This is a genomic window from Actinomyces sp. zg296 (assembly GCF_009829695.1).
Classification (GTDB): domain Bacteria; phylum Actinomycetota; class Actinomycetes; order Actinomycetales; family Actinomycetaceae; genus Actinomyces; species Actinomyces marmotae.
The window spans coordinates 57444-115114 of sequence record NZ_VWPG01000002.1; the positions used below are offsets into that span (position 1 = coordinate 57444).

At 70.1% G+C, this 57671-nt stretch carries 47 protein-coding genes (2 of these 47 cut by a window edge); 21 read left to right on the plus strand and 26 right to left on the minus strand.

Translation table 11 applies throughout. The annotated features are described in order from the left end of the window. From GVV76_RS00630 to GVV76_RS00650, 5 genes are all read right to left on the minus strand, one after another. A protein-coding gene (locus tag GVV76_RS00630) for an ATP-binding protein (RefSeq protein ID WP_159624174.1) crosses the window boundary here: on the minus strand, positions 1-1040 show its beginning. It extends 2497 nt beyond the left edge of the window; only the first 1040 of its 3537 coding nucleotides appear in the window; its start codon is at positions 1038-1040; the stop codon falls past the left edge of the window. Next, positions 1037-1936 carry a DUF4194 domain-containing protein gene (locus GVV76_RS00635; RefSeq protein ID WP_159624176.1) on the minus strand — a complete coding sequence of 300 codons (900 nt, stop codon included), beginning with the start codon at positions 1934-1936 and terminating at the stop codon, positions 1037-1039. Before GVV76_RS00635 ends, GVV76_RS00630 begins: the two co-directional genes overlap by 4 nt. Then, the gene (locus GVV76_RS00640; RefSeq protein WP_159624178.1) at positions 1933-3465 is read right to left on the minus strand and encodes a DUF3375 domain-containing protein; all 1533 of its coding nucleotides are present in this window, start codon (positions 3463-3465) and stop codon (positions 1933-1935) included. The genes GVV76_RS00635 and GVV76_RS00640 overlap by 4 nt, the downstream gene beginning before the upstream one ends. Before the next feature lie 102 nt (positions 3466-3567). Beyond that, positions 3568-4836: an AI-2E family transporter gene (locus GVV76_RS00645; protein ID WP_201292164.1), complete on the minus strand. Its 1269-nt coding sequence runs from the start codon at positions 4834-4836 to the stop codon at positions 3568-3570. Between the two features lie 45 nt (positions 4837-4881). Further along, complete coding sequence (locus tag GVV76_RS00650; RefSeq protein WP_159624180.1) at positions 4882-5730, minus strand: alpha/beta fold hydrolase; 849 nt, start codon at positions 5728-5730, stop codon at positions 4882-4884. Positions 5731-5827: 97 nt separating this feature from the next. Between GVV76_RS00650 and GVV76_RS00655 the strand changes: the two genes are divergently transcribed. From GVV76_RS00655 to GVV76_RS00670, 4 genes are all read left to right on the plus strand, one after another. Further along, the gene (locus GVV76_RS00655; RefSeq protein ID WP_159522602.1) at positions 5828-6280 is read left to right on the plus strand and encodes an S-ribosylhomocysteine lyase; all 453 of its coding nucleotides are present in this window, start codon (positions 5828-5830) and stop codon (positions 6278-6280) included. A gap of 186 nt (positions 6281-6466) precedes the next feature. Then, positions 6467-7363 (plus strand): alpha/beta fold hydrolase, encoded by an 897-nt coding sequence (locus GVV76_RS00660; protein ID WP_159624182.1) that lies wholly within the window; start codon positions 6467-6469, stop codon positions 7361-7363. A 9-nt stretch (positions 7364-7372) separates the two neighbouring features. Next, positions 7373-8197 carry a 5'-methylthioadenosine/S-adenosylhomocysteine nucleosidase gene (mtnN, locus tag GVV76_RS00665; RefSeq protein ID WP_159624184.1) on the plus strand — a complete coding sequence of 275 codons (825 nt, stop codon included), beginning with the start codon at positions 7373-7375 and terminating at the stop codon, positions 8195-8197. 67 nt (positions 8198-8264) lie between these two features. Continuing rightward, positions 8265-9149, plus strand: coding sequence for a hydroxymethylpyrimidine/phosphomethylpyrimidine kinase (locus GVV76_RS00670; protein ID WP_236263127.1), 885 nt, complete (start codon positions 8265-8267; stop codon positions 9147-9149). Between the two features lie 186 nt (positions 9150-9335). On the opposite strand, the gene dcm is transcribed toward GVV76_RS00670, so the two are convergent. The 3 genes from dcm to GVV76_RS00685 all read right to left on the minus strand — a co-directional run bounded on the left by dcm (position 9336) and on the right by GVV76_RS00685 (position 13597). After that, positions 9336-10640 (minus strand): DNA (cytosine-5-)-methyltransferase, encoded by a 1305-nt coding sequence (dcm, locus tag GVV76_RS00675; RefSeq protein ID WP_159624186.1) that lies wholly within the window; start codon positions 10638-10640, stop codon positions 9336-9338. Between the two features lie 181 nt (positions 10641-10821). After that, positions 10822-11808: a CAP domain-containing protein gene (locus tag GVV76_RS00680; RefSeq protein WP_159624188.1), complete on the minus strand. Its 987-nt coding sequence runs from the start codon at positions 11806-11808 to the stop codon at positions 10822-10824. A gap of 184 nt (positions 11809-11992) precedes the next feature. Then, positions 11993-13597 carry a TrkA C-terminal domain-containing protein gene (locus GVV76_RS00685; RefSeq protein ID WP_159522378.1) on the minus strand — a complete coding sequence of 535 codons (1605 nt, stop codon included), beginning with the start codon at positions 13595-13597 and terminating at the stop codon, positions 11993-11995. Between the two features lie 198 nt (positions 13598-13795). Between GVV76_RS00685 and GVV76_RS00690 the strand changes: the two genes are divergently transcribed. Genes GVV76_RS00690 through GVV76_RS00700 form a run of 3 tightly spaced genes read left to right on the plus strand, consistent with a single transcriptional unit; the run spans position 13796 to position 19420 of the window. Further along, entirely contained in the window at positions 13796-14065 is a 270-nt protein-coding gene (locus GVV76_RS00690) for a heavy-metal-associated domain-containing protein (protein WP_159522376.1), read from the plus strand. Further along, on the plus strand, positions 14062-16557 hold the full coding sequence (locus GVV76_RS00695) for a heavy metal translocating P-type ATPase (protein WP_268891746.1): 2496 nt from the start codon (positions 14062-14064) through the stop codon (positions 16555-16557). The genes GVV76_RS00690 and GVV76_RS00695 overlap by 4 nt, the downstream gene beginning before the upstream one ends. Positions 16558-16606: 49 nt before the next feature. Beyond that, the gene (locus tag GVV76_RS00700; RefSeq protein ID WP_201290996.1) at positions 16607-19420 is read left to right on the plus strand and encodes a lysylphosphatidylglycerol synthase transmembrane domain-containing protein; all 2814 of its coding nucleotides are present in this window, start codon (positions 16607-16609) and stop codon (positions 19418-19420) included. Positions 19421-19600: 180 nt separating this feature from the next. On the opposite strand, the gene GVV76_RS00705 is transcribed toward GVV76_RS00700, so the two are convergent. Together GVV76_RS00705 and GVV76_RS00710 are read right to left on the minus strand one after the other, a co-directional pair. Then, complete coding sequence (locus GVV76_RS00705) at positions 19601-20398, minus strand: hypothetical protein (protein ID WP_236263128.1); 798 nt, start codon at positions 20396-20398, stop codon at positions 19601-19603. A 429-nt stretch (positions 20399-20827) separates the two neighbouring features. Then, complete coding sequence (locus tag GVV76_RS00710) at positions 20828-22255, minus strand: amino acid permease (RefSeq protein WP_159522372.1); 1428 nt, start codon at positions 22253-22255, stop codon at positions 20828-20830. 76 nt (positions 22256-22331) lie between these two features. On the opposite strand from GVV76_RS00710, the gene GVV76_RS00715 reads away from it, so the two are divergent. From GVV76_RS00715 to GVV76_RS00760, 10 genes are all read left to right on the plus strand, one after another. Next, positions 22332-24005, plus strand: coding sequence for a DUF2079 domain-containing protein (locus GVV76_RS00715; RefSeq protein ID WP_236263130.1), 1674 nt, complete (start codon positions 22332-22334; stop codon positions 24003-24005). Between the two features lies 1 nt (position 24006). Next, positions 24007-24477 (plus strand): FluC/FEX family fluoride channel, encoded by a 471-nt coding sequence (locus tag GVV76_RS00720; protein WP_159624192.1) that lies wholly within the window; start codon positions 24007-24009, stop codon positions 24475-24477. Next, positions 24474-24932 carry a fluoride efflux transporter FluC gene (locus GVV76_RS00725; RefSeq protein WP_236263132.1) on the plus strand — a complete coding sequence of 153 codons (459 nt, stop codon included), beginning with the start codon at positions 24474-24476 and terminating at the stop codon, positions 24930-24932. The genes GVV76_RS00720 and GVV76_RS00725 overlap by 4 nt, the downstream gene beginning before the upstream one ends. 71 nt (positions 24933-25003) lie before the next feature. Then, positions 25004-25837: a DsbA family protein gene (locus GVV76_RS00730; protein WP_159624194.1), complete on the plus strand. Its 834-nt coding sequence runs from the start codon at positions 25004-25006 to the stop codon at positions 25835-25837. 205 nt (positions 25838-26042) lie between these two features. Further along, the gene (locus GVV76_RS00735; RefSeq protein ID WP_159624196.1) at positions 26043-27038 is read left to right on the plus strand and encodes an ROK family glucokinase; all 996 of its coding nucleotides are present in this window, start codon (positions 26043-26045) and stop codon (positions 27036-27038) included. Positions 27039-27266: 228 nt separating this feature from the next. Further along, the gene (locus GVV76_RS00740) at positions 27267-28304 is read left to right on the plus strand and encodes an iron-siderophore ABC transporter substrate-binding protein (protein WP_159522364.1); all 1038 of its coding nucleotides are present in this window, start codon (positions 27267-27269) and stop codon (positions 28302-28304) included. Next, on the plus strand, positions 28301-29344 hold the full coding sequence (locus GVV76_RS00745; protein WP_236263134.1) for a FecCD family ABC transporter permease: 1044 nt from the start codon (positions 28301-28303) through the stop codon (positions 29342-29344). Before GVV76_RS00740 ends, GVV76_RS00745 begins: the two co-directional genes overlap by 4 nt. Then, on the plus strand, positions 29341-30378 hold the full coding sequence (locus tag GVV76_RS00750) for a FecCD family ABC transporter permease (protein WP_159624198.1): 1038 nt from the start codon (positions 29341-29343) through the stop codon (positions 30376-30378). Before GVV76_RS00745 ends, GVV76_RS00750 begins: the two co-directional genes overlap by 4 nt. After that, positions 30375-31250: an ABC transporter ATP-binding protein gene (locus GVV76_RS00755; RefSeq protein ID WP_201292165.1), complete on the plus strand. Its 876-nt coding sequence runs from the start codon at positions 30375-30377 to the stop codon at positions 31248-31250. The genes GVV76_RS00750 and GVV76_RS00755 overlap by 4 nt, the downstream gene beginning before the upstream one ends. Continuing rightward, positions 31247-32224: a siderophore-interacting protein gene (locus GVV76_RS00760; RefSeq protein WP_236263135.1), complete on the plus strand. Its 978-nt coding sequence runs from the start codon at positions 31247-31249 to the stop codon at positions 32222-32224. The genes GVV76_RS00755 and GVV76_RS00760 overlap by 4 nt, the downstream gene beginning before the upstream one ends. A 6-nt stretch (positions 32225-32230) precedes the next feature. Here the strand turns inward: GVV76_RS00760 and dnaB are convergent, their stop codons facing one another. Then, positions 32231-33646, minus strand: coding sequence for a replicative DNA helicase (gene dnaB, locus GVV76_RS00765; protein WP_268891759.1), 1416 nt, complete (start codon positions 33644-33646; stop codon positions 32231-32233). Positions 33647-34096: 450 nt separating this feature from the next. On the opposite strand from dnaB, the gene GVV76_RS00770 reads away from it, so the two are divergent. Then, positions 34097-35554: an MATE family efflux transporter gene (locus tag GVV76_RS00770; RefSeq protein ID WP_159624202.1), complete on the plus strand. Its 1458-nt coding sequence runs from the start codon at positions 34097-34099 to the stop codon at positions 35552-35554. A 227-nt stretch (positions 35555-35781) separates the two neighbouring features. Here GVV76_RS00770 and rplI read toward each other — a convergent pair whose 3' ends face one another. From rplI to GVV76_RS00795, 5 genes are all read right to left on the minus strand, one after another. Beyond that, positions 35782-36237, minus strand: coding sequence for a 50S ribosomal protein L9 (gene rplI / locus GVV76_RS00775; RefSeq protein ID WP_159624205.1), 456 nt, complete (start codon positions 36235-36237; stop codon positions 35782-35784). A gap of 15 nt (positions 36238-36252) precedes the next feature. Beyond that, positions 36253-36489, minus strand: a complete 237-nt coding sequence (gene rpsR, locus GVV76_RS00780; RefSeq protein WP_017177879.1) for a 30S ribosomal protein S18 — start codon at positions 36487-36489, stop codon at positions 36253-36255. A gap of 80 nt (positions 36490-36569) precedes the next feature. Continuing rightward, on the minus strand, positions 36570-37124 hold the full coding sequence (locus GVV76_RS00785) for a single-stranded DNA-binding protein (RefSeq protein WP_159624207.1): 555 nt from the start codon (positions 37122-37124) through the stop codon (positions 36570-36572). A gap of 23 nt (positions 37125-37147) precedes the next feature. Continuing rightward, on the minus strand, positions 37148-37435 hold the full coding sequence (gene rpsF / locus GVV76_RS00790; RefSeq protein ID WP_017177877.1) for a 30S ribosomal protein S6: 288 nt from the start codon (positions 37433-37435) through the stop codon (positions 37148-37150). Between the two features lie 243 nt (positions 37436-37678). After that, the gene (locus GVV76_RS00795) at positions 37679-40123 is read right to left on the minus strand and encodes a transglycosylase domain-containing protein (protein WP_159624209.1); all 2445 of its coding nucleotides are present in this window, start codon (positions 40121-40123) and stop codon (positions 37679-37681) included. Between the two features lie 800 nt (positions 40124-40923). Here GVV76_RS00795 and GVV76_RS10505 point away from each other — a divergent pair. The 3 genes from GVV76_RS10505 (at position 40924) to GVV76_RS00810 (ending at position 46568) form a co-directional block, all read left to right on the plus strand. Beyond that, positions 40924-42747 (plus strand): hypothetical protein, encoded by a 1824-nt coding sequence (locus GVV76_RS10505; RefSeq protein WP_268891747.1) that lies wholly within the window; start codon positions 40924-40926, stop codon positions 42745-42747. A gap of 566 nt (positions 42748-43313) precedes the next feature. Next, entirely contained in the window at positions 43314-44687 is a 1374-nt protein-coding gene (locus GVV76_RS00805; protein ID WP_236263137.1) for a hypothetical protein, read from the plus strand. A gap of 426 nt (positions 44688-45113) precedes the next feature. After that, positions 45114-46568 (plus strand): hypothetical protein, encoded by a 1455-nt coding sequence (locus tag GVV76_RS00810; RefSeq protein WP_159624213.1) that lies wholly within the window; start codon positions 45114-45116, stop codon positions 46566-46568. A 95-nt stretch (positions 46569-46663) separates the two neighbouring features. On the opposite strand, the gene GVV76_RS00815 is transcribed toward GVV76_RS00810, so the two are convergent. The 10 genes from GVV76_RS00815 to arcC all read right to left on the minus strand — a co-directional run. Beyond that, positions 46664-48160, minus strand: a complete 1497-nt coding sequence (locus GVV76_RS00815; protein WP_159624215.1) for an NCS1 family nucleobase:cation symporter-1 — start codon at positions 48158-48160, stop codon at positions 46664-46666. Further along, positions 48157-49947: a glyoxylate carboligase gene (gene gcl, locus GVV76_RS00820; RefSeq protein WP_159624217.1), complete on the minus strand. Its 1791-nt coding sequence runs from the start codon at positions 49945-49947 to the stop codon at positions 48157-48159. The genes GVV76_RS00815 and gcl overlap by 4 nt, the downstream gene beginning before the upstream one ends. Before the next feature lie 31 nt (positions 49948-49978). Further along, on the minus strand, positions 49979-50902 hold the full coding sequence (locus GVV76_RS00825) for a sugar phosphate isomerase/epimerase family protein (protein WP_159624219.1): 924 nt from the start codon (positions 50900-50902) through the stop codon (positions 49979-49981). Between the two features lie 60 nt (positions 50903-50962). Further along, positions 50963-51916, minus strand: a complete 954-nt coding sequence (locus GVV76_RS00830; protein WP_159624221.1) for a transketolase family protein — start codon at positions 51914-51916, stop codon at positions 50963-50965. After that, positions 51913-52734 carry a transketolase gene (locus tag GVV76_RS00835; RefSeq protein WP_159624223.1) on the minus strand — a complete coding sequence of 274 codons (822 nt, stop codon included), beginning with the start codon at positions 52732-52734 and terminating at the stop codon, positions 51913-51915. The genes GVV76_RS00830 and GVV76_RS00835 overlap by 4 nt, the downstream gene beginning before the upstream one ends. 60 nt (positions 52735-52794) lie before the next feature. Then, positions 52795-53205, minus strand: a complete 411-nt coding sequence (locus tag GVV76_RS00840; protein WP_159624225.1) for a DUF3830 family protein — start codon at positions 53203-53205, stop codon at positions 52795-52797. Positions 53206-53273: 68 nt separating this feature from the next. Beyond that, positions 53274-54269 (minus strand): aspartate/ornithine carbamoyltransferase family protein, encoded by a 996-nt coding sequence (locus GVV76_RS00845; protein WP_159624227.1) that lies wholly within the window; start codon positions 54267-54269, stop codon positions 53274-53276. Between the two features lie 86 nt (positions 54270-54355). Then, positions 54356-55714: an allantoinase AllB gene (gene allB, locus GVV76_RS00850; protein WP_175994076.1), complete on the minus strand. Its 1359-nt coding sequence runs from the start codon at positions 55712-55714 to the stop codon at positions 54356-54358. 115 nt (positions 55715-55829) lie between these two features. Next, a complete protein-coding gene (locus GVV76_RS00855) occupies positions 55830-57326 on the minus strand; it encodes an NCS1 family nucleobase:cation symporter-1 (RefSeq protein WP_159624229.1) in 1497 nt (498 codons plus the stop codon). Between the two features lie 93 nt (positions 57327-57419). After that, positions 57420-57671, minus strand: the end of a protein-coding gene (gene arcC / locus GVV76_RS00860) for a carbamate kinase (RefSeq protein ID WP_159624231.1). It continues 690 nt past the right edge of the window; only the last 252 of its 942 coding nucleotides appear in the window; the start codon falls outside the window, past its right edge — the gene reads right to left on this strand; its stop codon occupies positions 57420-57422.

The window sequence follows — 57671 nt, forward strand, 5'->3', positions numbered from 1 at the left end:
GCCGCGGCGGCGCGGTCGCGCTCCTCCTCCAGGCGGGCCAGGCGCAGGTGGTGGACATAGCCGGGCACGGCGGCGGCGAGCGCCTCGGCGTGGGCCTGCTGGGCCCCAGCGTCGATGATGGTGCGACTGAGCTCGGACAGGGGGGCGAGGGCCCTCTCCTGCTCGCGGGCCTCGACCACGGCCGCATGCGCCTCGCGCAACTCCCCGAACTGCTCGACGGCGGCGTCGGCCAGGCGCAGGGTCTCAGGCTCGTCGAGCATGAAGTCGCGCAGGAGGGTGTCGAGGCTGGCCAGGGACTTAGCGGCCTGGGTGCGGTGGAGGAGGCGCTGGGCGACCTCGCTGGACAGGCCGAGGCGGCGGCGGAAGGCCGCGGCAAAGGCCTCGTACTTGTCGAACAGGCGCAGGCCCTCGGGGTGGTCGCGGCGGATGGCGCGCCGGTCGATGCCGTGGGCGAGGTAGGGCAGGAGAGTCGTGAGATCCGGGGACCCTTCGGCCATGAGGAGGAGCTGGGCGACGGCGTCGACGGCGTTCGTGCCGGCACGCACGTGGAACAGGACGATCAGGGTGAGCGACTCGGCGCCCTCACCGCCCTGGGAGAAGGTGAGGGCGACCCCACTGCGGGTGGCGCCGGCGCGCAGGAAGTCGGTGACGACCTCGCCGGTGGCGCCATCGGTGGTGCGCCGGTAGGCGCCGCGCACGTAGCTGAGGATGGTGCGGGCGCGGTCGGTGGCGCCGGAGTCCTGGGCGGCGGCGTTGAATCGCCGGTTCTTGGCGGGCACGAGCACAGCGGACAGGGCGTCCAGCAGGGAGGACTTGCCCGAGCCGGACGGGCCGGTGAGGATGAGGCCATCGCGGGGCACGGGCAGGTCGTGGTAGCCGTTGAAGGTCCCCCAGTTGTGGACCTGGATGCGGGACAGGCGGTGCTGGGCGTCCGCCTCGCGCAGCCGCGAGCGCGTGCGGGTCGAGCGCGGCGCCGGGGGCACCGGGGAGGCGGCGCGGCGGCGCTCGCGGGTGGGGGCGGGGGGCGTCGTCGTTCTCATGGCCGCTCCTGGGAGTCAGCGCTCGGGGTGGATGGGGAGCGCCGCGGGCCCCGTGGGCGCTCAGAGCCCCGAGTTCCCCGCGCGCCTCCGAGCCCGGCCCCGTCATCGTCCTGCTCGGCCAGCATGGCCTCGTACTGGGCGGCGACGGCGGCCACCTGGTCGGCACCGAAGACGAGGGCGAGGATCGGGGAGATCTCATAGCGCTCGTCGACGCTCGTGGACCGCAGGAGCGAGGCCTTGACCATCTTGGTGATGGAGGCGCTCACGCGCCGCTCGAAGCCGGAGAGGTCCGTGGAGGCGCGCCGCCGGTAGATGGCGAGGTGGTCGATGAGTTCGGAGCGGTCGACGAAGACGCGCTGACCGCCGCCCATGGCGCGCAGGAGGAGGGTGCGCAGGTAGAGCAGGAGGGCGGTGTCGATGAGGGTCAGGGGCATGGCGCGCACCACGGAGGGGGCTTGGCCGGTGGGGTCGTCGGCGTTGCGCACGAACGCGAAGCCGGCCTCGCGGTCCACGATGAGGCTGAGGAACATATTGGCCAGGTGGTGGCGGACGGCGTCGAGGTCGGCCATGAGGGCCTGCCAGGGCTCGGGGTGGAGGGCGGCGGAGAGGTAGGGGCCCTGGACGAGGCGGACGATGGCGCTGCGGGTGGCGCGGGGCAGGGTTCCGGCGTCGCCGTCCCACAGCGCCCCCGGGGGCATCTCCGACGCCGGCTCAGCCGGGTCCGCGGGCGCTCCTTGGCATGCCGGCGCCGCGGGCTCAGGGGGCGCGGCCGGGCCGTCGGCCACGGCGGGCGACGACGACCGTGTCGGTGGTGGCGGCGGTATCGCGCCGACCCCGCCGGGCGGCGGGGGCGGGACCTCCAGGTTCATCTCCTGCAGCGGGCTCTCGGGGCTCATTCGTCGTCTCCCTCGGGGCGCGGTGCCAATGCGGCGGAGTCGGTGGACGGTCCGGCCACAGGCGCGGTGAGCACGAGCCGGGGGATGGTGGCGCGGCGTTCCTCTCCTCCCGCCGTCGACCAGGAGATCTCCTCCTCGCCGCAGGCGAGAGCGCCGGCGCGCCTCCCGATGAGGAGCAGGCCGATGACGCTGGCCAGGCCCTGGGTGGCGGGGTGGTCGGCGAGGATGTCGCCCAGGGTCGCGGCGCCGCGGCGCGCCATCGAGTCGGCGACCGCCTCGGCCAGCTCGATCATGTCGATCTCGGAGGCGCGCACGGCCTGGCGCATGGAGTCCAGGTCGAGGCCTGAGGCGCTGTGCGTGACGATGTCCTCGGCGACCTCGGCGTCGGCGGGGTTGTTGAGTCGCCAGGAGCCGACGCTGGCCAGCGGCAGCCCGGTGAGCTCCAGGCTCATGCCCATGGGGGCGATCGGGGCGGCGCGCTCAGCGGCCCGCCCGGCGAGCGCACAGGCCCGGGAGAGCTCGTCGGACAGGCGGCGGTGCTCCTCGAAGGCGCGGCTGGCCACGAATGCGCGCAGGGAGCGGGAGAAACCGGTCATGGTCTGGCGCACGCCGCCGGCCTCGGTCACGAGGGTGGAGCGCCAGTCGCGCAGGAATCGGCGGTCCGCCTCGTCGAGCATCTCGGCGAAGCCGCGGCTCAGGGCCTCGTCGATGTGGTCGTCGAGGAGCGCGGAGGACTCGGGGTCCTGGAGGAGCTCGAAGAAGCCGAGAAAGGAGCGGCCGGCCTCGGAGGATTCGATGCGGTCGACGCCGCGGAAGACGTCGTCGAGAACCTCGCCGCGGGACCCGGGGGCCTCGACGATCCGTTCGCGCAAGGAGCGGTTGAGGTCGGTCATCTCGGAGCGCACGCGCGCTAAGTCGCCGGGGATCTGCTCGGCCAGGGCGATGATCTCCTTGAGGCGCTCGGCGCCGTCGTGGGGGTCGAGGGGCTCGGCCTGGTCGGTTTCGACTCGGGCGATCTGGGCGTCGATGGCGTCGCGCTCGGCCCGCAGGCCGGCCAGGCGGCGCTCCGTGGAGGGGTCGGAGTCGCGCACGAGGCGGTCGAGCTGACTGGCGATGGAGGCGAGGCGGGAGTGGGTGGCGGCGGGGCGGGGCCGCTCGACCTGGGCGAGATAGCGCAGTGCGGCCTCAGCGGGGGCGGAGAGCTCGTAGGACTCCTCGCGCTCACCGGGGGCGGTGGAACGCACGAGGATGCCCTCGGCGCGCCAACGGTCGCAGTAGGTGCGGGCCGTGGTCCTCTCCCCCAGGTCCATGCCGGCCTCGCGCAGGCAGAGGAGGTCCTCGTCGATCAGCTCGTGGAGGTCGGCGACGCTCATGCGGCGCCTTTGGCCGCCCAGGTGGGAGCCGAGCACGGCGACGGCGATCGCGGCCTGGTCCAAGCGCAGGAGGCGCAGCCCGGCGTCGGCCTCGGGACCGGCCAGGAGGCGGCTCGCGCTCAGGGCGGCGGCGACGACGCCTGAGGACCGGGGCATGGCACCTCCTTCAGGGCGGGGGGCGGCGGTTGCGAACCCGCCGCACGGTACCCGCTATCCCTGACACCCGGCTGAAGGCGGACAGGCGCCCAGGGGCTCCCGCTAGTGCGCGGTGACCGGTTCGTCGGCCTCAGGGGTGGCGGGATCCGGGCCGTCGCCGTCGAGGTCGGCGCGGTCGAGGTCGTCGAGGTCCACCTGCGCGATGGGATCGGGCGGATTGTCCCCGGCGGACAGGAAGAGGCCCACCCAGGCGGCGCGCCTATCAGTGTCGATGAGGAGGGCCTTGGCGAAGAGGGTCAGCGGGATGGCCAGGATCGCGCCGAGCGCTCCGATGACCTGAGACCAGAACAGCAGGGAGATGAAGGTGACGGTGGTGTTGAGGCCCACGGCGTCGCCGGTGAACTTGGGCTGGATAATGGACTGGATGACGAAGTTGAGCAATGAGTAGATGACGATCACCCACAGGGCCGTCCAGGGCCCGGAGTCCACCGCGGCCAGGAGGGCCGGCGGCATGACGCCGATGACGAATCCGATGTTGGGGATGTAGTTCGTGATGAAGGCGACGACGCCCCAGGTCACGGCCATGGGCACGTCGAGCCACCACAGGGCCATCGTGTCGAAGACGGCGACGATGAGCCCGAAAACGGTGGAGACCAGCCAGTAGGAGCGCACGGACTCCGCGAAGCCGGCCAGCGCCGAGGCGAGACTCGGCTTGAGCATGACCAGGGCGCGGGTGCGCCTCTCAATGCGCGCCATGTCGAACATGAGGAAGAGGACGGTCAGGCCCATGACCATGAGCATGGAGCCGATGCCGGAGATCTGCTCGAGGAGCGCCTGGGCGAAGCCGACGACCTTGGAGGTGTCGACGGCCTTGGAGGCCTGGGCGACGAGGTCGGTCTGGGACATGCCCAGCCGGGTGAGGCGGTCCTGCAGTTGCGTCCAGATGTCGGCGAACCGGTTCGAATAGCTCGGGAGGGTGTCGATGAGCTGCATGACGGCGATGCCGAGGAATGCGAACAGGCCCACGACGAAGGCGTAGATGATCACGATCGCGGCGAGCGCGGAGACGGGCCTCGGGATGCGGTGGCGGGTGGCCCAGGTGATCAGGGGCCGCACGGTGATGACCAGGGTGAGGGCCAGGAACACGGGGCCGATGAGCCTGCTCGCGTAGTACATGCCGACGCAGCACACCACGAGCGCGGCCACCGTGAAGGCGATCGTCTCCCCCTGGCTGCGCCCGGGATCATCGGCGGGCGCCGGGGAGGCGGGCGCCGGGGAGGCGGGCGCCGGGGAGGCGGGCGCCGCCTGATCGGATGTCGTCGCAGGCGGGAAGGGCGTCGGCCGCCCTGTTTTAGCGCTGTCGGGTCTCATGGCCCTATCCTCCGATGATTTCGCGCCGACCGGCGGCCGCTCTCATCAAGCGGCGGGAGCGGGGCCCAGGACGCGCTCGATCCACGGCTCGACGGCGGCGTAGAAGTCCCGGCGCCGGCTGCGGCGGATGAGGTGCCCCGCACCCTTGATGAGTACCGGAGTGATGAGCGGGTTGCCCAGGGATCGGGCCTCCTCCAGGCCGGTCGCGCCAAGGCGGGCCGAGCCGGGCTGGTCACCGCTGAGCAGCAGCGTGGGGACCGTGAGGGCGGCCAGGGCCTCGCGCCAAGGGACCTCGGGGGCGACGACGCCGGTGCGCAGGAGCTTCGGGTCCACGCGCTGGCTGGCCCAGACCGAGGGCAGGGCCTCGCTCTCGGGCATGGTGGCCGAGGCGAGGGCGCGCAGGACGGCGCCGGCGGGGTTGGCGAGCTCGGCGTCCAGGGCGCGCTTCCGAGCGGCGCCACGGGCGAGGAGCTCGGAGGGGCTGCGGGTGCCGTAGAGGGAGGGGTCCTCCAGGATGAGGCCGCTGACGAGCTCGGGGCGGCGGATGGCGGCGACCATGGCGGTCGCCCCGCCCATGGAGTGGCCCAGCACGATCGGGGCCGGCGCTGCGGTCAATCCCAGGGCGGCTCGTCCGCGGGCTTGGGTGTCGAGGTCGGTGAGGAGGTCCAGGGCGTCGTCGACGAGCTGCTCGCCGGCCCGCTCGAGCTGCGAGCGCTCCCAGGAGGGGGAGAGCCCGTGCCCGCGGGAGTCGACGGCGATGACCCGGTAGCCGCGCCGGGCCCAGTGGTTGATCGCGTCGGCCTGGGAGACGGCCGAGGAGGTGATGCCGTGCAGGAGGACAAGGGTGGGAGCGTCATCGCAGCCCACGGTGAGCCGCGCCAGGGAGGAATGCATGGGCGTCATCCTCCCCCATTAGGCTGTTCCCATGACAGGGGACAGAGATACGAATAAGCAACAGGTCGTCACCAGCGAGGAAGCGCTGTACGGACGGATGAACGTGGAGTCCTTCAACCTGGACCATCGGAGGGTGCGGGCCCCCTACGTCCGTATCGCCGACCGCAAGGAACTGCCGGGCGGGGACACCCTCATCAAGTACGACGTCCGCTTCTGCCAGCCCAACGTGGAGCACCTGGAGATGAAGGCGGTCCACTCCATCGAGCACCTGAGCGCCGAACTCATGCGCGACCACACCGACCGGCTCATCGACTTCTCCCCCATGGGATGCCAGACGGGCTTCTACGCGCTCATGCTGGGCGTTGAGACCGAGGAGTTCCTGGGGCTCCTGGAGGCGACGATGCGCGGCATCCTCGCGGCCACCGAGGTGCCGGCGGCGAATGAGGTCCAGTGCGGCTGGGGCGCGAACCACTCGCTGGAACAGGCCCAGGACGCCGCACGAGCCTTCCTGGCCAGGCGCGAGGAGTGGGAGACCGTCCTCCCCTCCTGATCCCGCCCCCCTCGCGAGACCGGTCGAAAATAAGAACGAGACCGGTTCGCCGTCCACAAGGACGACGGCGTGGGCGCGACATGAGACGAGCCTGTGGAAACAGGACCGGTCTCACTCCTGATATCAACCGGTCTCGCTCCTGATATCGACCGGTCTCGCGCAGGGGGCGGGATTTACGATCGGGGCATGACCGCTGATCCCGCGCCCGCGCCCCTCGCCCGGCACCTCGCCGGGCGGCTCGACGACGCCGAGGCCCCCGTTCTCGTCCTATCCCACGGGATCACGGACTCGGCCGCCTGCTGGATCGAGGCGGTCGAGCACTGGGCGCCGCGCCACCGGATCGTCGCGCTCGACGCGCGCGGCCACGGGGACTCCCCCCGCTGGGACGACGCCGATCTGAAGAACCAGGAGACTGCCGGGCGCCGCCTGGCCGCCGACCTCACCGACGCCCTGGAGGATCTGCGCTCCCACGGCCTGCGCGCGTCGCCCGAGGAGCCCTCGGCCGGCCCCCTGCGCGCGCCGCTGCTGCTCGTGGGGCACTCCATGGGCGGCGTGACCAGCCTCGATGTCGCCTATCACCGCCCGGATCTGGTGGACGGCGTCGTCGCGGAGGACCCCGCCTTCGTCACCCCGGCGTGGCGGGCCCTCCTGCGCGCGAACGCCTTCCGGCAGGTGGCCGAGTTGAAAGGCATCGCGAAGGACCCCGAGGCCCGCTTCACCGCGGAGACCACCGAGAACCCCACGTGGTCGCACCGGGAGGTGCGCGCGAGCGTGGAGGCATCCTGCGGCGTCGACCTGCGGTTCATCGGCCTGGGTTGCGTGTCCCCGCCGACGCCGTGGGAGGAGGTGGTCGACGGCCTGACCGTCCCCACGCTCATCATCACCGGCACCGACGGCGTGGTGCTGCGCGGCGACCACTACCTGAGCCTGCTCTCACGCAAGAACCCCCTCATCTCCACCGCGGTGATCGTGGACGCCCCGCACTGCGTTCGCCGCACCTTCCCCGAGCGATTCCACGCGGCGTCCGACCCGTGGATGGAGATGGTCATCGCGCGCGGGCGGCGGGGTGAGCGGGCCGCGTAGGCTCGCGGCATGACGCCCTCTCAGCTCGCACGGCCCCAACAGCCCGCGCCCCCGGACCGCCGGGCGCATTCCGTCGTCCTGACCGCGATGGAGGAGGAGGCGCGCCCCTTCCTCGAACGCCTCCCCGCGCTCGACGGCGCCGCTCCCCTAGCGCTGAACAGTGACGCATGGGCCGTGAGCCTCGCGCTGCCCCCCGTCATCCCGGGAAGCGCCGATGGCCAGGGCCCCGGGGCCCCCCGCGAGCTCATCCTCATCCGCACGGGGATCGGCTTGGTGGCGGCCGCCTCGGCGCTGGCGGCAGCGCTGGCCCAGGTGGCCCCGCGCATGATCATCTCGGCCGGGACGGCCGGCGGCCTGGCCCGCGACGTTGAGGTGGGGGACGTGTGCGCCTCGACGACCCTGGCCTTCACGGACGCCGATGCGACAGCCTTCGGCTACGCCCGCGGCCAGATCCCCGGCCAGCCCCCCGCCTTCGGGTCGGCCACCGGGCTGCGCGAAGCCATCGAGCTCCACGGCCCCGCGGCGCTGGCCGCCGCTACCCCGGCATCGTCGTCGGCGCGCATCCATGCCGGGCAGATGCTCTCCGGCAATTCCTTCGTGACGGCGGCGAACGTGGCGGACACGCGCGAGGCGTTCCCGGAGGCGGTGAGCACCGACATGGAGTCCGCGGCGCTGGCACAGGTGGCGGCCGCCGCGGGCATCCCCTTCGCCTCGGTGCGCGGGATCTCCGACCTGTGCGGGCCCGAGGCGGGCCAGGACTTCCACATCGGCGCCGACAAGGCCGCGGCCCGCAGCGCCGCCGTCGTCATCGCCGCCCTGGCCGCGCTCGGCTGAGGCCGGGGCGGTGGCGCGCCGGCCCAAGGGGCTGCGCGATGGGGCCCACTGGGTGCAGGCTTGGCCCATGAGCATTACTCCCCCCATTGCCCTGGCCATCGCCGGCTCCGAGGCCTCCGGTGGCGCTGGCGCGCAGACCGACATCAAGACCTTCCAGCAGCTCGGCGTCTTCGGCTGCACGGCGCTGACCTGCATCGTGTCCATGGACCCGAAGGCGAACTGGGATCACCGCTTCGTGCCGGTGGACCCGCAGGTGATCGCGGATCAGATCGAGGCCTGCGCCACCGTCCACTCCAGGATCGACGCCGTGAAGGTCGGGATGCTGGGCACGCAGCCTACAATCGACGCCGTCGACGCCGCCCTGGAGCGCCACGGCTTCCCGATCGTGGTGCTCGACCCGGTCCTCATCTGCAAGGGCCAGGAGTTCTCCTCGGCGATGGCCGTGGACAACGCGCTGCGCGAGAAGATCCTGCCGCGCGCCACGATGGTCACCCCGAACCTCTTCGAGTCGGCGACGCTGGCCGGCGTCGAGGAAATCACCTCGGTGGAGGCGCTCAAGGACGCGGCGAAGCGGATCTTCGACCTCGGCGTACCCAACGTGCTGGCGAAAGCGGGCCCGAGCCTGGGCACCGGCACGGCGCTGGACGTCTTCTACGACGGCTCCACCCTGGAGGTCCTGGAGGTCCCGGCAGTGGGCGCGGAGCGGATGCACGGCGCTGGCTGCACCCTGGCCGCCGCGGTGACGGCGGAGCTCGCCAAGGGGGCCACGCCCCTGGAGGCGGCGGTGACGGCGAAGAACGTGGTCTCGGCGTCGGTCAATCCCGGCATGCGTGGGAACATCCCCTTCACTTACGTCTGGCAGGGCAACTACCCTGAGTTCCTCGCTGGACAGCCTGCCCGGGGTGCCCGATGCCCCGCTCAGGCCAGCACGCCCAGAATTGGCGAGGTTTGAGGATTGCCCGGGCGCTCGGCGCCCACCAGGCCCGGCATCCCGCATCTCACAAGCCCCTGACCTGCGACGATAGATAATCCGACATCGCGTCAGCAAAAGGAATCCTCAAACCTCGCCATTTCCTCTCACCGCCGCCCGCGCCCGGCTGAACGCCTCACCAGCACGACCCCGCTATGACCTCTGCCGTCAGTCACGGCGCTTCCAGTGCTGAACCGCTCGAAGGACACGACGGCCCGACGGCGTCGTCTCAAGGATCGACCTATCGCGATCGCAGTGCATCGCCAGCACGTTCTGCACCACCCCGACGTTCACGCCGTTACCCAGTTGCTTGTACGTGGCCGCGTCCGACTGCCCTTCGAAGGTGAAATCGTCTGGCAACCCCTGCATCCGAGCGGCCTCCCTGGGGGTCAACCGCCGACGGCGTGGGCCGATGATGCTCGTCTGCGTGATGGCCACGAGCGCGGGCACGTAGGTGGGGGGCTTAGCGCGCAGGCCAGAGGGCCGGAAATGCATGAGACAGTCCCATAACGAGCCGAGACCCTGAGCCTGCCATTCCAGTTTCCGCCGTGAAGGCGGGAACGAGGCGACCTGATATTCGACGAGCCAAGCCCTGCACCAACCCTGATTGCGGTCGAAGAGCTCGGCGTTCTTACGGAGGAAACTCATCTTCCACGCCGGCGCCCCGTCATAGTCTCCGTCAGCGATGCGCGCCTCCAGCTCTTCGACGGTGCGCCATTCATCAGCCCAAATCGGGAAACCAGGGAGCTTGACGCCGGGGTTGTATTTCCGGAAGCGGCGCACCCAAGCGTCCCAAGCATCCACCCATTCAACCTCGGAAGGGGTCAATTCATATCCCGACGGATCCTCATCGAGGTAGTCCTCGATGCTCCAGTCAGTGTCCTCGCCGTACTGATGGCGCGGTCGGGCGACCGGCGCAGGCGCGCCATCGCCCAGTCCCTCAGGATCATAAGTGGCCGTGATGAAGACTCGTTCGCGCACTTGAGGCCGCCCGCCCCGCTCTCTCCCGATCTGATGCGGCGAGATGATGGCAGGAGCATCGGCCACCCTGTAGCCCTCGTCGCGGAGCGTTCGAACGATGACCTCCCACTCATGCTTGTGCCTCGGGCCGGCGAGATTGCGAACGTTCTCAAGTAGAAGGACAGCAGGATGGCGCTCGCGAACGATCTGAAGAATGTTGAAGTACAAGGTCCCTCGGGTCTCCTCCATTCCGCGCTGCGCGCCCGACTTCGAGAACGGCTGGCAGGGAAATCCCGCCGCCAGCACGTCATGATGAGGGATCCTTGGGCTCACACCAGCCTCGCCGGCATCGACTGTGATGTCACCCAGCGGATTGATGCCCCAGTTCTGCTCATAAATCCGAGAGGCATCCGGATCGATCTCGACCGCGTAGACGCACCCGCCCCCCATCTCGGACAGTGCGGCGTGGAAGCCGCCGATGCCGGCGAAAAGGTCAATGAAGGCGAAGGACACGGGTCAAGCTAAGCACATGTTCGGGCGAGAAGCTAGCCCCTCAGCGGCGATTCATCCACGGCACAGCGACGCGCATCACTCTTCCGCGAGGATTCGCCTTGCCCCTTCCGGCAGCATGAGCCTTTCCGAGGTCGAGGATCAGCATGATATCCCGCCCGAGGGTGCGCTCTCGCCGAGGCCGTCAGTCGCGCAGGCCGCGGCGCAGGATGAGGACGACGCCGCCCGCACCCAGCGTGATGATCGCGAAGAGCACGAGGGTCGCGTTGGCTCCCGTCATGCCGAGCTTCCCCAGCACCCTCTCCTGCGTGGACCGCGGTGTACTTACGGGCTCCGCCGGGGCGGCCACGACCTCGGAGGCCGTGCTCGGGGCGCCGATCGGGGCGGTGGCGCCGCTAGATGGAACGGCCACGGGAGCGGCGGTGGCAGTCGCGCGCGCCGAGGCGCTCGCCGCCGCGGTGGGAGCGGCCGCCGCCGTGGCGTCAGGGGCCGCGGTGGCGTCCGCCGTCGGGCTCACCTCGGGCGCGGGCTGGACGGCCTCCGCCGAGGCTCCGCCGCTGGGCGCTCCCGAGCCGTTCGGCGTCGTCGATGGAGAGGAAGCCGAGCCCCCACCGGAAACCTTGAAGCCCGCCTGGACGTCGTCGGGGTAGGCGGCGAAGTTCTGGGTGGCGTAGATGGAGCCGTCGGCAGACTCGGCGATGCCGATACCGATAGCCGTGGCGTTGCGATCCACCATGTTCTGGTAGTGACCCGGAGAGTCAACCCACTGCTGGAACAGGGCGTTGCCGAGCTCCGCGCCGGACAGGCCCTTGCCGTTCATCGCGATGTTCTCGGCCACCCACGTCCATCCCGAGGGGAAGGCGTTGCGCAGGTTGGGCCGGTGGTACAGGTTGCCCTCGGCGGCCATCTGGCCGGACCACTCCTGAGAGACGTTGTCGAGTTCGACGAGCCGGGTCAGTGGCTTGAGACCGGAACTTTGGCGCAACTCATTGACACGGGTGAGGATCTGCTGGGCGGCGGCGCTGTCAGCGGAGGTCGCAGCGGGCAGGAGGACCCCTGCGGCGCCGGGGTTGACCGGCGACGCCGGGGCCTGCGCCGCGACGGCCTGGGGAGTGATCCCCACGAGCGACGCGGTGACTGCGGCGGCGGCGAAGAGGCGGGCGATCTTCACAGGGCTGAAATCTCCATGGGTAGTCAGTTCTGTCGATGACTCACCGGGACGCTAGGGGCTCCGGAGCATCAGGCGCGGATGGGGTCCGCGCCTTCATGATACTCATCTCGTGATCTTCATGTTACCTGACGAGACCGGTAATTTCTTCGGGACGCGCCTTCTCGCGACAGGTTTGGGAGGCGACTCACAGGGCCACGAGTAACTGAACCATCACGATCTTGACCACGATCGCCAGCGCGAAGAGGGTCGCATACCCGGCCTCGATCCGCACGTCCTCGCTGCGGGACAGGGCGTAGGAGAGGATCGCCGGCTGCCCCACCAGGCCCGCCAGTCCACCGGCGGCTCGCGCGGCGGAGATCCCGGCGATTCTCGCCCCCGTGAGAAGCACCACGGCGCTGACGACAACGACGATCGCCGCGAGCCCGCCCACCGCCAGGCCCGTTACGGAGAAGGCGGCGCCCGCGAACCGCGGGCCGGACGCCAGGCCGATCGCGGCCAGGAAGAACAGGAGCCCGAGCTGGCGGATCGTGGCGTTGGCGGCATGGGGCAGCCCCCACAGGAAGGGACCGGTGCGCCCGAGGCGCCCGAGGATCATCCCGGCGACCAGCGGCCCCGCGGCGACCCCCAGCTTCAGGGTGATGCCGCCGGGCAGCGGGACGGCGACGAGGCCGAGCAGCACTCCCAGGGCCATGCCGATGCCGACGCTGAAGGCGTCGATCTGCGAGATCTTGCGCTCGGAGTCGCCGAACCAGTCGGCCGCCTCCTCCAGCCTCTCGCTGGGCACGACGGCGAGGACCCTGTCCCCGAGCTCGAGCACGAGGTCATCGCGGGCGAGCAGGTCGAGGTCCCCGCGCCGCACGCGGGTGATGACGCCCGCGAAGCGCCCGGGCATGTCCACCTCGGCGATCGTCCGCCCCGCCACGCGGGTGGAGGAGACGGTGAGCCGGCGGTGGTCCACGGCCCGGCGGTCCTTGGCCAGGCAGGAGCGCAGTCCCGTGCCCAACTCGTGCATGGCCTCCTCAACGGCGGCGGGCGCCCCGACGACGACGACCTTGTCCCCCGGCGCCAGCTCCTCGCCGGGGTCGACGACACGCGTGACCCCGTCGCGCTCCAGGTAGGAGATGCGGATGCGGGCGCGGGTGAAGGCCTCCATCCGGTCCAGCCGCACGCGGGTGAGCACGTAGACGCTGGTGGCGACGATGCCATCGGCGCTGGCGGGCCGGGGGTCCTTACGGCCGGGCCAGCGCTGTCCGACAACGATGGCGACGACGATGATCGCCACGGCCACGCCCACGGGGTAGGCGATGGCGTATCCGATGGAGGGCTCCTGATTCCCGGCGGCCTCGATCGCGGCGTCGAGCACCGGGGAGGTCAGGGCGCCCGCGTAGGCGCCGGCGTCCATCGCGGGCGTCACCCCGGTCAGGCGCGAGAAGCCCGCCCCCACCGCGCCGGCGGCGAGGAGCGCGACGACGCACAGCGCCATGAGGGGCATTTGCCGGCCGAGGTTGCGGAAGAAGGTGTTTCCCGCGCCGAGCCCCACCGTGTAGCAGAACAGCCCGAGCCCGAGGGCCCGCAGCATCCCGAGGTCGGCGCCGAGCCTGGGATCGAGCGCGCCGACGGCGAGGCCCACGAACAGCGCCCCGGCAGCGCCGAAGCGGATCGGCCCGAAGGGGATCTGTCCGACGGCGGTCCCGAGCCCGATGACGAGGAAGACCGTGAGCAGGGGGGTGGCGGCGAGGACGTCGATGACGCCATCAGGGATGAGCCCCGCCGCTACCGGATAGGTCATGTGAATAACTCCAGGCACATCGGACAGGGTAAGCCACTTCGGCCTCAATGCCGACCATCGGCGCCCCACTCCCGCCTCCCTGTTCCCGGTTTCGCCCGGAGGCAAGGCGGCTTGGTGCGCCGCCCGGGCCGGGAGTAGGTTCGCCATGCCTCATACCCGAGGCGGACACGCAGCAGCACCGCAGCGAGGAGCATTCCCATGGCCGATTTCACCGACGACGGCATCGACCGCACCACCACTCTCAAGGTGTCCGGCCTGACGTGCGGGCACTGCGTCGCCCACGTCACCGAGGAACTCGAAGCGCTCACGGGCGTCAAGGACGTCTCCATCGTCCTCAACAAGGGCGGGCAGTCCGTCGTCACGGTCGTTTCGGACGTCGTTCTCGAGGATGCCGCCCTGGCCGAGGCGATCGACGAGGCCGGTGACTACACGCTGGACGCCGTCGAGCGCGACGTCCGCATCTCTTGAGCACCCGCGAGGTCGATCTCGCTGTCAGCGGCATGACCTGCGCGTCCTGCGTGGCGCGCGTGGAGAAGAAACTGAGCAAGATCGACGGCGTCGAGGCCAGCGTCAACCTGGCCACCGAGTCCGCTCACCTCACCGTTCCCGACTCCGTGACGGATGACGAGCTCATCGCCACCGTCATCAGGGCCGGGTACTCGGCGGCCCTCACCGGCCCCTCCGCGGCCAGGAGCGCGGCCGCCCCGGCGGAGCCGCCGCCCTCCCCCGAGGAGGAATCGGCCCGGCCCACCGGCGGCGCCCCCTCGGCCACGGGGCCAGCGGCCGGGACAAGCGCCCGAGACTCGCTGGGCGCCTCCCACCTCGTGCGCGCCGAGGACCTGCGGCGCCGCCTAATTCTCAGCCTGCTGCTCTCGGTCCCGGTCATGGCGATCTCAATGAGCTCGGCCCTCCAGTTCCCCGGCTGGCAGTGGGCGCTGGCCGCCCTCACACTGCCGGTGGTCACCTGGGGCGCCTGGCCCTTCCACCGCGCGGCCCTGGCGGGGCTGCGCCATGGAGCCTTCACCATGGACACGCTCGTCTCTCTCGGCGTGAGCGCCTCCACCCTGTGGAGCCTGTGGGCCCTCATCTGGGGCGGCGCGGGCGAGATCGGCGTGAAGATGCCCATGGACTTGGCCGGGATCCTCACCGGCGCCCACGCGGGCGGGCACCGCCCGCACATGTACTTCGAGTCAGCCGCCTGGGTGACCACCTTCCTCCTGGCCGGCCGCTACGCGGAGGCCCGCGCCAAGTACCGCTCCGGGGACGCCCTGCGAGCCCTTCTCGAGCTCGGTGCCAAGGAGGCCGGCCGCGTCCGGCTCACCGCCCCCTCCGGTTCCGCCAACGCCATCGACGTGCTCGACGACGATGGCGCCCCCCGCCCCGACGCGATGCGCCACGAGGAGCGGGTCGCCGTCGATGACCTGGCCGCCGGCGACCTCATCGCCGTGCGCCCCGGGGAGAAGATCGCCGTGGACGGCGTCGTCGTCGAGGGCGCCAGCGCCGTGGACGCCTCCCTGCTCACCGGCGAGTCCGTGCCGGTGGAGGTCGGGGTGGGCGACGAGGTGACCGGTGGGACGATCAATACCTCCGGCGCCCTGCTCGTGCGAGCCACGCGCGTGGGCGAGGGCACCACCCTGGCGCGGATCGGCGCGCTGGTGACCGCGGCGCAGGCGGGCAAGGCGCCCGTGCAGCGCCTCGCCGACCGCGTCTCCGGGGTGTTCGTGCCCGTCGTCCTGGGGATCGCCGCCCTGACGCTCGTCGGCTGGCTCGTGGTTGGGGCCTCCGCCCAGGATGCCCTCACGGCGTCGGTCGCGGTGCTCGTCATCGCCTGCCCCTGCGCCCTGGGCCTGGCCACGCCCACCGCGATCCTCGTGGGCTCGGGCCGGGCCGCCCAGCTCGGCGTCGTCATCCGGGGCCCGGAGGTCCTGGAGCTCACGCGCTCGCTGGACACGATGGTCCTGGACAAGACCGGCACTGTCACGACGGCGCGCATGAGCCTCGACGCCGCCGCCAGCGCCGGGATCGGGAGCGAGTCATGGCTGGGCCGATCCGACTCCCCCACGCTCGACCCCCTCATGCTGGCGGGCGCGCTCGAGGCCTTCAGTGAGCACCCGGTGGCGGCCGCTATCACGGCCGCCGCCCGCGAGCGCGCGGAGAACGAGGGCTCCCGGCTCCCGGGGGCCGAGGGCTTCGTCAACCACGAGGGCCGGGGCGTCACGGGCCGGGTGACCGGCACCGCTTCGGGGCCGGGGAGCGCGCGCGAGGTCGCCGTGGGCCGGGCCTCCTGGATCGCCGAGCGCGGCATCGCCCTGCCCGACCACCTGTCTGAGGCGCTGGAGGCCGCCGAGTCGACCGGGGCCACCGGGGTGGTTGTCGCCATCGATGGCCAGGCCACCGCCGTGCTGGCGGTGCGCGACACGGTGCGGGCCTCCTCGGCCACCGCGATCGCCGAACTGCGTGCCCTGGGGATCCGCCCGATCCTGCTGACCGGGGACAACGCCCGGGCGGCGGCGCATGTGGCTGGTCAGGTCGGGATCGACCCGGCTGATGTGCGCGCGGAGGTCCTGCCCGCCGAGAAGCGCGACGTCGTTGCCGAACTCCAGGCCTCGGGCGCCGTCGTCGGCATGGTGGGAGACGGGGTTAACGACGCCGCGGCCCTCGCCCAGGCGGGCACTCGGGGGCTCGGACTGGCCATGGGCTCGGGGACGGATGTGGCCATTGAGGCCGCCGACATCACCCTCGTGCGGGCCGATCTCGACGCGGTGGTCGCCGCCGTGCGGGTGAGCCGGGCGACCCTGCGGATCATCAAGCAGAACCTGTTCTGGGCCTTCGCCTACAACGTGGCGGCGATCCCGCTGGCCATGGCGGGGATGCTCAACCCGATGATCGCCGGTGGGGCGATGGCCTGCTCCAGCGTCATCGTCGTGGCCAACTCGCTGCGGCTGCGAAGGGCCGGGTGAGGCGCTCAGACACAGCGGCGCAGCGCGCCGATCCCCGTAGAATCCCGCCATGACCGATGCCGACGCCATGCCCCCGACCTCGGGCAGCGCGCCCGCCCCATCCGCGGCGCCTGTGCCGCCACCGTCCGATGTCCCGCCAGCGCCTCCGACGCCAGCGACCTCCCCAGTCGGCATCCCCCGCATCGGCCTGACACCCGTGGTGGAGGCGGCCCCCGGCCCGGAGCCCGGCCCCCGCTCAGCCACGCTGCTCGTCGATGAGGCCCCCCGCCGCCGCCGCCGCGCCGAGGACCTGCTGAGCCTCGCGCTGGTGAGCGCGGGCATCCTGTCGGTCCTCGTCCTGGCCACCTACGCGCATGAGACGACCACGGGAGTTACGGCGGATGTCCGCGTGGTGCTGTCCTCAGTGCTGCGTCAGGTGCTCATCCTCCCCCTGCAGACCCTGGAAGGACTGGCGACCTTCCTCATCCCGGTCCTCGTCCTCCTCAACCAGCTCCTGCGGGGGCGCTGGCGGGGGGCCGCCGAGAGCGCCGCCGGGGCCGTGACCGGCTGGGCGCTCACCATCATGGCCCTGTGGACGCTGAAGGCCTGGGCGCCGCCGACCCTCTCTGCCGGCCTGACCGTCACCGCCTCAGGCTTTCCGCGCCTGGGCGTATCCGTTGTCTTCGCCGCCCTGGTGGGCCTGCTCACGGCTGCGGGCGAGAGGCGCTCGTCGTCCACTGTTCGCTACGGCTGGGTGGCGATCTGGATGATCGTCGGGCTCGCCGTGCTGCGCTCGGCCATCACTCTTCCCGGGGCACTGCTCTCCCTCCTCCTGGGCCGCCTGGCGGGCTTGGCGCTGCGCTGCCTGTTCGGGGTGGAGGACCACTCCGCCCACGGCATCGCCCTCGTGCGGGCGCTGCGCCGGGCGGGGGTCGACGCCGTCCGGGTGGTCCGCGTGGACAGCGCGCCCGGGGCGACGGCCTGGTGGGTGACCACGGACGCCCCACTGGGCTACACCGAGGAGGTGCGGGAGAACCCGCTGGCGCCCGCGAGCGCCTCGCCCGCGCCGACCACCAGTGGCGACGCCGCCGGGGGGCCGGGCATGGAGCCGGACACGGCCGCCCTGCCCCCCGCGCGTGAGGGCCGCGCCGCCGCGCCATCGTCAACAATCGCGCCGGCACCGGCGATCGACTCCCAGGCGCTCATCGCCGAGGCCCGGTCGTTGTCCCCGGGCAGGCCCAGCGCCCACCGCGTGTACGCGGTCTGGGACCGCACGGGCGCGCGCCACGATCTGACGATCATCGACACCGACCGGCAGGTAGCCGGCTACCTGGCCACGCTGTGGGACCGGATCCGGGTCCGGGGGCTGTCCCCCCAGCGGGGCATGTCGATCCGCGCCGAGGCTGAGCACGCCGCCCTCATGACGCTGGAGGCGCGCCGCGCCGGGGTGCGCACGCCCACCCTGCGCGGGATGGCGGACGCCCCCGAGTCCGTGCTCCTCGTGACCGACCACATCGCGGGCTCCCGCGCCCTGTCCGAACTCGGCCCCGATATTCCCGACGCGGTCCTGACCGGCCTGTGGGACCAGCTCCGCCGCGCTCACGCGGCTGGCCTGGCTCACCGCAGCCTCAGTGGGGACAGCGTCGTCGTGGATGAGGCGCGCCGTGTGTGGCTGCTCGGCTGGGACTCCGGGGAGACGATCTCCTCGGAGCTGTCCCGGCGCGTCGACCTCGCCCAGGCCCTCGCCCTCCTGGCGGGCTCGGTGGGAGTCGAGCGCGCCATCGCGTCGGCCTCGCGGGTCCTGACCACCCCCCAGTTGGCCTCGATCGCTCCCATGCTCCAGCGCGTGGTCCTGCCCGCCGACACCCGCCGAGCCATGGGCCGGCGCGGACAGGTCCTCCAGGAGCTGAGGGACGCCCTCGTGGCGCTCACGCCCACCGCCCACGCCGAACCGGCCCGCATCAACCGATTCCAGGCGCGCACCGTGGTCATGGCCGTCATCTTCCTCGTGGCGGTGTGGACGCTCCTGGCCCGCATGAACTTCGAAGAGGTCTCCGACGCCGTGGCCCAGGCCAACGCCTGGTGGATCCTGGGGGCGCTCGTCTTCTCACTGGCCACCTACCTGGGGGCGGGCATCATCCTGGTGGCCTTCACCCCGGAGCGCCTGAGCCTGTGGCGCTCCACCGAGGTCCACCTGGCCTCCTCCGTCGTCGCGCTAGTGGCACCCGCCGGCGTGGGAGGGGCGGCAATCAACCTGCGCTTCCTGACCCGCAAGGGCGTGCCGACGGCGGTCGGCGTGGCCACGGTGGCGCTCGTCCAGGTCGTGCAGTTCCTCGTCACCCTGGTGCTGCTCGTCATCCTGGCCGCCGCGACTGGGCAGTCGACGGGGCTGACCCTGCCCTCGGGCTGGGTGCTGCTGGGAGCGGTGCTACTGGCCGCGCTCGTCGCCATGGTCCTGGCCGTACCGCGGGCGCGCATCTGGATCTGGGAGAAGATCGAGCCCACGTACCGGCAGGTCCGCCCCCGGCTCGTGTGGATCCTGTCCAATCCCGCGCGGCTGCTCGCCGGCGTGGGAGGGGCGGTGCTCCTGAGCCTGTCCTACATCCTGGCCTTCGGGGCGAGCCTGTGGGCATTCGGCTTCACCCTGCCCTTCTCCGTGCTGGCGATCGCCTATTTCGCCTCCAACACGGTGGGGTCCGTGGTGCCCTCCCCCGGCGGGATCGGACCGGTGGAGTTCGCCCTGACGGCGGGGCTCATCACCGCGGGGATCCCCAGCGGCACCGCGCTGTCGGCCGCCATCGTCTACCGCCTGGTCACCTTCTGGATCCCGATCCCCATCGGCTGGCTCAGCCTCCAGCGCCTCCAGAAGCTCGGGGAACTGTGAGCCATAGAGGCGATGCCAGCGGCGCGATATGCCCCCTGAATGGCGAGGTTTGAGGATTCCTTTTTCTGACCCGCTGCCACCATTTGCGTTTCCCCAGGTCAGGGGCCGTCTCACGATGACTAGTGCCGCACTCATCCCCTCCCAAGGCCCGAGCAATCCTCAAACCGCGCCACTTCACACTCACCACATGAGTCTCGGAGCCCCGATAGAAGGATCAGGAACGACCCGCAGGGGTGCCGGCGCCCTGTCCAACCCTCTCAGCGCGGCCTCGACGATGGTGACGCCACGCCCTTGCATGACATCCTCATAGGTCAACCGGACAACCGGCAGCCCCATCGAGATCATCCGCTGATCGCGCTCCCGGTCCCTGGAGAGCGCCTCCCTGGAGGAGTGGTAGGCGAAGCCATCCGTCTCAACGAACAGGCGCCGATCCACGAGTTGGTCGACCTCACCAACGCCATGCACGATCACCCCGACATCCACCCGATGGCCCGCGTCCTCGAGCTCGATGCGGAGCCGGCTCTCGATCAGGGACCGAGCACGAGGGTTGGCCCGACCCGCCCTCCGACGCGCGACAGCCGCCTGGTGCCCATCGCCCCCGAGGAGCTCATGAACGTCCCCCAGCAGGACAAGTCCTTCGCGGAGCGCGGCGTCCAGTGCCGCGACGGCATCGACCTCCGGGGAGCACCGGAGCATCCGCGCCAAGACGAGTTCCGGCGGGGCGACGGGCATCTCGAACGGATCGACCCGGTCAAGATGGGCCTCCCGGTGGACGATCACACCACCGGGCGCCCGGATCACACCGGTACGCGCCGGCACCGCGACATGCAGCGAACGCGGGCGGCGCGCCAGAGGGAGCCCGTAGTGCTCGAGAGCGGATTCGGCCGTCAGCACGCCGCCGAGCGACCGGCTGACGACAATCGACCGGGACGCATCCGGCAAGTGGATGGCACCGCCCGTCCTCAGGGCATCGCCCATGGTCAGCAGATCGGCCAGTGCTCGCTGGCCGGTACGGCCCAGGCGCAGGTCCCGACGACGCAGGGCCCCATGGCCCGCTCGAAGCTCGCGGAGGATCCTGCTCGCCTCCGCCTCGCGTTGTCCCATGCGCTGGATTGTGGAAGATCTCCAGGCCCGTCGAGGAGATGCCTCCACAGCGCGGGGGAGCCGGTGGGGATGGCGTCACCTGTGGTTCATGGCACTCAGGCAGCCTGCCCAGGCTCGCGCACCCGCGGATTTGGCGAGGTTTGAGGATTCCTTTTTCTGACCCATTGTCACGATTTGCGTTTCCCCAGGTCAGGGGCTGTCTCGCAATAGCTAACGCCTCGCTCATCCCCTCCCGGGGCCCGAGCAATCCTCAAACCGCGCCACAGCGGGCCGCAGCGGGGCGATGCCGGAGGCGGGACCGTGTCAGCCCCACTCGTTCAGGCGCTTGGCACGGCTGGAATGGACCCACCAGGCGACCGCCATCGCGATCAGCCACAGCGGTGAGGCGAGCACCGCCAGCCTGGTGTCATGGGCCTGCGTCAGGGTCCACACCACGAAGATGAAGAACACGATGCTCGCCCACGCCGCCACCCGGTCGCCCGGCATCTTGAAGGCGCTGGCCTCGTGGAGCTCGGGATGCACGGAGCGGAAGCGCAGGTAGGAGACGATGATGATGATCCACACGAGGATGAACAGCACGCTCGCCACCGTCGTGACCACTGTGAACGCCTCGATGATCGACGCGGTCGTGTACAGCAGCGGGATCGCCAGGAGCAGCGCCGCGCATGTGATCACGAGCGCCGGCCCCGGAACCGAGCGGGCGGTCAGACGCTTGAAGATGGCCGGGCCATGACCAGACCAGGACAGGCCGTAGAGCATCCGGGAGGTGGAGTACATGCCGGAGTTCGCGCTCGATGCCGCGGCGGTGAGGACGACGAAATTCACCAGCGACGCCGCGAGGCCGAATCCGGCCAAGGAGAACATGGCCACGAAGGGGCTGGACTCAGTGACCTCCCGCCAGGGGGTGACCATCATGATCGCGGTGAGCGCGCCCAGGTAGAACAGGAGGATGCGCACCGGGATGGCGTTGATCGCCTTGGGGAGGGTGACCTCCGGGTCCTTGGCCTCCGCGGCGGCGGTCCCGATGAGCTCGGTGCCCACGAAGGCGAAGACGGCGATCTGGAAGGCGCCGGTGAAGCCGGAGAAGCCATGGGGGAAGAGGCTGCCGATGGGGTCGGAGGGATCACCCAGGTTCCTCAGGGAGGCGACGGCGCCATTGGGCGCCGTGAAGCCGATGGCGACCAGGGCGATGCCCACGATGACGAGCGCGATGATCGCCACGATCTTGATGATGGAGAACCAGAACTCGATCTCGCCGAAGGCCCTGACCGTGGTCAGGTTGAGTGCCAGCAGCAGGACGACGGTGAGCGCGGCGGGCAGCCACAGGGGCACGGTGGGCCACCAGTACTGGGCGTACTGGGTGATGGCGATGACCTCCGCGATCGCCGTCACGAGCCAGCAGAAGTAGTAGGTCCACCCGGTGAAGAAGCCCGCCCAGGGGCCGATGAGGTGATGGGCGACGTCGGCGAAGGACTTGTACTCCAGGTTGGACAGCAGGACCTCGCCGAGGGCCCGCATGACCAGGAAGAGGAAACCACCGATGATCGCGTACACAAGCAGCACGCCGGGGCCGGCCAGGGAGATCGTCTTGCCCGAGCCCATGAAGAGGCCGGTTCCGATCGCCCCGCCGATGGCGATGAGCTGGATGTGTCGATTGGTGAGGCGGCGCTGGAGGTGCTCGCCGCGCTCAACGATCTCGTCGAGATCGTGCTCGCCTGTGGTGGCAGTCATCTGTCGTCTCCTCAGGGGTGGGTGTGACTGGGGCAGCCTACGCCGAGGGGTGTTTCGAGCATTAGGCTCGTCCGCGATGAGTCCAGTGCCCAGCCCCGACGACGCCGTTCCTCCCCGGGATGGAGCCGCGCTTCCGATCCCGCCTCTGCCGGCCGCCCCGCCCATGCCCCCGGGACAGTGCTCACCGCCCGATGCGGGAGCACCGGGGGAGGGTGCCGGGACCACCCGAGCGATCGCCCCGGAAGCGGAGGAGGCGCCGCCCTTCCGCCTGACCCCGCCGCGATCCTTCGAAGATCTGCGCGATCTCCTGCCCGCCGCGCTCACCGTCCTCATCGGCGCCTGGGTGCTCATCTCGTACTCCGTGGGCCAGTGGAGGGCGATGACAGTCCCGAGCTGGGACCTGGGCATCTTCTCCGAGGCGGCCAAGGCCTACTCGCAGCTGAACGCACCGATCGTCCCGATCAAGGGGCCGGGCTACAACCTCCTCGGCGACCACTTCCACCCCATCCTCGTGCTGCTGGGCCCCCTGTGGGCCCTGTTCCCCTCGGGCCTGGCCCTCCTCATCGTCCAGGACCTCCTCCTGGCGGTCTCCGCGTGGCCCATCGTGCGCCTGGCCCAGCGCCTGACCCAGCCGGTCGTCGCGCTCGCACTGGGCCTGACCTACGTGCTGAGTTGGGGCTTCCAGGGCGCCGTGGCCGCGCAGTTCCATGAGATCGCCTTCGCGGTTCCCATGCTGGCCTTCGCCTCGGCGGCCTTCGTCGAGCGCAGGTGGCTGGCCGTGGCCTGCTGGTCCGCACCGCTGGTCCTGGTCAAGGAGGACCTCGGCCTGACGGTCCTCATGATCGGCCTGGCCGTGACCGCGCGAGGGCTGGGCGAGCTGAGGCGGGGTCGCCTGGTCCGCCCGCTCGGCCGCCTCGCCACCTGGCAGCTCGGGCTCGCGCTCGCGACCTTCGGCGTCATCATGTTCTTCCTGACCACCATGGTGCTCCTGCCGATGCTCAACCCGGACGGCTCGTGGGCCTACTCCATCGGATCGGGCTCCGACTCCGGAGCCCACCAGGACCTGCTCACCCGCCTGTTCTCCCCGGAGGTCAAGATCCAGACCCTGGTCGTGCTGGCGCTCACCGCCGGGCTCATCGGCTTGGGATCGCCCTGGATCGCCGTGGTGGCCCCGACCCTGGCCTGGCGGTTCCTGGGCTCGGTGGCCTTCTACTGGGAGTGGAAGAACTGGCATTACAACGCCGTGCTCATCCCGGTGGCCATCGGGGCGCTCCTCGACGTCGTCGCTGCTCTTAAGCGGCGGCGCTCGCGCAGGCCGGAGGGACCGGGCTGGCTGGCGGCGCCACTGTGGGCCCGCTGGCTGGCGCTGCTCGGACTGGCCACTCCCATGCTCCTGGGCGCGGTCACTGCTTCCGATCTGCCTCTGTGGCAGATGAACAACCGGGACTTCGGCAAGGCACCCGAGCGCCTGGCCTCCGTGAAGGCGGTCTACGACCTCATCCCCGAGGGCTCGACCGTGGAGACGGACCTGTCCCTCATGGCCTACCTGGTCCCACGGGCGGATGTCGCCTGGGTGGGCACGGGCAAGGAGGCGCCGCAGTACGTGGTCATCGACGCCCGCTCATCAGCTTGGGGCGGCAACGCCCCTCGCGACGCCGCCGCCTGGATCGAAGGCCGCACAGGCCGCACCTACGCCCTCATCTTCAACAAGGACGATCTCCAGGTCGCCCGACTCGTCGACACCCGCTGACATGGGCCCCTCTCCCGCCCCCGACTGGCCCACCTTGGCTGTGGTGGGCCTTGGCGGAGCCGTCGGCACCTCACTGCGGGCAGGTCTCGCCGAACTCATCGGCCCCTCGCCGTCGGGCCTGCCCTGGGCGACGGCGACGGCGAACCTCGTCGGCGCGCTCCTGCTGGGCCTCATCCTGGGCCAGTTCGCGGCGCCCGGGCGCCAGACAGCCAGGCACCGGCTCATCCGACTGGGGTTGGGCACGGGGCTCATGGGGGCACTGACCACCTACTCGACGCTGATCAGCGAGACGCTTCACCTCATCGACCAGGGACGCGCGGCCCTGGGGGCGGCGTACCTCCTGGGATCCCTTGTGGCGGGCCTAGTGCTCGCGGGCCTGGGCCTGCGACTGTCGGGGCTCCTCGATCGGTCGCGTCACGCCGGTCCCACCGACAGCGTGGGGGGCGGTTCCGCACGCCCGGAGCCGACGTGAGCGCGGCATGGGCATGGCCCCTGATGGCCCTGGCCGGAGGCGCGGGGGCCATCGCCCGCTACATCGTCGACGGCCGCGTTACCGCCGCGGCGGCCGGGAAGGCGGCCACCCCGTCCCGTCGCGGGCGGGGCGCTCCCACCGGCGAGGCCCGCGGGGCCGTCGGCGAGCCGCCGGTGGGGACGATCGTCGTCAACATCTCGGCCTGCCTGATCCTGGGCGTTCTCACTGGTTGGGCGCGAGCGGAGGCCACTGCGGGCGCCGCGAGCCTGACCTTCATCCTCGGCACAGGCCTCATGGGCGGCTACTCGACCTTCTCCACCGCCAGCCTGGAGGGCGCGCGGCTGGCCGCGCTCGGGCGCTGGAGGGCCGCCGCGGCCCACGGCCTGGGCATGATGGCCGCCTGCCTGGCCTCGGGGGCGGCGGGCATGGCGCTGGGCGCCTGGCTGCCCGGCTGAGGAGCGTCGCGGATCCGTCGCGATGAGGCTGATTACAGCCTTGCGCCCGCGTTATCTGCCAGACTGCGGGCATGACCCATTCGCCGGACCCCACTGCCGCGCACACAGGGCCGAACGCGCCCATCAGCCCCGCCCCGGGCGGGGCGCCTCCGGCCCGGCGGAACAACCAGGCCGTGGTCATCCTGCTCATCATCATCGCCCTCCTCCTGTCCACGATCGCCGGGATCCTCCTGCTGAGGAGCGAGGGCGGATCATCCTCAGCATCATCCGCCACGGCGGAGGCAACGCCCTCCGGCAGCGCGCCCAATCCCACTCGGGCGGCCGCCGCCCCCTCCCTCAGCCCCGAGGAGCTGAAGATCCTGCGCGACGAGCCCAAGCGCGACCCGAACGACGCCCGCGCGAAGGGAAACGCGAACGCCCCGGTCGTGCTGACGGTCTTCTCCGACTTCGCCTGCCCGTACTGCACGAAGTTCGCCCAGGAGACCGGGCCCAAGCTGCAGGACCTCATCGACAACGGCACCCTGCGGATCGAGTGGCGCGATCTCGCTCAGATCACCCCCTCCTCACCGCTAGCCGCGCAGGCCGGGATCGCCGCCGCGAACCAGGGCCGCTTCTGGGAGTTCCACGACGCCGTCTACGCGGCCGCCGATCCCACCGACCACCCCAAGTACACCCCGGACAGCCTCACGGCCTTCGCGCGGAGTGCCGGAGTGCCAGACATCGAGAGGTTCAAGGCGGACATGACCGCTGACGCCACCGTTCAGTCGGTGTCCCAGGCCAAGGCGCACGCCTACCAGATCGGGGTGAAGGGAACCCCCTTCCTCATGATCAACGACACCTACATCAGCGGCTTCGCCCCCGCGGACACGGTGCGCGCCGCCATCACCGAGCAGGCGGCGAAGTAGCCGGAGATGGTCAGCGGCCCCCGCCAAGGCCCGGCGACGGCGGGGACCCCCTATGGCGCCCATGGCGCCCATGGGACCGTCGTCATTCGGTCGCGGGAGACCTGCGACCCCTGCCACAATAGGCGCGCCTCGGTATCGCGCCTATCGATGGGCGCGCCCCCACCCAGCACCGCATCACCCGAGGCATGGCAAAGGAGCACGACACATGGCGGATCTAACCGGGGCGACCACTGAGACGGCGCAGAGCCCCCGAGGCGCGCTGAGCATCGGCGTGGACGTGGGCGGCACGAAGATCGCGGGCGGCGTCGTCGGCGTGGACGGCGAGGTCCTGGCCACGATCCGGCGCGACTCCCCCGCCAAGGAGCGCCAGGCCATCGTCGACACGATCGTCGAGGTCGTGCGCGAGCTCAAGAACGACTTCCCCACCTGCGCGACGGTCGGCATCGGCGCGGCCGGCTTCATCGCCGAGGACCGCAACACGATCGCCCACGGCACGAACCTGGACTGGACCGGTCTGCGCCTGGCGGACGCCATCTCCGAGCGCGTGGGAATGCCCGTCGTGGTGGAGAACGACGCCAACGCCTTCGGCTGGGCGGAGGTGCGCTTCGGCGCCGCCCAGGGCAAGCGCAACGCCCTGGTCGTGGCGATCGGCACCGGCGTGGGAGGGGCGATCGTCGTGGACGGCAGGCTCCTGCGCGGCGCGCGGGGCTTCGCCGCCGAGATCGGGCACATCAACGTGGTGCCGGATGGGCGCCCCTGCGGCTGCGGCCTCAACGGCTGCCTCGAGCGCTACGCCGCGGGCACGGCCCTGGGCGTCAACGGCTGGGAGCAGGCCCGCTTCCGCCCCGCCTACGCCGCGCGCATCATCGAGCTCTCGGGCGGGGACGCCAACAACATCTCCGGCAAGGCGGTCACCGCGGCGGCGCGCGAGGGCGACCCCTGCGCCCTGGAGTGCTACGCCCAGCTCACCCACTGGCTGGGCCGGGGCCTCGCGGACCTGTGCGCCGTGCTCGATCCTGAGATCATCGTCATCGCCGGGGGCCTGGCCGAGGCGGGCGACATCCTCCTGGAGCCCACGCGGAAGGCCTTCGAGGCCACCCTCACCGCGGGCGCCCATCGACCGCCGATCCCGCTCGTCCTGGCCGCCGGCGGCCAGGAGGCCGGCCTGGTGGGGGCGGCGGACCTCGCCCGCCAGGGCTGAGCCCGGGGCCCCACCGGCCTGGGGCCCCGCCAGCCCGGGGCCCCAGATCCCGCCGGCCCCGGGCCGGCGGGTCCGTCCGAGGCGGCGGATGATGACCCGCCGTGCCGTCGAAGATGCGTCACGCCATACATCCCGCGCTTCCATAGGCCACCCTGCCCTCACTAAGGTTCCCCTTGTCCGCCTCCGGCGATCACCGTGATCGACCGCCCCGACAACGAAGAGGAACCCATGACCGTCTCCCGCAAGTCCTTCCTCGCGAGTACTTCAGCACTGTCCCTGTCGGCGCTCCTGGCTGCCTGTGGGAGCAAGAAGAGCGATGGCGGCAGCGCCAGTGCCTCCTCCGCCGCCCCCGGCACCATCACCCATGCCTTCGGCACCACGGAGCTCCCCTCCTCGGTGGAGCGGATCGCGACCGTCAACTGGGCGAACCAGGACGTCCCCCTCGCCCTGGGAATCATGCCCGTCGGGATCGCCAAGCAGGTCTTCGGCGTCGAGGACGGCTCCGGGATGCTGCCCTGGACCAAGGCGAAGGTGGACAAGCTCGTCGCCGGCGGCGCCACCGCGCCCGTCCTGTTCGACGAGACCGACGGCATCGCCTTCGAGGCCATCGCTGACACAAAGCCCGACATCATCCTGGGCGCCTACTCCGGCATGACCCAGGAGGACTACAACCGGCTCAGCGAGATCGCCCCCACCATCGCCTACCCGAAGGCCGCCTGGGTCACCCCGTGGCGCGAGATGATCACCCTGGATGCCACCGCGATCGGGAAGAAGGCGGAGGGCGAGGCGCTCATCGCGACCCTGGAGTCCTCCATCTCCGCCGAGACCGCCAAGTACCCGCAGCTGGCCGGCAAGAGCGCCGCCTTCTTCTACATGGGCGCGGGCGACCAGTCCTCCATCGGCTTCTACACGACCGGCGACCCGCGCACCGCCTTCATGAAGGACCTGGGCCTGACCATCCCGGAGTCTGTGCGCAAGCAGACCGAGGCCGACCCCACCACCTTCTCCTACAACCTCTCCGCCGAGAACGCCGACATGGTCAACGACGTCGACATCATGGTCATGTACGGCACCGCGGAGGACCTGCCCACCCTCCAGGCCGATTCCCTCATCGGAAAGATCCCGGCGGTCAAGAACGGGGCCATCGCCTTCGTCGGCAAGGGCTCGGCGCTGTCGGCCTCCACCAACCCCGGGCCGCTCTCCCTGCCCTGGGGGCTGGCTGACTACATGGCGCTCATCGCCGCCGCCGCCGACAAGGTCCAGTGACCACCCCGGCCACGCACGGCGCGGGCAGGGCTGGCGATCGCGGTCCCACCGCCCTGCCCGCGCCCGCCGTGCTCATCGCGCTCCTATCACTGCTCGCCCTGGCGGTCATCGCCTCGATCGCCTTCGGGGCGCGCGTGGTCAGCCTCTCCGAGATCCTCGATGGCGTGACCGGCCATGACTCGACCATCGGGGCGGCCGCCGTCGGCGAGAGGCTCCCGCGCACCGCCACCGCCCTCGTGGCGGGCGCCGCCCTGGGGCTGGCGGGCGCCCTCATGCAGGCCATCACCCGCAATCCCATTGCCGATCCCGGGATCCTGGGGATCAACACGGGGGCGTCCCTGGCGATCGTCACCGGCATCGCCTTCCTGGGTATCCACTCGCTCTTCCAGTACCTGTGGGTCGCGATGGCCGGCGCCATGATCACCGCTATCGCGGTCTACGCCGTCGGCTCGCTCGGGCCGGGAGGGGCGACGCCGGTCAAGCTCGCCCTGGCTGGCGTGGCCACGGGCGCGGCGCTGTCCTCGGCGATCAGCGCGATCGTGCTGCCCCGCGCCCAAGGCCTGGAGGACTTCCGCGCCTGGCATGTCGGGAGCCTGGGGCGGGGCACCTGGGACTCCCTCGGGGTGGTCCTGCCCTTCATCGTGCTGGCCACCGCCGCGGGCCTGGCGATGGCGCGCCCGCTGAACTCGCTGGCCCTCGGCGATGAGGCGGCCACCGGCCTGGGCGTCAACGTGCCGCTCACGAGGCTCCTCGCCGCCGCGGCGGGGGTCGTCCTGTGCGCCGCCGTGACGGCGCTGGCCGGGCCGATCGGCTTCGTTGGCCTCATGGTCCCCCACGCGGTGCGGATGCTCACGGGCCCCGATCACCGGTGGCTCCTGCCTCTATCCGTCCTCGGTGGCGCCGCCCTGCTGACGGCGGCCGACACCCTGGGCCGGGTGATCGCGAGGCCAAGCGAAATCTCGGTGGGCATCATCACCGCCTTCGTCGGGGCCCCGATCCTCATTGTCGTGGCCCGAAGCGCGAAAGTGCGCGAATTATGAGCGCCCCAGCCCTCGGCTTCACCGACCGGGGCAGGCGCTCCCGGGCGGCGCGCTACTGGGGGGTGAGCGCGGCGCTGCTCATCGGAGTCGTCGCCCTGTGGTGGGCCTCCGTGCTCATCGGGAGGACCTGGTACTCCCCGGAGGAGGTCATCCGCGTCATGATGGGTGAGCGCGTGCCCGGGGCATCGTTCTCCGTGGGCCGTCTGCGCCTTCCGCGCGCGATGGTCGGGCTCCTCGCCGGGCTGGCCTTCGGCATGGCCGGCACCACGTCCCAGACCATGCTGCGCAACCAGCTCGCCAGCCCGGACATCATCGGCATCACCTCGGGCGCCTCGACGGCAGCGGTCTTCTCGATCCTCGTTCTGGGCTGGTCCGGGCCGGCCGTGAGCATCCTGTCGATCGTCGCCGGCCTGGCGACGGCGGCCGCCATCTACGCGCTGTCCGGCTCGGGCCGGACCCAGGGCGCCCGGCTCATCCTCATCGGGATCGGCGTGTCCTCGATGCTGTCCTCGCTGATCGCCTACCTGCAACTACGGGCCGCCATCTACGACGTCCCCAAGGCGATGCGCTGGCTGTCCGGATCCCTGAACGACGCCGCCTGGGAGCAGGTGGGAATCCTGGCGATCGCGGTGGGCGCCTGCGCGCTCATCATGGGGGTGATCAGCCGGGACCTCCCGCTGCTCGCCCTGGGAGAGGAGACCGCCGTCGGCCTGGGGGTGGCCACCGGCCGCGCCAGGCTCGCCCTCGTGCTCACCATGGTGGCGCTGGCCTCCTTCGCGACCGCGGCCACCGGCCCCATCGCCTTCGTCTCCTTCCTGGCCGGCCCTCTCGCGGCAGGCCTCGTGGGGCGCACGCATCGCACGCTGCTCCTGCCCGCCGCCCTCATGGGGGCCATCATCGTGCTCAGCGGCGACCTCCTGGGCCAGCACGCCTTCCCCACGACACTCCCGGTGGGCGTGGTGACCGGTGTGGTCGGCGCCCCCTACCTCATCCTCCAACTGCTGCGACTTAACCGCCAGGGAGCCTCCGCATGACCCCGTCCATGAGCACAGCCGCCCCTGCGACCCAGGACCGCGCGCGCCCCGCAGAACTGACCACTCGCGCCCTGCGCGCGGGATACGGCGGCCGCGTCGTCGTCGACGGCGTGGATGTCGCCATCCCGGTGGGCCAGATCTCCGTCATCGTGGGGGCGAATGCCTGCGGGAAGTCCACCCTGCTCAAGACGATGGCACGAGTCCTAACCCCCATGGACGGGCGGGTCCTGCTCGACGGCAAGGAGATCCGCTCGCTCCCCACCCGCCGGCTGGCCCAGCGCCTGGGCCTGCTGCCGCAGCAGCCGATCGCCCCGGAGGGCATCGCGGTGGCAGATCTCGTGGGGCGCGGGCGCAGCCCCCACCAGGGCCTGTTCCGGGCCACCAGCGGCGCCGACCGGCGCATCGTGGAGGCCTCACTGCTGGCCACCCGCACAGAGGCCCTGGCGGATCGCTCCATCGACGAGCTCTCCGGTGGGCAGCGCCAGCGCGTGTGGATCGCCATGGCGCTGGCCCAGCGCACCGACGTGCTCCTCCTCGACGAGCCCACGACCTTCCTCGACCTCGCCCACCAGGTGGAGGTGCTGGACCTTCTCACAGATCTCAACCGCGAGCGCGGCACGACGATCGTCATGGTCCTGCATGACATCAATCTCGCGGCCCGCTACGCGGACCACATCATCGCCATGCGCCAGGGCAGGGTGGTCGCCTCGGGAGCGCCATCGGACGTCGTCTCCAGCGGGCTGGTGCGCGAGGTCTTCGACCTGGAGGCGGATGTCATCCCGGACCCGGTCTCCGGCACGCCGCTCATCGTCCCCAAGGGCCGCTACCACGTGGGCGGCAGAGATCAGGTGCCCGGGCAGGAGGGGGCGTGAGCGGCGCGGGGAGGGCTCCTTTCGGCTTCTTTCCCGTCGAAGTGGCGGGGATCCTCGATGTCTCCCCCTCCATGAGGCGCTTCACCTTCGTCAGCGCCGGGGCTCCCGAGGAGGGCGGCGACCCTCTGGCCGACTTCGCGGACCCGGGCTGGGACCAGCGCATCAAGCTCGTCCTGCCCGCGCCCTCGGGCGGCTACGAGCACCTGGTGGACGGCCCGGACTGGTACACCGCATGGCTCGCCTGCCCGCCGGAGCACCGCTGCCCGATCCGCACCTATACGACGCGCGCGGTGCGCCGGGCCGTCCGCGGTGGGGGCGCGACGGAGGTGGACGTCGACATGGTGGTCCATCCGGCCGCGCCGACTGGCGGGCCCGGCACCGGGCTGGGGCCGGCGGCGCGATGGATCGGGGGCGCCGTCGTCGGGAGCCGGGCGGTGCTGCTGGGGCCCCGTCGTTCCTTCGACGGCGAGCCGGGCGGCGTCGATTTCATCCCACCGGCGCGCACCGGCGCCTACCTCCTGGGCGGCGATGAGACGGCGGCCCCAGCGATCGCCCGGATCCTGGAGGGCCTGCCCACGAGCGCGCGCGGCATCGCCGTCGTCGAGATGCCCCGCCAGGCCGACCGCGCCTACCTGCCCGCGCATCCAGGCTTCGAGCTGCGCTTCCTGGGGCGCGAGGGCGGGGCGCATGGCGAACTGCTGACCGCGGCGGTCGTTGAGGCGGCGGCCGAACTGTGCCCGCCGGGCCGGCCCACCCGGGTGGAGGAGATCGACGTGGACTCCGCCCTCCTGTGGGAGGTGCCGCGCACGGCGCGCGGCGGGGCGGCGCTGTCGCGAACGGATCTGTACGCGTGGCTGGCCGGCGAGGCGGGAGCGGTGCGCGCGATGCGCCGCCACCTGGTCTCGGAGCGGGGCGTCGATCGGCGCGCGGTGGCGTTCATGGGCTACTGGCGCCTGGGGCGCGCCGAGAACTGAGGCCGTTCAGCCCTCGTAGTCGGGCTCGGCGGTGATGTCGCGCGCCATGTTGGAGAAGCGGGAGAGGTGGCCCTGGAAGGCCACGGGGATCGTCTTGGTCTGCCCGTTGCGGTGCTTGGCGACGATGATGTCGGCCTCCCCGGGGCGCTCCTCCGGCTGGTAGTACTCGGGGCGGTGCAGGAGCATGATGATGTCCGCGTCCTGCTCCAGGGAGCCGGACTCGCGCAGGTCGGACATCTGGGGTTTGTTGCCGGTGCGCTGCTCGGGGCCGCGGTTGAGCTGGGCGACGGCGATCACCGGGATCTCGAGCTCCTTGGCGAGGAGTTTGAGCGAGCGGGAGAACTCACTGACCTCCTGCTGGCGGGACTCCACCCGCTTGCCCGAGCTCATGAGCTGGAGGTAGTCGATGACGAGCAGGCCGAGGCCGTTCTGCTGCTTGAGGCGCAGGGCCTTGGAGCGGATCTCCGGCATGGTGAGGTTCGGGGAGTCGTCGATGTACAGCTGGGCGTTGGAGACGGGGTTGTACGCCAGGGCGACATCCTGCCAGTCGCGCTCGTTCATCTGGTTGGAGCCGCGCAGTTTGTTCATGGAGACCCCGGACTCGGCGGCCAGGATGCGCATCATGAGTTCCATGCGCCCCATCTCCAGGGAGAAGTAGCACGAGGGGATCCCGTGGTGGATGGAGGCCGAGCGGCAGAAGTCGACGGCGAGCGTGGACTTGCCCATGGCGGGGCGCGCGGCGATGATGATCATCTGGCCGGCGTGGAGGCCGCCGGTGAGCTCGTCAAGGTCCATGAAGCCCGTGGGCACGCCCGTCATGGCGCCCTGCTCACGGCTCTGCCCGGCCTCGATCTCCAGGTTGGCCTCGCCCAGGAGCTCGGAGATGGCGACGTAATCCTCCTTCTCCCCCTCGGAGTGAGCGACGGAGTAGACCTCGGCCTCGGCCAGGGTGACGAGCTCGGCGATGTCCCCGGCATCCTGGGAGTAGCCGAGCTGCGTGATACGGGTGCCGGCCTGGACGAGGCCCCGCATGAGGGACTTCTCCCGGACGATGCGCGCGTAGTACGCGGCGTTGGCGGCAGTGGGCACGCTCGCCATGAGGGAGGCCAGGTAGGGGGCGCCCCCGACGAGGTCGAGCTCGCCACGCTTGGCGAGTTCGTCGGAGACGACGATGGGGTCGGCCGGCATGGAGCGGTTGTAGACGTCGACGATGACGTCGAAGATCGACTCGTGGGCGGGCTGATAGAACTCGTTGCCGCGCAGGATCTCCAGGACGTCAGTGATCGCCTCCTTGCTCAGAAGCATGCCGCCGAGCGTGGCCATCTCCGCCTCGTCGTCGTGCGGGGGGACGCGATCGAAGACGCCGTCGAAGCGGGCCGCCGCCGGGCCGGGCGAGCTCTGGCCGCCGCGTTCCCGCGTGATGCTCACGGCAGCGCGATCGATGACGTCGGTCACGGCTCTCTCCCCTCTGGCGCCAGGAGGCGCGCGCGCGACACTAGCCCCCGCCTGAGGGTGCGGCAAACGCGCCCTGGGGGGACATTGTGGGCAGCCCACCGACACCTGTGGAAAGCGGTGGATAACCTGGGGGCGACGCGCCGCACAGCCTGTGGATAAAGTTGAGGTGACAACCTGCCCGTTTCCGACGATCGTTGATATACCAGCGTGATCTCGGTGTAGAGCCCGTGATCAGAAGCCCACAGAGGAATGCGACAAAGTCCGCACAAAATCTGTGGATAACCGGGTTTTCCTGTGGAATAACCTCATCTTCACCTTCAGGTCTGGACCACCCGGCCGCAGTGGGCGCGAGGGCTCGGGGCGGGTGCCGCAGGCCTGCGTGAGACACTGGGACGCCCCCACGACCCCGGAGATGACGTGACCAGACCAGCGCGCGATGACGGTCCCCTCGACTCATCCGATCGGGACCGGGGCCGCCCGGCGGGCTCCCTGAGCCCGGCGAGCCCCGCGAGCCGCCGTCGGCTCGACCGCTCCATCCTGGGGCTGGCCCTGCCGGCGCTCGGCGCGCTCGTGGCCGAGCCCCTGCTCGTGCTCGTGGACTCCGCGATGGTCGGGCACCTGGGAGCCACATCCTTGGCGGGCCTGTCGCTCGCCTCCACGGTGCTGACCACGCTCGTGGGCCTGTTCGTCTTCCTCGCCTACGCGACGACCGCGACGACGGCGCGGCTCTTCGGCGCGGGCGACCGGGCGGGCGGCCTGCGCGCGGGGATCGACGGGCTGTGGCTCGCCCTCCTCCTGGGCGCGGGCACCGCGATCCTCCTAGGGGCGGGCGGCCCGTGGTTGGTGGAGGCCCTGGGAGCGCGGGGGACGGTGGCCGACGCCGCCACCGCCTATCTGCGCGCCTCGGCGCCGGGCCTGCCGGGAATGCTCGCCGTCCTCGCCTCCACGGGCACGCTGCGCGGGCTGCTCGACACCAGGACCCCCTTCATCGTGGCCACCACCGGGGCGGCGCTCAACGCGGGGCTCAATGCCGTGCTGCTCTACGGCGTGGGGATGGGGATCGCGGGATCGGGCCTGGGCACGGCTCTGGCGCAGACGGCGATGGCCCTGGCCCTGGCGCGGCCCATCGTGCGCGCGGCCCGGGCGGCGGGCGTGCCGCTGCGGCCCCATCGGGCGGGGCTCGGCACCTCCCTGGGGGCGGGGCTTCCCCTGTTCGTGCGCACCGTCTCCTTGAGAGCGGCGATCCTGCTGACGGTGTGGGCGGCCACGGCACTGGGGGAGGCTCCGCTGGCGGCGCACCAGGTGGTCAACTCCCTGTGGGCATTCGCGGCCTTCGCCCTCGACGCGCTGGCCGTGGCGGCACAGGCCCTGATTGGCACGGCGCTCGGACAGGCCGATGCCGCGGATTCTGTCGGTGAGGCGAGCGCGCCACCCGGGGCCGGGGACGCGCCTCCGCTCGCCGCGGGCGCGGTGGTGCGCCGGACCGTCACCTGGGGGGCGTTGACGGGTGCCATCCTGGGCGCCGCCATGGCGGCGGCCTCCCCGTGGCTGCCGCGCCTGTTCACCTCGGACGCGGGCGTCGTCGGCCAGGCGACCCCGGTACTGCTCGTGACGGCCTCGGCGATGCCGCTGGCCGGGGTCGTCTACCTGCTCGACGGCGTCCTCATGGGCGCGGGCGAGGGGCGCTACCTGGCGCGGGCGGGGGCGCTGACCCTGCTGGCCTACGCCCCCCTGGCGGTGGCGGTCGGACACCTGGGCGCGGCGTCGCGCCTCGGTGACCACGGGCTTGAACTGCTCTGGCTGGCCTTCGCCTGGGTCTTCATGGGCGCCCGGGCCGCGACCACCGCCCCGCGCGCCCGCGCCTGGCTCACCTGATCCCGGTCGCGGCCCTCGCGCCGCGGGAATTGGCGAGGTTTGAGGATTCCTTATTCTGACGTCGTGTCACATCCTGCGTCGCCCCAGGTCACGAGCTTGCTTGAGGGGGAGGACGCCACGCGGGGGGCTTGAGGATCGCGAGCAATCCTCAAACCTCGCCACTCCCGGGCCGCCGGTAACGCGAGGGCCCGCCCAGGTAGTCCTGGGCGGGCCCTCAGCGCGAGTGCTCAGCGAGCGGCGGCGACGTACAGCTCCACCGGGGCGACGACGTCGGCGTGCAGGCGGACGGAGGCGCTGTGGCGACCGGTCGACTTGATCGGGGGGGCGATGGTGATCTTGCGGCGGTCGATGGCGGGGCCACCGGCCTCCTTCACGGCATCGGCGATCTCGCCGGTGGTGACGGAGCCGAAGAGGCGGCCGTTGGCGCCGGCCTTCGCGGTGATCGTCACGACGTTGTCAGTCAGCCAGGCGCGGGCGGTCTGGGCGTGCTCGAGGGACTCGATGCTGCGACGACGGCGGGCCTCGGCCATCTGGTCGATCTGCTTCTGCGCGCCCTTGGTCCAGGGCGTCGCGAGCTTGCGCGGGACCAGGTAGTTGCGGGCGTAGCCGTCCTTGACGTCGACGACATCGCCGGCGGCGCCGAGGTTGGCCACGTCGTGGGTGAGGATGAGCTTGGTGGTCATATCCGTGCCTCCTTCTCAGCGAGCAGAACTCGTGTAGGGCAGCAGGGCCATCTCGCGGGCGTTCTTCACGGCCTTGGCGATCTTGCGCTGCTCCTGGACGGAGACGCCGGTGACGCGGCGGGCGCGGATCTTGCCGCGGTCGGAGATGAACTTGCGCAGCGTGGCGGTGTCCTTGTAGTCGATGACACCGACCTTGATCGCCTTGACGGGGCCGACCTTCTTCTTCGGCTTACGAAGCTGGGGCTTCGCCATAGTGGTACTCCTTGTTGCGAGCGCCGACGGCGCTCATACGAGATTGGGTTGTGGGTGTGGGAACGGAGCTCTGGCGGGGATCAGAACGGGGGCTCGTCACCGAAGGAGGTGGAGCCGCCCGTGGCCCACGGGTCGTCCGCGGCGCCGCCCCGGGGGGCGTTGTAGCCGGACTGGCCGCCCTGGTTGCCCCAGGAGCCGCCGCCCTGACCGCCCTGGTTCTGGGCGCCGCCTTGGTAGCCGCCGCCCTGGTTCCCGCCGTAGCCCCCCTGGCCGCCCGTGCGGGTGACCTGGGCCTTGGCACGGCGCAGGGAGGGGCCGATCTCATCGACCTGCATCTCCACGACTGTGCGCTGGGCGCCCTCGCGGTCCGTGTAGGAGCGCTGCTGGAGGCGACCCTGGGCGATGACGCGCATGCCCTTGGTCAGGGACTCCGCGACGTTCTCCGCGGCGTCGCGCCAGATTGAGCAGCGCATGAACAGCGTCTCCGCGTCCTGCCACTCGTTGGTCTGGCGGTTGAAGGTGCGCGGTGTGGACGCGATCGTGAAGGACGCGACCGCCGCACCCGACGGGGTGAAGCGCATCTCCGGATCCGCGGTGAGGTTCCCGATGATCGTGATGACGGTGTCGCCGGCCATTTCGCTTCCTTCCCTCGGTGGGCTCAGGCCTCGGGACGCAGGAGCTTAGTGCGCAGGACAGTCTCGTTGAGGCCGAGCTGGCGGTCGAGCTCCTGGGCGATCTCAGGCGTGGTGGTCATGTCGACGACGACGTAGAAGCCCTCGGAGCGCTTCTTGATGTCGTAGGCGAGACGGCGCTTGCCCCAGACGTCGACCTTGTCGACCGTGCCCCCGTTGCTGGGGACGACCTGCAGCAGCTTCTCGAGCGACGGCGCGATGGTGCGCTCGTCCGTCTCGGGGTCGAGGATGATCATGATCTCGTAATGACGCATGCTTGGTACCCACCTCCTCTGGTCTCAAGCGGTCACGGTCTCTCCGTGACAGGAGGGTTGATGCGTGCGGCGCGCCGCCGGGGCGGGGTCGCCCAAGGGCGCGCCAGGGCACGAGCCTACTCCAGGGCCACCGCCGCCAGGAAGACGGGGGCGGCGCACTGGCCGTGCAGTGCGACACGCGCGGCGGACGGCGCGCCGGCGTGGAGCCGGCCCCCCGGAGCCCCGGAGTCGTCAGTGCCCGCGCTACCGCTGATGACGGGGGCTCCAGCCGAGATCCCCGAGTATCCCCAACCAGTCGCGACCCAAGGGGCGATTCCCGTTCCCCCCCGCGCCTTGCGGAAAACGTTTCTGACCACCCAGATTCCCACCGTTGTTTTCCCCTTGACCATTGGCGTTGCCGCCGTTGCCATTCTTAGGCGGCTTGCCGGTCTCCGCGGGTTCGGAGGTCTGCATCCCTCCAGGAACGGGGGAGATTCCCTGCTGCTGATCCCCGGGCGGCACCTCCGAGTCGGTCTCCTCCTGCTTGTCCTGCTTGGAGTCCTCCTCCTGCTTGGGCTCCACCGGCGTCAAGGAGGGCACCGGCTCGGGCGCTCGGGAGGAGCCTCGCGAGGGCGCCGGGGCCTGGATCCCTCCCAGGGAGCCCGGCGTGTAGGAGCCAGCCGTGCGGCCCGGGAACCGCTCAACGGGCAGGCCGTTCAGCGCGGACTCCATGTAGGTGGTGAAGATGTCCGCCGGGTAGGTGGAGCCGGTGATCTCGGAGTACTTCCCCCAGGGGGTGATCGACTCCTCCTCGCCGTTCTGCCCGCTCTGGTAGAGGGTGACGGCGGTGGCCACCTGCGGGGTGTAGCCGACGAAATGGGCGGACTTGTTGTCCGAGGACGAGCCCGTCTTCGCGGCGATCGGCCGGCCCAAGCGCAGCGCCGTGGTGCCCGATCCCTCGTTGACCACCTGCTGCATCGCGTAGGTGGCGTCGGCCATGACATCGTCGGAGAAGACCTTCTCACCACTGGTGGACGCCGTGTAGGAGACGCTCTTCCCGCTGACCGAGGCGACGATATGCGTCTGGTGGCGGGTCCCCTGCGAGGCGAAGGTCGCGTAGGCCGTGGCGATATCGATCGTGTGTGGCGAGGCCGAGCCGAGGACGCTCTGGAGGTTGGCGTCGTCCAGTCCCGCCGTGTCCTCCGGGAAGCCGGCCCTCTTGGCCACTTCCTTGGTGGTCTCGGGCCCGACGTCCTTGTTGAGCTGGACGTAGGGGGTGTTAACCGAGTACGCGGTGGCCGTCACAAGATTCGCCCACCTGAACTGGGCGTTTCCGAAGTTGACGAACCGGGCGCCATCGATCGTCATGGGCGAGGCCCCCGGATATCCGTTGGCCAGGGTCGCGCCCTTCTCCAGGGCGGCCACGAGCGCGAAGGGCTTGAAGGTCGAGCCGGCCTGGGCCACGGCGCCGGTGGAGGAGTTCAGTCCACCGGTGAGGTAGTCGCTCCCGCCGTAGAGGGAGAGGATGCCGCCGCTACTGGCGTCGATAGACACCAGTCCCACCCGCAGGTTGGGCGAGTGGCCCTCCGGCAGGCTCTGGGCGGCGGCGACGGCGGCCTCCTGGTTCGCCTTGTTGATCGTGGTGACGATGGACAGCCCGCCGGTGTCGATCTGCTGGTCGGTGAGTCCGGCTTTCGTGGTGAGCTCCTCCCGGACCATCTGGAGGAGGTAGCCATTAGGGCCCTTGTAGGTCTCGTTGTCAGTGACGTCGATCGTCGTCGGGAAGGTCGCGGAGTCGCGCTCCGCCTGCGTGATGTAGCCATCGGCCAGCATGAGGTCGAGCACGCGGTTCCAGCGGTGAGTGGCCTGGTCCTTGTCGATCGCCGGGTCCCAGGCGCTGGGCGCGGGCAGGATCCCCGCCAGGAGAGCGGACTCGGAGTAGGTCATCTCGGAGGCCGGGTGGCCGAAGTACGCCTGGCTGGCGGCCTCGATGCCGTAGGCGGAGCGCCCGAAGTACACCGTGTTGAGGTAGGAGCCGAGGATCTCCGCCTTGCTCTTGGAGCGGTCGATCTTGAGGGCCATGATGGCCTGCTGGAACTTGCCCGCGTAGGAGTTCGTCGTATCGACGTAGTAGTTCTTGATGTACTGCTGGGTGAGGGTGGAGGCGCCCTGGGTCCCCCCACCGCTGGCATTGTTGACGAGGGCGCGCAGGATTCCCTTCGGGTCCACACCGCTATTGGTGTAGAAGGAGCGGTCCTCAGAGGCGACGACGGCGCTGCCCACATGGGAGGGAATCGTCGAAGCATCGATGATAGTCCGATTGATCTCGGCGAATTGCCCCATCGGGGTGACGCCGTCGGAGTAGTAGATGGTGGTCGTCTGCGCCTGGGCGAACTCGCTGGGCTCAGGCACTTTGATCGTCGAGTAGGCATAGACGAACAGGCCCAGCACCGTCGCGGTCATGAGGAGGAAGGAGCCCAGGCAGAAGCGCCAGCTCGGGATCCAGCGGTGGATCGGGCCCTTGCCGTACCTGGGGTAATTGAAGATCCTCCTCAGGCCCGTGGGGGCCGGGCCAGCGGCCCGGGCGGCGCGCCTGTCGCGGCCGCTCGCGGGAGCCCGTCGGCCTTGCTCCTGCCTTCCGGAGAGGGCCGCCTGGGCGAGCCTGCCGCCATGGGGACGATTGCCTCCTGGGTTCGCGTTCAGTGTCACGCGTTACTCATTCCTGCAGTGCCGGTCGGTTCGCTGGGATTCAGGGCTGGGGGGCCAGCGAGCCATCGTGCAGTGCCAAGTATGGCCGGGAAGTGCCCCCTCGGGGCAAGGGGAGGGCGGCGGAATCACGACTCGGCGTCGGCTCGATGGGCCCTGCAGCCCCCTTGATCGGCGTCATCACAGGCCAGAGTGCAATATGGTGCCTATCACTCAGGCGTCGGTCACACCCACCAGCCTCCCACCGGGTCCGACCGGGCGAAGAGGGAGGTCACAGGGGCCCAAGAGAACAGGTCAGGGGCCCCGTCGCTCCACCGGCACCCCTGAGGCTCAGCGCCACGGGCCCCGCCGCCTCCGCCCCCCTTGAGCGCGTCCACCACCCCGACCGACACCATGCGGGCGGCGATCTCCCCGACCATCGCCCGCGCACCGCCCCGGCCGGCTGACGGGCCCTCGGAGGACGGGCCCGCCGCTTCGCGCCTCTGGCGACGACCTCGCCCGCGGACCTCCCCACCAGAAGCGTGATCCTGTCAGGCCCCTCATGAACCGCTCCTGATCACTTCCCAGGTGAGGACGAATTTGTGACATCTCAATTTTATAATCGGCGCGCTTCGCGGCTGATGACATGCGGTTCACTCGTCGAAATAGATTCTGAGCAGCGCGAAAGGACTGACACCCGGATCTGGTGCATCAATTCCATATCACTTCGGGCTCTTATTGAGAGAATGGTCACGGCTATCAGATAGGGTCGGCCATGGGTCACCCACCCATCCCTCTCTCCCTCATTCAGAAAGCCTTGTCCCATGTCTTCCTCTTCCCGTGGGCGTCACCTCCCTGTCCTGGTGGGCCTTATGGCTGCCTCCTCCCTCATCGCGCCTGTGGCCATGGCGGCCGGAGAGGCCGCAAACACCGCAGGTCCGAAGATCCCAACTTTGTCGGCGAGCGCGGCGACCTGCCACGCGCCGAAGAACCTCGTGACCGTCACCGACTTCGACCCCGCAGCCGCCGCGAACTACCGCATCGTCATCGTCATCGACGGCGTGGGTGCCGCAGCCGTCAAGAACAGCACCAGCAAGACGGTCTTCACCACTGGTAAGGGCGTCTTCGACGTCGACGCCTACCTGAAGGAGCGCGGCGTCACCAGCACCGCCTTCAATGGCAAGAAGGCCACCGTCAAGTTGTACTACTTCGACAAGGAAGGCAAGTACGCCGGCAAGTACGAGGACCAGAACACCGTCGTCCCCGGCGAGGTCAAGACCAAGATGGTCCCGCTGGGCACGCCCATTGAGGCCACCTACGCGGACCCGGCCACGGTGTGCGAGAAGACAATGCCGGCCACCCCGACGGTCTCGACGACGCTGTCCGCCGACCACAATGACGTGACCATCTCCGGGGCCACCACGGATCCCCAGAAGAACTACCGCTTCGTCGCCGAGCTGCCCGACGGCACCAAGAAGGCCCTGCCCAAGGTCTACTCCGAGCGCATCGTCGGTGGCGAGTCCACGGTCAACGCCGAGGCCGCCCTTAAGGATGTCGGTGGCGTCGAGGCCTACTACGGCAAGGAGATCAAGGTTCAGGCCTACTACTTCGACGCGGAGAAGCGCTACGCGCCGACCACTTACGTCGACTCCGCCAGCGTGGTTGAAGGCGAGACCAAGGAGCGGTTCATCAAGCTGGGCGACCCCCAGGTGCTGACCCTCACCAAGCCGACCGGGTCAGCCGACCCCACGCCGACCGACACCACCGGGTCCACCGACCCGACCGACACCACCGACTCGACTGGGGCCACCGACCCGACCGAGACCACCGGGTCCACCGACTCAACCGACACCACCGACTCAACCGAGACCACCGGGGCCGCCGACTCGACCGACACCACCGGGTCCACCGGTACCACCGACACCACCGGGTCCACCGGTACCACCGGGTCCACCGACCCGACCGAGACCACCGGGTCCACCGACCCGACCGAGACCACCGGGTCCACCGACCCGACCGAGACCACCGGGTCCACCGACACCACCGGGTCCACCGACCCGACCGAGACCACCGGGTCCACCGACCCGACCGAGACCACCGGGTCCACCGACACCACCGGGTCCACTAACCCCTCCGAGGCCCCTGAGGCCCCCAAGACCGGCTGGGTCAAGAACGGAACCACCTGGAACTACCTCGACCCCACCACCGGCGCCATGCACACCGGCTGGCTCAACGACGCCGGCACCTGGTACTACCTCAACCCCACCGGCGCCATGCACACCGGCTGGCTCAACCTCGACGGCACCTGGTACTACCTCAACCCCACCGGCGCCATGCACACCGGCTGGCTCAACGACGCCGGCACCTGGTACTACCTCGACTCCACCGGCACCATGCGCACCGGCTGGATCGCCCTCGACGGCCGCTGGTACTACCTGGACGCCTCCGGCGCCATGGCCACCGGCTGGATCGCCCTGGACGGCACCTGGTACTACCTCAACCCCACCACCGGCGCCATGGCCACCGGCTGGATCGCCCTAGACGGCACCTGGTACTACCTCGACGCCTCCGGCGCCATGGCCACCGGCTGGGTCTATGACGCCGGCACCTGGTACTTCATGAACGCCTCCGGCGCCTGGATCGCCTAACCCCCACCCGCGCTCAACGCGCACACCACCACCGCCGCCGGGCACTGGCGCTCAAACCCGAGCACCAGCTCCCGGCGGCGGCCCTGCCCAACGGGCGCACGGCCCAGGCCTTCGCCTCGATGCTCTTCGGGCGGCTCCTCCCGCACCCGGACGTGGTCTCGGCGATGCCGCGCCCCGAACTTCAGGACCCGGATATCTTCACCGACCCCATCGACGTCATCGTCACCACCCATGAGGTGGTGACCCGCAAGCATGTGGCCGATGGCGCGATCGAGCAGGCGGCTCCGCCCCTGCGGGCCCTGCTGGAGAGCAGGGCGGACGGCGCCTCGCAGCTGGTGACATGCGATTTACTCGCCAAAATAGATACTGATCAGCGCAAATGGGCTGAAGTTCGATTCCAGCGCATCAGTTCCGTATCGCTTGGGCTCTCATTCTGGGAACGATCACGGCCGTCAGATAGGGTCGCCGATGGGTCACCCGCCCATCCCTTTTTCCTCATGCAGAAAGCCTTGTCACCCATGTCTTCCTCTTCCCGTAGGCGCCACCTCCCTGTCCTGGTGGGCCTCATGGCTGCCTCCTCCCTCATCGCGCCCGTCGCCATGGCGGCCGGTGAGGCCACGCCCCCCCCCGCAAGCCCGAAGATCCCCACCATCTCGGCGACCACGGCGACCTGCCACGCACCGAAGAACCTCGTGACCGTCAGCGACTTCGATCCCGAAGCCGCCGCGAACTACCGCATCGTCGTCGCCTTCAAGGATCTGGGTGCCGCCGCAGCGGTCGATGAAAACACCACCAAGGAGATCTTCACCACAGGCAAGGGCGCCTTCGACATCTACGCCTTCCTGAAGGAGCGCAACTTCGCCGGCTCCTCCTTCGATACCAAGAAGGCCACCTTCAAACTGTACTACTTCGACAAGGACGGCAAGTACGCCGGCCAGTACGCGGACAAGAACACCATCATCCCCGGCCAGACCAGGGACAAGATGGTCCCATTGGGCAACCCCCTCGACGTCACCTACGAGGACCCGGACAAGGTCTGCGAGAAGACGATGCCGGCCACCCCGAAGGTCGAGGCGGCGCTGGTCAACAACCGCAATGACGTCACCATCTCCGGGGCCACCACGGATCCCCAGAAGAACTACCGCTTCGTCGCCGAGTTGCCCGACGGCGCCAAGGTGGCCCTGCCCGACGTCTACTCCGAGCACATCGTCAACGGTGAGACCACGATCAACGTTGAACTGGTCTTCGGGGAAAACGGTAAGCTCGATGAGGAGCTCTACGGCAAGCCGATCAAGGTTCAGGCCTACTACTTCGACGCGGAGAAGCGCTACGCGCCGACCACTTACGTCGACTCCGCCAGCGTGGTTGAAGGCGAGACCAAGGAGCGGTTCATCAAGCTGGGCGAACCCCAGGTGCTGACCCTCACCAAGCCGAACGAGTCGGCCAAGCCTGATGCTCCCGCGCCTGAGGCCCCCAAGCCTGACGCTCCCGCGCCTGAGGCCCCCAAGCCCGGCTGGGTCAAGAACGGAACCAGCTGGAACTACATCCAGCCCTCCGGAGCCAAGGCCTTCGGCTGGCTCAACGACGCCGGCACCTGGTACTACCTCGACTCCACCGGCACCATGCGCACCGGCTGGATCGCCCTAGACGGCACCTGGTACTACCTCAACCCCACCACCGGCGCCATGCACACCGGCTGGATCGCCCTGGACGGCACCTGGTACTACCTCGACGCCTCCGGCGCCATGGCCACCGGCTGGATCGCCCTGGACGGCCGCTGGTACTACCTCAACCCCACCACCGGCGCCATGCACACCGGCTGGCTCAACGACGCCGGCACCTGGTACTACCTACTGCCCAACGGCTCCATGGCCACCGGCTGGGTCTATGACGCCGGCACCTGGTACTTCATGAACGCCTCCGGCGCCTGGGTCGCCTAACCCCCACCCGCGCTCAACACGCACCCGCCGCCGGGCACTGGGAACCCAAACCCCAGCGCCCGGCGGCGGCCCTGCCCAACGGGCGCCCCGTCCACGGCCTCGCGCTTCTGGTGACGACCTCGCCCCGGATCTCTCCACCAGAAGCGCGATCCTGTCAGGCCCCTCATGAACCACTCCTGACCATTTCCCAGGTGAGGACGAATTTGTGACATCTCAATTTCATAATCGGCGCGCTTCGCGGCTGATGACATGCGATTTACTCGCCAAAATAGATTCTGAGCAGCGCGAATGAGCCGAAGTTCAGTTCCAGTGCATCAGTTCCGTATCGCTTGGGCTCTCATTCTGGGAACGGTCACGGCCATCAGATAGGGTCAGCCACGGGTCACGTGCCCATCCCCTTTCCCTCATGCAGAAAGCGTCTTTCCCATGTCATCCTCCTCCGCTCGTGGGCACCGCCTCCCGGCCCTGGTGAGCCTCATGGCCGCCTCTACCCTCATCGTCCCGATCGCCATGGCGGCCGACGGCGCCATGAACGCCGATCCGAAGAACCCCGCCCCCTCGGCGAGCGCCACGCCCTGCCACACGCCAGGAACCAGCAATGGCTCGGGCGCGGAGTGCAAGACGACGATGCCGGCTACCCCGACGGTCAAGGTGGCGCTGGTCAAAAACGGCAATGACGCCACCATCTCCGGGGCCACCACGGATCCCCAGAAGAACTACCGCTTCGTCGCCGAGCTGCCCGACGGCACCAAGGAGGCCCTGCCCGATGTCCTGTCCGAGCACATCGTCGACGGCAAGACCGATTTCAACGTTGAGTTGGTCTTCGGGGAGGACGGTAAGCTCAATGAGGACCTCTACGGCAAGCCGATCAAGGTTCAGGCCTACTACTTCGACGCGGAGCAGCAGTACGCGCCGAGCATGTACGCCAAGTCCAACAGCGTGATTGAAGGCGAAACTAAGGAGCGGTTCATTAAGCTGGGCGACCCCCAGGTAGTGACCCTCACCAAGCCGCCCGCCGACCCCAAGACCACGCCGTCCGCCACGGCCACGCCGTCCGCCACGGCCACGCCGTCCGCCAAGCCGACCGAGTCCGCCAAGCCGACCGAGTCCGCCAAGCCCTCGGAGTCGGCCAAGCCGACCGAGACCGCCAAGCCCTCGGAGTCGGCCAAGCCCTCGGAGTCGGCCAAGCCCTCGGAGTCGGCCAAGCCCTCGGAGTCGGCCAAGCCGACCGAGTCCGCCAAGCCGACCGAGACCGCCAAGCCCTCGGAGTCGGCCAAGCCCTCGGAGTCGGCCAAGCCGACCGAGTCCGCCAAGCCTGACGCCCCCGCGCCCGAGACCCCCAAGCCTGAGGCCCCCGCGCCCGAGGCCCCCAAGCCTGACGCTCCCGCGCCCGAGGCCCCCAAGCCTGACGCTCCCGCGCCCGAGGCCCCCAAGCCTGAGGCCCCCAAGACCGGCTGGGTCAAGAACGGAACCAGCTGGAACTACATCCAGCCCTCCGGAGCCAAGGCCTTCGGCTGGCTCAACGACGCCGGCACCTGGTACTACCTCGACTCCACCGGCACCATGCGCACCGGCTGGATCGCCCTAGACGGCACCTGGTACTACCTCAACCCCACCACCGGCGCCATGCACACCGGCTGGATCGCCCTGGACGGCACCTGGTACTACCTCGACGCCTCCGGCGCCATGGCCACCGGCTGGATCGCCCTGGACGGCCGCTGGTACTACCTCAACCCCACCACCGGCGCCATGCACACCGGCTGGCTCAACGACGCCGGCACCTGGTACTACCTGATGCCCGACGGCTCCATGGCCACCGGCTGGGTCTATGACGCCGGCACCTGGTACTTCATGAACGCCTCCGGCGCCTGGGTCGCCTGACCCCCACCCGCGCTCAACGCGCACACCACCACCGCCGCCGGGCACTGGGAACCCAAACCCCAGCGCCCGGCGGCGGCACATCAGTCACCGAAGGCTCAACCACCCCCGCCAGACCCAACCCGAGCACGCACCCCCCGACCCCGCATAACCCCCCAATAACAAACCGCACCCAATGGCGCCGCGATGAACCAGGAGAAGGAGGCCAATGACTGGAGGGCCTTGATCGGCAGCAGCGCCACGCACAGGGAGACCGCGGCGGCGGGGATGAACGCCATCACGGCGCTCATGTTGAGTCCGCCCCGGTAGTAGTACCGGCCGCCGGGCCGGGGCGAGTAGAGATCCTCCAGGTCGATCTCATGGCGCTTGTACCAGAAGTAGTCGATCGCCAGGATCCCGAAGAACGGCCCTAGCAGCGCCCCGAGCGAACCCAGGAAGTAGGTGATCGCCGTCGGGTTGCCGTAGAGGTTCCACGGCGTGACGAGGATCGAGGCGACGACGGCGACGATGCCGCCCACCCGGAAGGAGATCCGCTTGGGGTTGATATTGGACAGATCGAAGGCGGCGGACACGAAGTTCGCCACGATGTTGACCCCCACCGTCGCCACGATGAACCCGATGCTCACCACGTAGAAGATGATGTTGTTGTCGATCCGGGACAAGAGCTCGCCCGGGTCGTGGAAGGCCTCTCCGTAGACCTCGATCGCCGCGGCGGAGCACAGCACGGAGGTCATGGCGAAGGCTGTCCAGTTGAGGGGCAGGCCCAGGACATTGCCCAGCACGAGGGACTTGGCGCTGGGGGCGTAGCGGGCGAAGTCGGAGAAGTTGAGCATGAGCGTGGCCAGGGTCCCCACCGTCAGGCCCACCGTCACGGCGATCTGGTAGAGCTGCTGCCCGATCCCCGGCGTGACGCCGTCGGCGTTGGCGAGCCAGTCGAAGCGCCAGCCGGCTTGGCTGAGCATCCACACGCCCAGGCCGATCATGATGACCCAGATGATGGGGCCGGCCATCCCTTGGAAATGACGGACCGCCTCCATGCCGCGCCACACGATGACGAGCTGGATGGCGGACAGCGCCAGGAACGCGATCCAGCCGCTGAGGCGCAGGCCGAGGATGGAGGCGCTGAGATCCCCGAAGCCCGGGATGATCCGCATGAGCAGCAGTTCCAGGGAGATGGAAGCCAGGTAGGTCTGAATGCCGTACCAGGCGATCGCCACGATCCCGCGCACCGCGGCCGGGAAGTTCGCCCCCCACACCCCCCAGGTGATGCGCGAGACCACCGGGTAGGGGGCGCCCGTCTCATAGCCCATGTAACCGGAGGCGCAGCAGGCGCCGAAGATGATGAGGGTGGCCACGAGCACGCCGATGACGATGGCCAGTGGAGTCATGCCCATGAGCGTCCCCGTGCCGATGAACAGCGCCGCCGCGAAGGTGTAGTTCGAGGCGTTGTGGGCGTCGTTCATCCACAGGGAGAACAGGGAGTAGGAGTTCCAGTTGCGGTCATCGGGATGCGCGGGGGCCAGGTCCTCGTTGAAGAGGCGGCCATCGGGGTCGCCGGCGCGCAGGGTGTCATTGGAGACGTCGGCGGCTCTCATGATGACGCCGCCCCCGCGCCCAGGCAGATGGCCGTGGGCGCGTCAGTCGCCGGGTCCTCGGCGATCGCCTCAAACTCGTTGACGGCGTCGAGGGCCGTGCCCATGGAGATGTTCGTGACCCGCTCCAGGATCGCCTCGACGACGACGGGCACCTGGTCCCGAATCGCCAGCTCGCGGGCGCGGCCCAGGGCGTCAGCGAGCTCCTCGGGCGTGCGGGCGCGGATAGCGTGGCAGCCCAGACCCTCGACGACCCCCACGTGGTCCACCCCGTAGCCGCCGGTCCGCGGGGCGTTGATGTTCTCGAAAGAGAGCTGCACCTGGTAGTCCATGTCGAAGTTGCGCTGCGACTGACGGATGAGCCCGAGGTAGGCGTTGTTGACGACGACGTGGACGTAGGGGATCCGATGGTGGGCGGCCACTGCCAGCTCCTCGATGAGGAACTGGAAGTCGTAGTCCCCGGACAGGGCCACCACGGGCGTGCCCGGGTCGGCGACGGCCGCCCCGATGGCGGCGGGGATCGTCCAGCCCAGGGGCCCCGCCTGGCCGGCGTTGACCCAGTGGCGCGGCTTGAACACGTGGAGCATCTGGGCCGCGGCGATCTGAGACAGGCCGATGGTGGTCACGTACCGGGTCTCGGGGCCGAAGGCCCGGCACATCTCCTCGTAGACGCGCTGCGGCTTGAGGGGGACGACGTCGAAATGCGTCTTGCGCAGCAGCGTGGCCTTGCGCTCATGGCACTCCTCCACCCAGGGGGCGTAGCGCTCCAGGGGCTCGGCGAAGCGCTCGCGCGCCGCGGCCAGGAGCGCCCGCAGCGCGAGCCCGGCGTCGCAGACCGCGGAGAAGTCCGGTGGGAAGATGCGCCCGATCTGCGTGGGCTCAATATCCACGTGGACGAAGCGCCTGCCCGCCCGGTACACCTCCAGGTCGCCGGTGTGGCGGGCGGCCCAGCGGTTGCCGATCCCGATGACGAGGTCGGAGGCCAGGAAGGTGGCGTTGGCGTAGCGCTGGGAGGTCTGGATCCCGGCCATGCCCTGGGCGAGCCGGTGGTCATCCGGGATGGAGCCCCAGCCCATGAGTGTGGAGATGACCGGCACCCCGAGGAACTCGGCCAGGGCCACGAGGTCATCGGCGGCGTTGGCGTTGATAACGCCCCCACCGGCGATGATGACCGGGCGCTCGGCGCTATCGAGCATGTCGAGGATCCGATCGGCCTGGTAACGGGACATCGCGGGGGTCGCCACGGGCAGGGGCTCGTAGGCGTCGATGTCGAAGTCGATCTCGGCGACCTGCACGTCGAAGGGCAGGTCGATGAGGACCGGCCCACGGCGCCCCGACCGCATGAGCTGGAAGGCCTTGGCCAGGGTGCCGGGGATCTGGGCGGGCTCCAGGACGGTGACGGCCATCTTGGTCACCGGCGAGGCGATGGAGGCGATGTCCACGCCCTGGAACTCCTCCTTGCTCAGCATGGCCACCGCCGCCTGACCGGTGAGGCACAGGATCGGGATCGAATCGGCCCAGGCGGAGTACAGGCCGGTGACCATGTCGGTCCCACCGGGGCCGGAGGTGCCGATGCACACGCCGATGTTGCCCGGCGCGGCGCGGGTGTAGCCCTCGGCCATGTGGGAGGCGCCCTCCACATGGCGCGCGAGCACGTGCCGGATGCCCCCGTGGTTCTTCATGGCCGAGTACAGCGGGTTGATGGCCGCGCCCGGCACGCCGAAGGCCTGGGTGGCACCTTCTTTCTCAAGGATGAGGACGATCGCGTCCACTGCGCGCATACGAGCCATCACAAGCTCACTCCTTCTCGTATCAGTGGTCTCATAGGGTGCGCCAGGCCTCGCGGAGGACCCGCTTGGCGTCGGCGACGACGGTCTGGGTGCTCTCCCCGGCGCCCAGCGGCTGGACCTCGAAGGCGACGATGGGACGCTCGGCGGGGTCGGGGCGCAGGTAGCCGATGTCGAGCAGGCCGCGCAGGAACTCGCGCACCTGGGGGACGTTGTTCTCCCCCTTGGGGTGGGAGAAGGCGGGATGTTTGTCCCCGTAGGCGGGGTCCGAGGGGTCCCGGATGACGCAGTTGCCGATATGGGCGTGGTTGATGAACTCGGCGGTCTCGCTCAGCGCCTGGTGGACGGTCTCGCCCTGCATGGGCAGGTGGGACAGGTCCACCATGAGCCCGAAGCTGGGGATCGCCTTGCGCACCTCCCGGGCCAACTCGCAGGCGAGCCGGTTAGTGCCGATGAGGGCGCATTTGTCGGTGGAGTCATCGAAGGTCTCCAGGGAGAGCGTCAGGTCGCCCTTGGAGGCCGCGTAGCGGCCGAGCTGGACGATGGAGTCCGCCAGGAGCCCCAGGGCCCTCTCGCGCTGGTCGGCAGGCGGGTTGGGGCCGGACAGGAAGCCGAACTTGCCGGCGCCCAGCTCGTAGGCCTGGTCGATGCCGCCCTTGAGGGCCTCGATGGCGGCGGCCCGCTCGGCGTCGTCGGTGGAGTTGAGGTTGAGCTTGCCCCGCAGGATGAGGGGCTGCCCGCCGAAGCCGACGGTCATCCCGGCGCTGGAGACAACCTCGGCGACGGCGGCCCGCTCGGCGGGGTCCTTGACGTGGGTGACCTCGATGGCGTCGAAGAACTCGTCGGCGGCGATGCGCGCGACGCTGGCGGCGATCTCGCCCTCTCCGGTCATGGCGGCTGGGTCCGCCATGAAGTGGACGATGCCGACCTTCATGTAGTCGTGGAGGGATTCCTTCATGATGCTCGCTCCTTGAGTGGGTGCATGCGCTGGTGGTCCGGATGGTGGGGAGGAGAGGGGTCAGCCCCTGCGGCGCCCGATGACGCGGCGCGCGGCGTCGGCGATATTGGCGGCGCGCAGCCCGAAGTGGTCGAAGAGCTCGTCCATGGTTCCGGACACCCCGAAGGCGTCCCGGGTCCCCACCCGCTCCATGGGCACCGGCCGGGCCTCGATGAGCGTCTCGGCGACGGCAGATCCCAGGCCTCCGATGATCGAGTGCTCCTCGGCGGTGACCAGGCCGCCCGTGCGCTCGGCGCTGGCCAGGACGGAGTCGGCGTCGAGGGGCTTGATGGTGTGGTGGTGGACGACCTCGGCGCTGATGCCCTCGGCGGCCAGGAGATCAGCGGCCCCCAGGGCCTCGGAGGCCATGGCGCCGGTGGTCAGCAGGGAGACGTCGGCGCCCTCGCGCAGGGTGATGGCGCGGCCGATCTCGAAGGGGGTGGCCTCATCGGTGAGCACGGGTACGCCGAGCTTGCCGACCCGCAGGTAGACGGGCCCGGAGTGGGCGTAGGCGGCGCGGACGGCCTTGCCCATCTCGACGGCGTCGCAGGGCACGAGGACCGTCATCCCGGGGATGGAGCGCATGAGGCTCACGTCCTCCAAGGGCAGGTGGGTGGCGCCCTCCTGCGCGGCGGTGGTGCCGGCGTTGTGGCCGACGATCGTCACCGCCCGGTCCGAGTAGGCCACGGAGACGCGGATCTGGTCGAAGCCGCGCCCGGTGAGGAAGTTGGCGTAGGCGTTGGCGAAGGGCGCCTTGCCCATGGCCGCCAGGCCCGCGGCCGTGCCCACGATGTCGCACTCGGCGATGCCCAGGTTGATGAATCGCTCGGGGAATTCCTCCCCGAAGCGGAAGGTGTAGTTGGCCTTGGAGCAGTCGCCGTCGAGGACGAAGACGTCCTCGTGGGCGCGGCCGAGCTCGATGAGCGCCTCAGCGTAGCCGTCGCGCGGTTCTCTGATCCGGGTGGTCTGGCTCATCGCAGTTCCTCCAATGCGATCCGCAGCTCGGCGTCGGTGGGCGCCAGGCCGTGGTACTTCGCCGTGTTCTCCATGAAGCTCACGCCCTTGCCCTTGACGGTGCGGGCGATGACCGCCGTGGGCGCGCCCTTGGTCAGCGCCGCCCGGGTCAGGGCGCCGTCGATGGCGCTCAGGTCGTGGCCATCGATCTCGATGACCTCCCAGCCGAAGGCCCGCCACTTGGCCCCCTGGTCACCGAGCGACTTGACCGAGTCGACGGCGCCGTCGAGCTGGATGCCATTGGCGTCGATGAGGGCGCACACGTTGTCCAGGCCCCGGTCGGAGGAGGTCATCGCGGCCTCCCAGATCTGGCCCTCCTGGCTCTCGCCGTCACCGATCATGACGTAGTAGCGCGAGTCCAGGCCGTCGTGCTTGGCGGCGATGGCGGCGCCATTGGCCACGGACAGCCCCTGGCCCAGTGAGCCGGAGGAGGAGTCCACCCCCGGTAGGTGGGTGTTGGAGGGATGGCCCTGGAGCCGGGTGGGCAGGGCCCGGAAGGTCATGAGCTCCTCGCGGGGGAAGAACCCGCGGGCGGCCATGGCCGCGTAGTAGGCGGGCGTGCAGTGCCCCTTGGACAGGAAGAACTGGTCGCGCTCGCGCCAGTCGGGCTCCTCGGGGCGCACCCGCAGGTGGCGCAGGTAGAGGACCACCAGGGCGTCGATCGCGGACAGTGATCCGGCGGGGTGTCCGCTACCCGCCTTGTTCGTCATGCGGACGATGTCGCGCCGGCACTGGCGGGCGACGTCCGCGAGCTGTGAGAGCTCGTCATCGGTGAGCATTCGCTCCTCCTCCTCGGGCAGCCCCGCCCCGGGATGGGCGGGGCCGCCCCTTGTGTGGTCTCAGATCTCGCGGAAGGAGATCTCCTGGGCGCCCTCCCACAGGAACTTCTCGCCCAGGGCGGGGAGGTTCTCGTTGCCCTCGACGATGGTGGCGAAGTGGTTGCCGGCGAGCTGGCCGGCCTTGGAGGCGAAGTTCACGTAGCCGTAGCCGATGAGCAGCTCGGTCTCGGACACGCCTCCGGGGTAGATGACGATCTCGCCAGGGTGCGGGTAGCAGGTGCCGTTCTCCGGCTCGATGCCCAGGTCGAGGTCCCCGAACGGGATCCATCCGGCCTGGCCGGACCAGCGCACGTGGATGATCCGGGAGTCCAGGGGCAGGAGCTTCTCTCGGAAGGCCGCCACGGTGCGCGGTGCCGCCTCCTCCTCGTAACGGGCCTTGAAGGTGTAGCCGCCGGCGGTGATCTCAAGCATGATTCATGTCCTTTCGTGGGGGTGGGTGGTGATGGTGGTGGGGTGGCGCCGTCAGGACGAGGCGCGCCTCATACGCCGAGGATCGAGGTGACCAGGGCCATCCGGATCGAGACGGACTGGAGGATCGCCCGGAAGTAGAGCTGGTGCGGGGTGTTGTCGATCCGCAGGTCCATCTCGCCGGCGCGGCGGGGAAGGGTGTGGGTGACGTAGATCTGGTGGCCCTTCTCCGCCTCCTCGGTGAGGGTCTCGTAGCGCACGAAGTAGCGATCCATGAGGGTCTTGAACTCCTCGGCCTTGGCGCCGGCGGGCGCGGAGCAGCCGGGCAGGTAGATGAGGTCCTGCGTGCGCACGAAGTCGTTGAAGGTGTCCTGCTCGAAGTCGAACTCCTCTTTGAGGCCCGCCTTGGACTCGGCGCGGATGCGCTCGGTGACCTCGGAGGGCGTGCGCCGGTCGGAGTCCGAGCAGATGGTGACGTTGGCGCCCAGGCGCGCCAGCCCGTAGGCCATGGAGTGGCCGGTGCGGGCCTCGATCATGTCCGGGGAGACGACGGCGACGTTGAGGCCCTCGATCCTCCCGAAGCGGCGCCACATGGTGTATAGGTCGAGCAGCGCCTGGGTGGGGTGCTCCCAGTGGCCCCAGCCGCCGTTGATGATGGGGCACTCGGCGGCCTCGGCGCCGCGGCGCGCCTCCTCCTCGTCGTAGTGGCGCAGCACGATGAGGTTGGCGTACTGGGAGACGCAGCGCATCGTGTCCTCGATGCTCTCCTCCTTGGCCACCGAGGAGGTGACCTTGGGGTTGGCCTCGACGATCGTCATGCCGCCGAGCCGCTCGACGGCGGTTTGGAAGCTCATGCGGGTGCGAGTCGAGGGCTGGAAGAACATCAGCGCGATCATCTTGTCGGTGAGGATCTCGGCCCGGGTGCGGTTGAAGAGCTCAAGGTTCTTGCCCAACTCGAAGAGGTTGTAGAGCTGGGTGTCGGACAGGTCGTTGATGGAGATGAAGCTCTTGCCGACGTTGTCGACGGCGTCCACGAGCCCCTTGAGCGATCGCATGTGCTCGGACATGTTTCTTCCTCCTTCGGGAAGCGGTGGTGGGTGAGTGGTTCGGCGGATGGTGGGTGGTGGGCCGCCACCGGTTGGGCGGCGGGAGGTCAGCGGCGGCGCAGCAGCCGCCCGGCCTTGGAGTCGCGGTCGACGCTTCGGCCGCGCAGGATGGTGCGGTGGACGACGCCGCGCAGCTCGCGCCCCTGGTAGGGCGAGATCGGATTGCGGTGCTCCAGCGCGGTCACGTCCACGGTGAAGGCGGCCTCGGGATCGAGCACAATCAGGTCCGCGTCATTGCCGACGGCGATCTCCCCCTTGCCGGGGATGGAGAAGGTCGCGGCGGGGGCCCGCCCGTACCAGCGGGCGAGGTCGCTCAGGGTGGCCCCGAACTCGGCGCCGGCGCTCCACACGGCGGCGGGCCCGAGCTGCACGGAGGCCACGCCTCCCCAGGCCTGGGAGAAGTCGCCGGTGTCCTGGCGCTTGAGATCGATGGTGCACGGCGAGTGGTCGGAGGCGACCTGGTCGATCGTGCCGTCGAGGAGTCCCGCCCACAGCTCGCGGCGATTGGCCTCCGAGCGAATGGGCGGAGCGCACTTGTACTCGGTGGCGCCGTCGGGGATCTGCTCGGCGGCGAAGGTGAGGTAGTGCGGGCAGGTCTCGGCGGTGATGCGCAGGCCCTCCTCCTTGGCGGCCCGGATGAGGGGCAGGGCCTGGGCTGAGGCCAGGTGGAGGATGTGGACCCGCGCCCCGGTGGCCCGGGCGGCGTCGATGACGGCCGAGATCGCGGCGGTCTCGGCGGCGTCGGGCCGCGAGCGCAGGTACCCGGCGTACTCGCGGCCGACCTCCTGCGGGGCGCTCGCCAGGACGCCGGGGTCCTCGGCGTGGACGATGAGCGGGGCGTCGATGCGGGCGAGCTCGGCCAGGGCCTCGCGCACGCCGTCGTATCCCAGGAAGCCGTACTCGTCGATGCCGGAGTGGGCGGTGAAGCACTTGAAGCCGAAGACTCCGCGCTCCCACAGGGGCGCCAGATCGGCGGTGTTGCCGGGGACGGCGCCTCCCCACAGGCCCACGTCCACGGAGAGCTTGCCGCGAGCGGCCTCCTCCTTGAGCTTGAGGCTCTCCACGCTCACGGTGGGCGGGGAGGAGTTGAGCGGCATGTCGAGGATCGTGGTGATGCCCCCGGCCAGCCCCGCGCGGGTGGCGGTCTCGTAGCCCTCCCACTGGGTACGGCCGGGCTCGTTGATGTGGACGTGGGAGTCCACGAGCCCGGGCATCAGGACGTGGCCGTCGGGGACCTCGATGCGCTCGCGGGCGATGGGGGCGGCCCCGGGGTCGACGACGGCGGTGATGCGCTCGCCGTCGATGACGACGGCCGCGGGCCGGATGCCGTCGGGCAGGACCGCGCGGTTGGCCGTGACGACGAGGTCGTGGGCCGGCTCGGTCGATGATGTCGGTGCGGTGGTCACAATGCTCTCCTCTCGCCGCCGCAGTGAGGCGGTCAGGGGTGATGAGTGCTGATCAAGGACTTTCAGGGCTGGTGCGGGATAGGACGGTTCAGGGTGGCTCCGATGCCGACCGCGCTCAGCGGGCGACGGAGTCGCGGTCGGCGTCGAGGTCGACGCTCCGGGCCTGGCGGACGGCCCTGAGGAGATAGGGGTCCGCCCGGGACATGAGCAGGTGGATCACCAGGCCCAGCGCGGCTCCGATGAACCAGGAGAACGGGCTGAGGAACTTGCAGAAAGTGACCGGGACGACGGCGACGATGATCGAGGGCACCGAGGCGATGAGGAAGGCCCAGACGGCGCGCATGTTCCACCCGGCGGTGAAGGTGTGCATGCCGTCCCGCTTGAACAGCTCAGAGACCTGGACCTGGCCCTTCCGAAGCATGTAGTAGTCGGCGATGATGATGCCGAAGAGGGGACCGAGCACCGCGCCGAGGGCGGCGAGGAACACGTTGATGACAACCGGGTTGTTGTAGAGGTTCCACGGCGTAATGACCAGGGCGATGCAGGCGGCGATGAAGCCACCCCTCTTGAAGTCGATCCGCGCCGGCCAGGCGTTGGCCAGGTCGTAGGCCGGGGAGACGAAGTTCGCCACCACGTTGATGCCCAGGGTGGCCACGGTGAAGGTGATGGCGCCCAGGATGATGGCGATGGGGTGGTCGAGCTTGGCGACGAGGTCCACGGGGTCGTAGATGTACTCGCCGTAGATCTGGTAGGAGCCGGCCGTCACTAGCACGGAGACCACGGAGAAGGCGATGAAGTTGACCGGCAGGCCCCACAGGTTGGCCAACCACACGGCCTTCCGGTTGGGGGCGAATCGCGAGAAGTCGCAGAAGTTGAGCAGGAGGGTGGAGAAGTAGGTGACGGTCAGGCTGATGGCGGCAAGCAGGGCGTAGCCGGTTCCCCACTGGGGAGCCTCGGCCGTCAGGCTCAGCGAGATGTGCCAGTCGGCCAGGTAGAGGACGTAGGCGGTGAGCAGGAACATGACCACCCAGACGGCGGGGCCGGCCCAGTCCTGGAACTTGCGGATGGTCTCCATGCCGCGCCGCAGGAGGAGGAGCTGGAGGCACCACATGAACAGGAAGGCGGCCCAGCCGAGGAGAGTCTCACCCAGGAAGCGGGTCTGGCCGAGGCTCGTGATGCCGGGCCACATGCCTCCCAGGAGCACGATGACGGCTTTGGAGGCGAGCCAGGTCTGGATGCCGTACCAGCAGATGGCGACGGCGCCGCGCAGCAGGGCGGGCAGGTTGGAGCCCACGGTGCCGAAGGTGATGCGGGCCAGCACCGGGTAGCACAGGCCTGTGGCCTGCCCGGCGAAGCCGACGAGGTTCATGAGGAAGAAGACGACGATGATGCCGATGCTCAGGGCGCCGAAGACGTGCCAGGCACCCAGGCCGAGGGCGAAGAGCCCGGCGGCGAAGGTGTACCCGCCGATGGAGTGGATGTCTGACATCCACATGGCGAAGAGGGAGAAGAACCCCCAGTCGCGCTCCTTGGGCGGTAGGAGGTCGTCGTTGACGAGGCTGCTGCTGATCTCTGGTTCGGCGCTCGGGGCGGCTGTGTGCTGTGGTGCCATGATGCGACCTTTTCCGTCAGGGGTGGGCGTCGTTGCCCTCGGATGTGATTCGTGCGTTCAGGCAGGGGATGCGGTTCGGTGGGGTGGTGGGGCTCAGGGGGTGATGGTGGTGCCGGTGGCGCCCGCGAGGGCGTCGATCATGCGGGGAAGGGAGGTGATGATGACCCGTTTCCCGCCGCGCTCGAGGAAGGAGATGGCCGCCTGGATCTTGGGGGCCATGGAGCCGGCGCCGAACTGCCCGGCCGCGAGGTGCTCGCGGGCCTGCGCGATGGTCAGGGTCCGCAGCTCGGCCTGAGTGGGCTTGTTGAAATCGATGCAGACCGAGTCGACCGCGGTGCAGATGAT

Coding starts and splice junctions, on each gene's coding strand:
- GVV76_RS00690 (WP_159522376.1), top strand. CDS start 13,796: ATGGCCGATTTCACCGACGACGGCATCGACCGCACCACCACTCTCAAG.
- GVV76_RS00805 (WP_236263137.1), top strand. CDS start 43,314: ATGGCTGCCTCCTCCCTCATCGCGCCCGTCGCCATGGCGGCCGGTGAG.
- GVV76_RS00685 (WP_159522378.1), bottom strand. CDS start 13,597: ATGACCTATCCGGTAGCGGCGGGGCTCATCCCTGATGGCGTCATCGAC.
- GVV76_RS00785 (WP_159624207.1), bottom strand. CDS start 37,124: ATGGCCGGCGACACCGTCATCACGATCATCGGGAACCTCACCGCGGAT.
- GVV76_RS00810 (WP_159624213.1), top strand. CDS start 45,114: ATGTCATCCTCCTCCGCTCGTGGGCACCGCCTCCCGGCCCTGGTGAGC.
- GVV76_RS00855 (WP_159624229.1), bottom strand. CDS start 57,326: ATGGCACCACAGCACACAGCCGCCCCGAGCGCCGAACCAGAGATCAGC.
- GVV76_RS00655 (WP_159522602.1), top strand. CDS start 5,828: ATGAACGTGGAGTCCTTCAACCTGGACCATCGGAGGGTGCGGGCCCCC.
- GVV76_RS00815 (WP_159624215.1), bottom strand. CDS start 48,160: ATGAGAGCCGCCGACGTCTCCAATGACACCCTGCGCGCCGGCGACCCC.
- GVV76_RS00740 (WP_159522364.1), top strand. CDS start 27,267: ATGACCGTCTCCCGCAAGTCCTTCCTCGCGAGTACTTCAGCACTGTCC.
- GVV76_RS00750 (WP_159624198.1), top strand. CDS start 29,341: ATGAGCGCCCCAGCCCTCGGCTTCACCGACCGGGGCAGGCGCTCCCGG.
- GVV76_RS00700 (WP_201290996.1), top strand. CDS start 16,607: ATGACCGATGCCGACGCCATGCCCCCGACCTCGGGCAGCGCGCCCGCC.
- GVV76_RS00650 (WP_159624180.1), bottom strand. CDS start 5,730: ATGCATTCCTCCCTGGCGCGGCTCACCGTGGGCTGCGATGACGCTCCC.
- GVV76_RS00845 (WP_159624227.1), bottom strand. CDS start 54,269: ATGTCCGAGCACATGCGATCGCTCAAGGGGCTCGTGGACGCCGTCGAC.
- rpsF (WP_017177877.1), bottom strand. CDS start 37,435: ATGCGTCATTACGAGATCATGATCATCCTCGACCCCGAGACGGACGAG.
- GVV76_RS00660 (WP_159624182.1), top strand. CDS start 6,467: ATGACCGCTGATCCCGCGCCCGCGCCCCTCGCCCGGCACCTCGCCGGG.
- GVV76_RS00830 (WP_159624221.1), bottom strand. CDS start 51,916: ATGAGCCAGACCACCCGGATCAGAGAACCGCGCGACGGCTACGCTGAG.
- GVV76_RS00835 (WP_159624223.1), bottom strand. CDS start 52,734: ATGCTCACCGATGACGAGCTCTCACAGCTCGCGGACGTCGCCCGCCAG.
- rplI (WP_159624205.1), bottom strand. CDS start 36,237: ATGACCACCAAGCTCATCCTCACCCACGACGTGGCCAACCTCGGCGCC.
- mtnN (WP_159624184.1), top strand. CDS start 7,373: ATGACGCCCTCTCAGCTCGCACGGCCCCAACAGCCCGCGCCCCCGGAC.
- GVV76_RS00840 (WP_159624225.1), bottom strand. CDS start 53,205: ATGCTTGAGATCACCGCCGGCGGCTACACCTTCAAGGCCCGTTACGAG.
- GVV76_RS00735 (WP_159624196.1), top strand. CDS start 26,043: ATGGCGGATCTAACCGGGGCGACCACTGAGACGGCGCAGAGCCCCCGA.
- GVV76_RS00730 (WP_159624194.1), top strand. CDS start 25,004: ATGACCCATTCGCCGGACCCCACTGCCGCGCACACAGGGCCGAACGCG.
- GVV76_RS10505 (WP_268891747.1), top strand. CDS start 40,924: ATGTCTTCCTCTTCCCGTGGGCGTCACCTCCCTGTCCTGGTGGGCCTT.
- rpsR (WP_017177879.1), bottom strand. CDS start 36,489: ATGGCGAAGCCCCAGCTTCGTAAGCCGAAGAAGAAGGTCGGCCCCGTC.
- GVV76_RS00710 (WP_159522372.1), bottom strand. CDS start 22,255: ATGACTGCCACCACAGGCGAGCACGATCTCGACGAGATCGTTGAGCGC.
- GVV76_RS00635 (WP_159624176.1), bottom strand. CDS start 1,936: ATGAGCCCCGAGAGCCCGCTGCAGGAGATGAACCTGGAGGTCCCGCCC.
- GVV76_RS00720 (WP_159624192.1), top strand. CDS start 24,007: ATGGGCCCCTCTCCCGCCCCCGACTGGCCCACCTTGGCTGTGGTGGGC.
- GVV76_RS00825 (WP_159624219.1), bottom strand. CDS start 50,902: ATGAAGGAATCCCTCCACGACTACATGAAGGTCGGCATCGTCCACTTC.
- GVV76_RS00645 (WP_201292164.1), bottom strand. CDS start 4,836: ATGAGACCCGACAGCGCTAAAACAGGGCGGCCGACGCCCTTCCCGCCT.
- gcl (WP_159624217.1), bottom strand. CDS start 49,947: ATGGCTCGTATGCGCGCAGTGGACGCGATCGTCCTCATCCTTGAGAAA.
- GVV76_RS00640 (WP_159624178.1), bottom strand. CDS start 3,465: ATGCCCCGGTCCTCAGGCGTCGTCGCCGCCGCCCTGAGCGCGAGCCGC.
- GVV76_RS00715 (WP_236263130.1), top strand. CDS start 22,332: ATGAGTCCAGTGCCCAGCCCCGACGACGCCGTTCCTCCCCGGGATGGA.
- GVV76_RS00705 (WP_236263128.1), bottom strand. CDS start 20,398: ATGGGCGATGCCCTGAGGACGGGCGGTGCCATCCACTTGCCGGATGCG.
- GVV76_RS00670 (WP_236263127.1), top strand. CDS start 8,265: ATGAGCATTACTCCCCCCATTGCCCTGGCCATCGCCGGCTCCGAGGCC.
- GVV76_RS00755 (WP_201292165.1), top strand. CDS start 30,375: ATGACCCCGTCCATGAGCACAGCCGCCCCTGCGACCCAGGACCGCGCG.